Consider the following 57671-nt stretch of genomic DNA (forward strand, 5'->3'; position numbering starts at 1 on the left):
GCGAATGCGGATGCGCACCAACAACAGCAGCGTCGCCGCGCCCGGTATCGCGAGCATCGTGAGGGCGGGAGTGAAATCGTCGCCGGTGGCGGCGAGAACCGCCGCGACGGTCAGCGGCCCGGCGACCGCGCCGACCTGATCGAGCGCCTCGTGGACGGCGAAGCCCCGACCACGCCCGGTGACCGCGGTCGCATGCGAGAGCAACGTGTCCTTGGCCGGGCTGCGCACCGCCTTGCCGACCCGTTCGGCGATCACCAAGGCGGCCGCCACCCACAACACCCCCGCCACACCCAGCAGCGGGACGCTGACCACGGTGAGCACATACCCCGAGATGGTCCACGCCCAGAACCGCCTGGTCCGGTCGGTGAGCGGGCCGGACACCAGACGCAGCACCAGCGCCGCCGCCTCGCCCACCCCGGTCACCACACCCACGACGAATCCGGACGCCCCCAGCGACCCGAGGAGGGGTCCGGTGATCGACCGCGCCCCCTCGTACACGAAATCCGCCAGCAAGCTGACGATGCCGAACCGGACGACGAAACCCCAGGCGCTGAGCGGCGGAGCCGCCTCTCGTGCCGCCCGCCGAGTCGCCATGAACCGCCTCCGGTCGTCGCCGATCTGCCGCCGCCCCGAACGGCTCCATGATCGCATCGGAATGCGGCCGGAGCAGGCGAACGCCCGCTGAAACGCGCCGAGCCGGCGACTCCGCCGCAGCGTGGCACATCCTGGCGGAACTCGGCGGCAATATCCGCCCCAGGGCGGAGATATGCCCGCGCGACGCGCGGTAGATTATGTGTATCGGAGGGTTACATTACTCACAAGTAGGAGGCGACGATGCCCGTACCGGAAGCTGCGGTGTTCGAGCGTCTGCGGGCGTTCGCGTCCGTCGACGGTTCCCGTGAGCACGCGAACAAGACCATCGCCGAGACGTTCACCGGGCGGCCGCTGGGCGAGGTGCCGGTGGGAACCGCCGACGATGTGAGCGCCGCGTTCATCCGCGCCCGCGCCGCCCAGGCAGAGTGGGCGAAACGCACGCCGAAGCAGCGGGCGGCGGTGCTGGAACGCTTCCGCGAACTGATCATCAGCGAACGCGACTACCTGATGGACGTCATCCAGGCCGAAACCGGCAAGGCCCGGTGGGCGGCGCAGGAAGAGATCCTGGGCATGATGTTCGCGGCCCGCTACTTCTCGCGCGTGGCGCCGAAGCTGCTGGCGCCGCATTCGGTGCCGGGCGCGTTCCCGGTGCTGAATCGCGCGCAGGTGCGCACCCAGCCCAAGGGCGTGGTCGGCGTCATCGCGCCGTGGAACTACCCGATGGTGCTGTCGATCGGCGATGCGATCCCGGCGCTGCTGGCCGGCAACGCGGTCGTCGTCAAACCCGACAGCCAGACCCCGTTCTCGTCGCTGGCGAGCGTGGAATTGCTGCTGCGCGCGGGTCTGCCCCGCGATGTGCTGCAGGTGATCCCGGGCCCGGGCGGCGTGGTCGGCACCGCGATCGTCGACCAGTGCGACTACCTGATGTTCACCGGCTCCTCGGCCACCGGGCGCGAGCTGGCCCAGCAGTGCGGTAAGCGGCTGATCGGATTCTCGGCCGAACTCGGCGGCAAGAATCCGATGATCGTGACTCGCGGCGCGAATCTGGACAAGGTCGCCAAGGCCGCCGTGCGCGCCTGCTTCTCCAACGCCGGCCAGCTGTGTATCTCGATCGAGCGGATCTACGTCGAGCAGTCGATCGCGGCGGAGTTCAGCGAGAAGTTCGTGAAGGCGGTCGGCGCCGCGAAACTCGGTGCGGCCTACGACTTCTCGACCGATATCGGCAGCCTGATCTCACCGGCGCAGCTCGAGACGGTCACCAAGCACGTCGCCGACGCCACGTCCAAGGGCGCCGAAATTCTCGCCGGCGGCAACGCCCGGCCCGATCTGGGGCCGCTGTTCTTCGAGCCGACCGTGCTGAGCAAGGTCACCGACGAGATGGAATGCGGCCGCAACGAAACCTTCGGCCCGCTGGTGTCGATCTATCCGGTCGCCGACGTCGAGGAGGCGATCGCCCGCGCCAACGACACCGAATACGGGCTCAACGCCAGCGTGTGGGCGAGCAGCGCGTCCGAGGGGCAGGCCATCGCGGCCCGGCTGCGGACCGGAACCGTCTGTGTCGACGAGGGTTACGCACCGGCGTGGGGGAGCACCGGCGCCCCGATGGGCGGGATGGGGATCTCCGGGGTCGGTCGCCGCCACGGTCCCGACGGCCTGCTGAAGTTCACCGAACCGCAGACGGTGGTCGTCACCCGCGGAATGAATCTGGATGCGCCGCTGGGCATTCCGCAGTCGAAGTGGCAGGCGTTGCTGATGACGCTGGCACGCAGCTTCCGCTTCCTGCCCGGACGCTGAGCCGGACGGGTCGGTCACCGGCAGCGGTGACCGACCCGCGCGCTCACTGATTGAAGAAGATTCCGGTCAGATTCGCGTTCTTGATCGGAGTATCGGCGTTGCGCTGGTTGGCGCACAGGAAATCGACCGCCGCCATGGTGGCGTCGACCTGGGTGCCGGCGGGTTCGTGGTCGTTGTTCGTCTGCTGTTTCACGAATTTGGTGATCGTGACCCGCTTGGTGTCGGCGTCCTGTTTGACATAGTCGCTGCACGGGGTGTCGCCACCCTTGTTGATCGCGCGCTGCACGTCCGAGCATCCACTCAGCAGGCCCGCGGTCACCGTGGCCGCTGCGATGGTGCCGAACAGCGCGGCGATGCTGCGATGGGCCCTGGATGTCATCTGTTCTCCTCGTCGAGGCCGCGTGCCGGGCCGATCCCGGCAATTCGACCGCAAGCCTAAGCGTTCACCGGCCGAATACCCCGTCGTATCCGGCCGAATCGGGCGGACCGCTACCCTACGGCGGTGCAGCTGTCTCGAACGGCCGATGCGGTGTCGTCGGTAACCGATAAATTGACGACGATATCCCCGCAGCCGCCGGTATGGGTGGTGCTGGCCACGGCAGCGGCGGCAGCGGCGGTGGTGCTCTACCGGCCGGTGTGGCGAGTGCTGCGGACATGTGTGACGATCGCCCACGAGATCGGCCACGCGGTGATCGCGATCTGCACGGGCCGCACCCTGAGCGGTATCCGGCTGCATTCGGACACCTCGGGTGTGACCGTATCCCGCGGCAAGCCACGCGGTTTCGGGATGGTGCTGACCACCCTGGCGGGTTATCCGGCTCCCTCGGCGGTCGGCCTCGGGTTCGCGATCCTGCTCGGCACCGGACGGCAGACGATGATGCTGTGGATCCTCATCGCGGCGCTGGTGGTGCTGATCGTGGTGATCCGCAACGTGTTCGGCTTTCTCGCGGTGATCTGCGCGGGCGGGGCCGCCTTCGCCGTGTCCTGGTACGGAACGGCGGTGTGGCAGGGCGTCTTCGGCTATGTGGTGACCTGGTTCCTGCTGTTCGGCGGGGTACGCGCCGTGATCGAACTGTGGCAGGTGTCGGTACGCGGCGACGGGTCCGATGCCGACCAGCTGGCCTGGCTCACGCGCATTCCGGCGCGGCTGTGGGTCGTCGTGTTCGGCCTGCTCACCCTCGCGGCACTGGTCGTGGGGGCCGGTGAGCTGCTCGGAATTCAGCTCGGCGGCACGGCCGCCTGAAGGGTTCGGGGTAGCGCCGCACGTGCGGCGGCGGTTTCTGCGGTGGTGATGGTCTGCCGCAGAACGTCTCTGGCTGTGTTGATCTCGGCCGATCGCTGGTCGAGGACGCGCAGCTGGGCGCGGAGCGCGTCCAAGACGCCGGGACAGGGCAGTACCGCGGCCGCAGCGTCGGTGCAGGGAAGTATGTGGCGGATGATGCGGGTCGGGAGGCCGGCCGCGAGCAGAGCCCGAATCCGCAGGACCGTCGTGGTGGCGGTCTCGTCATAGGTCCGGTACCCGTTGGACCGGCGCTCGGACCGGAGCAGCCCCGCCCGTTCGTAATAGCGCAGGAGGCGTTCGCTGGTTCCGGTCCGCTTGGCGAGTTCTCCGATGAGCACCGTCTTTCCTCTCGGGCTTGACCTTCCAACAGTGTCAAGGAGCAACAGTGTGTCTGCCCTGCCGCATTCCAGCGGCCCGCTCTCTCCTGGAGGAACCTTTGATCATCGATGCCCACAGTCATGTCCACGACCCGGTCGAAAGCCACCTCGCCGCTCTGGACGACGCGGGAGTGGATCGCGCTGTGCTCTTCGGGACCAGACCGCATCCGGAGCGGGCCGTCGACCTTGTATCACTACGTCGTGAGATGGGCGTTCTCGACAGCGCTCTGGCAGGCGGTGAGAACAGCCTCGACAGCTATCGCACCGCCTGGGCAGAGCTTCACGAGGCCCTGGCCGCGCACCCGAGCCGGTTCATCGGGTTCGGCTCCATACCGGTGGACCTGCCCGAGGAGGACATCGCGGTTCTGATCGACCGTGAGGTGGTGGGACGCGGACTGCGCGGCATCGGGGAACTTACACCTCCCGCGGGTGGGGCAGCCCGGATCGAGCCCGTGCTGGCCGCGGCGCACGACCACGGCGGGCTGCCGGTCGTGGTCCACGGATCTGCCCCCACCACTGGCGAAGACCTGCGCACGTTGTCCCGTCTCGCGGCGCGATACCCGGCGGTTCCGTTGGTGATCAGCCAACTCGGCGGGACGAACTGGATGGCGGCGATCGAAATGGTGAAGGACACATCGAATATGTATGTGGAATTGTCTACAGCCAACATCATTTTCGCGGTGCGGCTGGCCATCCGCGAAATTCCGGAGCGAACGTTGTTCGGCTCGGACGCTCCCTACGGCGATCCGGTGCTCGCCCGCACGACCGTAGAACGCGTCACCTCTCCCGGTGAGGTGCGTGACTTGGTGCTCGGAGGAAACCTGGGACAGCTCTTGGGCATTCTCTGAACCGCCCAGCCGCCCGGCGACCGTGCGGGGCACCGACCAGGTGTCGGGCGGCGGCGCGGCGTTCGACGGCTCAATGCTCCTGAGCCTGCGCACGCCATCTCCGGGCCGCATCCGAATCCCCCCGGCGCTCCAGGACTTCGGCGAGACCGGCCATCGCGCGTGAATCGCCCTGTTCGGCCGCCAGGCGCCACCAGCGTTGCGCCTCGTCGAATTCGCGTGTCCGATAACCGAGTACGCCCAGATCGTAGGCCGCTGCGGTATGTCCGAGATCGGCCGCCTGCCGCCACATCCGCCGGGCCTGGTCGAGGTCGCCGCGAGTGTGCGCCTCCACTCCGAGGTGGTAGAGCGTGGAGCGGATGCGGTCCTGCTCGCCGTCGGCGTCGCCGGTGACGGTCATCGCGACCACCAATTCATCGAAATCGGGTTCCCCCACCCCTGTGCTGCAGCGCAGCAGCATCGAACCGGCCGCGCCGCGTTCGATGACGAGTCCGTAGTTGCCCGTCCAGGATTCGATCGTGCCAGCGGCCGTCATCCAGACCGGGGTGAGGGTGTACGCGGCGGCCGGGCCGGTTCCCGCCAGGTGGAGATCGGACCCCTCGGCGAGGGCATCGCTCCACACGTCGACACCCGGCAACCGCTGCCCGCGCAACGTCACATATCCGTCGATCACCGATACCCCGATGCCCAGTCCGAGCAATCCCGGCGGCGGTGCCGCGGCGTGCAGCACCAACCGCACCACCGTCGTTTCGGCGCCCAGGCGCTGCGAGTACATCGGGTGGACCGTGACACCACGCCAGCCGACCGGCTCGGTGCCCGGATATCGCTCGGCCAGGGGACGATTCGCCTCACCGGTATCGGCCATCGCGCCGCCTTTCGCCGTAGCTGTAGGGGAATCGATGCGTTGCCGCGCACACCGTAGTCCCTGCGACCGGAAAATGGTGCCGAACTGTCGGTTTCATTCCTCGCTGCCCGCGCGCTGCCCCACGAACGCCCGCAAGGCGGGATCCGCGGAGACGATGCGGTCGACCTCGTCGCCGCCGGTGCATTCGAACAGTCCGATGGTCACGTGCGCGCCGCGCCGGCCCAGCACTCGCCAGACGCCACCGCTGTCGTGCCAGCGGATCAACGCGGCGACGGCGGGCGAGGTGGGCGAATCGGGCACCTCACCATTGTGACGGCCGAAACCGGTCAGGCGAATTCGTGGTACAGCTCGGGCAGGAAGCGAGCGAGGTGGTTCATCTCCTGCCCGCAATGCAACAGCAGATCGCGCGCGAGGTCGAGTCCGGGTAGGAGGTCGCCGACGTCGGCGGCGGCACCGCGCTGCACCGCACGCGCGGCGTGCACCGGATCCAAGGTGTGGACTCCGTAGATGCGCAGGTAGAAGCGACTGCGCATCTCGCATCCACCGGGAATCGGGCGGACCTGGTGGGCCAGCCAGCCCAGATCGACCGGCGCGATGCTGCTGCCGACCCGGCCGAACACCACGGTGTGATCGTCGGGCACGGTGAATCCGTAGGCGACCGGATCGTGGAAGGCGATGGCGAGTTGCTGCAACTTCGGGCCGATGTATTCGTCGACGTAGGAGATGTTGCCGATATACCGCTGCCGGTCCGGCATCGCCCCATCGGTCCGATCGGCCGCCACCTCCGCGTACCGGTGTGCGTCCGGATGCCACAGCTTGTACCGGGCCGATTCGACCAGATGCCACCCGAACCACCAGTCCCACATGGCGGCCGTCACCCGCGCCATCTCGGTCCGCACCGCCACCCAGACGATTCCGGAATCGGTCTGCCCGTAGCCGGTTTCGATCGGCGCGTAGCCGGACGGCCCCAGCTCCGCGGGGAGTGCGGAAAAGGGAGGGATGCGATTCGCCGGGGTGGGCGGACTCGCGTACGCCGTCGCGACCGCCGACTGCGGCGGGGCGGTGTGTTCGGTCATGAAATGGGCATACGGCGCGGCGCGGTCCTGCGCGGAATATCCGCCGTAGCGTGCGTTGTCGGGCCCGTCGGCGCGAGCCAGTGGCGATCGGGCCGCGGCGAACACGCCCGCGCCGGCGGCCGCGAGCGTCAGCGCCCGGCGCCGCGACAGTGCCGAAGGTCTCACCATGCGACGAGGCTACTGCCCGGTGCGGCGAGCAGATGCGCGGATGTGGTGGCTCCCAACAGCATTCGCCAACGGCGGCGGGTGTCCGGGTGCGACGAACGCAACGATGATGACTTTTCCCAGTGCGGCCGCACATCGAGATCATGCGGCCCACCGCGGGCCGTGCGGGTTCGCCGGGCGAGGGTCCGCACGGCCGCGCGAGGTACCGGCTACGGGGTGGAGTAGCCGATCAGGGCTCCGATCCCGGCGCCGATCGGGATGGTGATCAGGGCGCCGACGCCACCGAGGAAGAAGCCCAGGACCGCACCGATTCCGGCGCCGACCAGCGCACCGACACCCGCGTTGTACTGCTTGCGGGCGAGGGTGTCGGAGGCTTCGTCGATGGCCTGCGCGGTGCGCTCGGTCGCCGACTGCGGCGTCAGCGTCAGCGTGCGGCCGGCGTTCTCGATGCGCGGGGTGAGGCCGACGGTCCCCGAGGCCGTGCGCAGGCCGAGCGGAACCGAGGTGACGGCACGACCGGCGGCGTCGGTGAGCGTGACCGAATCACCAGTGACGGTGAAGGATCCGGCCTCCACGGTGGTGGTCAGACCGGTGTGATCGGCGGTCGGCGCGGTGACGAAGCCGACGCCCTGTTCGACACCGCGCACCGCGATCTCGGAGGCCGTGGCCGGTGCGGCCTGCACGACGCCGGCGGCCGCGGTGGTGGCGCCGACGGCCAGAAGCGCGGTGGCGGCGAATTTCTTGGCTCTCATGATCTTTCCCCACAATCCGTCGGCCCGGCCGGGCCGACATGTCCCCTGTGGCCGGATCTCGGCCGCTCCCATTCTTACCCAGATACCGCGCCGGTGTTCGGTTTCCGATTCGTGAGCGCCGAAACATGCTCCCGCGCAATGGGTTTGCCTGCCGTTCGCCGAGAAGGGCACGCTGTCGATGGTGGTTTCGGGCGGCGACGGCGCAGGGTCCGATTGCCGGCCGGATACTGCGATATTCCCGACCGCCGATCGCCACCGCCTTCCCCATCGACTCGACCGACTTCGCCCGCACCTGCCGGACCGACTCGTCATTGCCCGGGGCGTCGTCGAGAAGGCCTCGGAACTGCGCCGACGGTGACCTTCCGACTCGGCGGCCGGACCGCGACCACCACCGTTTCCACCTCCGCTCCCCGTATCGTCGACCGATGTGAGCGACGACGACGGTGCGACGCGCCCGCGATTGCGGCCCTCAGCGATCGGCGATCCCGGCGCCTTCGCCGAACACGTCTGCACCCGGCTCCAGCGCGAGATTCCGGCGTACCGGGGGATTGCCGCATCGGCCCTGGTGCCCTCGATCGCGGATGCGGTGGATCGTCTGATCAGCGCCACTTCGGCCGATCGGCCACTCGACGGACAAGAACTCGCCGACTTCCGTGAGTACGGCGCACTACGCGCCGAACTGGGTGTGCCGCTCGATGCGATGCTGCGCGGATGGCAGATCGTGGTGGGGGAGGTGATCGAACGTATCGGCACCTCCGAACACTGGGCGACCCGGCCGGGCGCGGCACTGATGTCGGTGCTGGCGGCCCTGTTGCGCGCCTCGGACGCCGCCACGGTCGCCTACAGCTCCGGCCATCGCGAGGCCGAGGCACAGATCACCCGCCGTCTCGACACCAGGCGCGACGATATGGTGCGCGCACTGGCCGAGGGCGCCCTTCCCGCCGGGGAACTGCGCCGCCGCGCGCAATACATCGGGTTGCGCCTCGACGGCGCGTACGCGGCCTTCCGCGCGATCACCGATGAACCGGAGCACACCGAATGGGAGTTGCGGCAGCGGCCGGGGTTCCGTCCGCCGCGCGGCGTGGTGGCGATCCTGGACCGCGATGTGGTCGGCATCTGCGATCCGCACGACGATTCGGCGCCCTCGGCCGGAGTATTCCTCGGCGTCGGCCCCGCCTGTCCGCTCGAAGGGGTTCCCCATTCCCTGCGTATCGCCGGCCGGGTCGCCGAGACCGCCCGGCTGTTCGGTCGGCCGGGCCGTCACACCCTCACCGAGCTGGGCGTCCTACCGGCCGTGGTCGGCGACAGCGATGTGGGCAGTGCCCTGCTGCTTCGCTACGTCACTCCGCTCGACGACGCCGAGGCCGGCTCGATACTCGACACCGTCGACGCGTATCTCGCGGCGGGCCTCAATGCGAGCGAAACCGGACATCGGCTGTATCTGCACCACAACACCGTCCGCTATCGGTTGTCCCGATTCGAGGAGTTGACCGGGGCGTCGCTGAAGGATCCGCACGTGGCGCAGCAGGTGTGGTGGGCGCTGCGCTATCGGGAGCTGAATTCCGGCGCCGCGGAATCCTGAGCACAAGGTCACAAGTGCGCGCCCTGCGATTTTGTGAACTATTACGAAACTAACCGGCCGTGCCGGCGGTTGATCGATACAGGGACTCGATATGGCGGCCGATATCCGCCGGTCACCGTCCCGGCATGTCCGTGCGACGCTCGAAAGGCAGAACCGGCATCATGACATTCGCCGATCCGTTCACCGCGGTTTTCGCCGACGCCGTGGGGATGGCCGTGCGCGCCCCCTCGGTGCACAACACCCAGCCGTGGCGGTGGTCGCTGCGGGAGGAGACCATCCACCTGCACGCCGACGAGACCCGGCAGCTGACCGTGACCGATCCGGCCCAGCGCGCACTGCTGCTGAGCTGTGGCGCGGCGCTGCACCACATGCGGGTGGCGCTGGCGATGCTCGGCTGGTCCGCGCAGGTCACCTATCTTCCCGACGACACCGATCCCGACCACCTCGCAGCCATCACGATGAGCCCGCGCACCCCGTCGGCGCGCGATATCGACCTGGCCGCGGCGATCGCCCATCGGCAGTCCGATCGCCGCCGCTACAGCACCCGCCCGGTGCCGCAGGCGTTCGTGCGTGAGGTGTCCGCCGATGCCCGCACCCACGGCGCCGCGGCGCGGCAGGTGCCGCCGGAGTTGCGCCCGGAACTGGCCGATGCCGCCCGGATCGCGACGCTGCGGCACGCCGCCGACCCCGCCTATCTGCACGAACTGGCGGTCTGGAGTGGGCGGCACGGGACCTCCGACGGTGTCCCGGCCGCGAACACCCCCGCGCCACGGCCCGACGACGAGATCGCCAAACGCCGGTTCGAGTCGCCGGAGCTGGCAGATCCGGCCACCGAGCCCGAGGCCGCCGAATGGCTGGTCGTGTGCACGACCGGCGACGACCGCCTCGCGCGGCTGCGCGCGGGGGAGGCCGTGAGCGCGCTGCTGTTGTCGGCGACCACGCTGGGTCTGTCGTCGAGTCTGCAGTCCGAACCGCTGGCCATGCCGGATCTGCGCGCCGAGATACGCCGCAACGTGCTCGCCGAATGCGCGTATCCGCAGACGATGGTGCGGCTGGGCTGGCTGCCCTCCGGCGCCGCACCGCTGCCGCATACGCCACGGCGGCCGGTCACCGAGGTGATCGCGGCCGCCGTCGCGTACTGATCGACGCCCGTCAGAGGCCGGCCTCGGCGGCGATCTCACGGGCGTGGGCGATGATCGCGTCGATGCGTTCGACGGTCGGTGTGCCCGCGGCGGCCTTGTTGCCCGGCGTATCGGCCGCGCGCCGCATGACACCCTCGGCGATGATCGCGAGTTTCCACAATCCGAGCACATGCCAGAAGGTGAGAGCGTCGCGGTCGCGTCCGGTCTCGTCGAGGTAGGCGCCCGCCATCTCGGCTCGATTCGGGAAACCCGGCAGTGCCGAGGCCGGGAAGTCGCCACCGAGGTCCTCGCCGGGCTCGACCCAGTAGGCGAGCAGACTCCCCATATCCGCGAGCGGATCACCGAGGGTGGACAGTTCCCAGTCCAGTGCGGCCACCACCGCGCCGCTGTCTCGCGAGGTGATCACGTTGCGCAAATGGAAGTCACCGTGCACCAGCGTCGTTTCCCGTTGCGGCGGAACCGATTCGGCGAGCCGGCGGGTGAGGTCGTCGAGTTCGGGCACCTCGCGGGTGCGCGACTGCTCCCACTGCCGCGACCACCGATTCAGCTGCCGCTGCGCATACGGTTTGTGACTGGCCAGATCCGCCAGCCCCACCGCCTCGAGATCGACCGCGTGGATGCGCGCCAGGGTGTGGGTCAGGGATTCGGCGATGGCCAGGCGTCGCCGCGGGGTCAGCGACTCCGCGACCTCCATTGTGTCCACGACCTGTCCGTCGACGTATTCCATCAGCACCACCGGTGCGTCACAGACCTCGGAATCGGTGGTGACAGAGACGATTTCGGGCACCGGGACATCGGTACCGGCCAGCGCGGACATGATCCGCGACTCGCGCACCACATCATGGGCGGAGGCCAGCAGCCGGCCGAGCGGGGGGCGCCGCAGCACCCAGCGGTGCCCGGCGTCGTCGCGCACCAGATAGGTGAGATTGGACTGGCCGAGACCGATCCGGGTGAAGGTCGGGGCGCCGGTCAGCCCGACGCCCAGCCCGTCGATCCACCGGGTGATCGCCGCGGTGTCGATTCCACGGGGCTGCTCCGGCGTCACGGTGCCGTCCGGAATGCCGCCGGGTGGCCGAGTCGCTGCCCACCGTCGATGACCATCACCTCGCCGGTGATCCAGTGCGCCGCGTCGGATACCAGGAATGCGATGGCCGACCCGATATCGTCGGGTTCGCCGATCCGGTCCAGGGCGGTCGCCTCCGCCACCAGATTCTCGTGTTCACGCCACAGCGCCTCGGCGAGCTTGGTCCGCACCACGCCGGGCGCGACGGCATTGACCCGCACCCGTGGGGACAGCTCCAGCGCCATCTGTTTGGTGAGGTGGATGAGCGCCGCCTTGGAGGCGTTGTAGAGGCCGAGATTCGCCTCGAAACCCATACCGCCGATCGAGGCGGTGTTCACGACCGCGCCGCCGTGTTCACCCATCCACGCCTTGGTCGCCAGCGAGGTCCACAGGATCGGGGCCCACAGGTTGACGTCGAAGATCTTGGCGAACCGGCCGTGGTCCTGATCGATCACCGGGCCGAACGCCGGATTCGTGCCGGCGTTGTTGACCAGGATGTCGACGCTGCCGAACCGCTCGAGGGTGCGGTCGATGCAGGCGCGTGCGGCATCCTCGTCGACGGCGTGCGCGGCGATACCGAGCGCGCTGCCCAGTACCTGCGCGGCCGCGGCGTCGGCCGATTCCTGATCCCGCGAGGTCAGGACCACATTGGCCCCGGCCGCGGCGAGAGCCTGCGCGGTCGCGAGGCCGATACCGCGCGAGGCGCCGGTGACGATCGCGGTGCGGCCGGTCAGATCCGCATTCGCCATATCAGTTGTCCGCCTTCACATCTCGATACTTGCGCAGTTCCTGCCGGGCCAGCGTGCGCTTGTGCACCTCGTCGGGCCCGTCGGCCAGCCGCAGCGTGCGCAGGTGCGCCCAGGCCATGGCGAGCGGGAAGTCGTCGGTGACACCGGCGCCGCCGTGGACCTGGATGGCCCGGTCGACGATCTTCAGCGCGATATTGGGCGCGGCCACCTTGATCGCGGCGATCTCGGTGCGCGCCTCCTTGTTGCCGACGGTGTCCATCAGATAGGCCGCCTTCAGGGTCAGCAGCCGGATCATCTCGATATCGATGCGCGCCTCGGCGATCCAGTCCTGGATATTGGCGTTGGCGGCGATCGGCTTGCCGAAGGTGATGCGGGTGCTCGCTCGCCGGCACATCAGTTCCAGTGCGCGCTCGGCCATTCCGATGGCCCGCATGCAGTGGTGGATGCGGCCGGGTCCGAGCCGGGCCTGGCTGATCGCGAAGCCTTCGCCCTCGCCTTTCAGCACGTCTTTCAGCGGAACCCGGACATTCTCGAAATCGATTTCGGCATGCCCTTCGCGGTCCTGATAGCCGAAGACCGGCAGGCCGCGCAGCACGGTCACACCGGGCGCGTCGATGGGGACCACCATCATCGACTGCTGGCGGTGCGGCGCGGCGCCGGGATCGGTCTTGCCCATCACGATCAGCACGGTGCAGTTCGGATGCAGCGCGTTGGAGGCGAACCACTTGCGGCCGTTGAGGACGTACTCGTCGCCGTCGCGCACCATCGACAGTTCCACATTGGTGGCGTCGGAACTGGCGACCGCGGGTTCGGTCATCGCGAACGCCGAGCGGATCGTGCCGGCCAGCAACGGCTTCAGGTACTTTTCCTTGTGCTCGTCGGTGCCGAAGAGCGTGAAGACCTCCATATTTCCGGTATCCGGCGCATTGCAGTTGCACGCCTCCGGCGCCAGGTGGCTGCGGCCCATGATCTCGGCCAGCGGTGCGTACTCGAGGTTGGTCAGGCCCGGACCCCATTCCGCGTAGGGGTGGAACAGATTCCACAGACCGCGCCGCTGCGCCTCGGCCTTCAGTTCTTCGAGGATCGGCGGCTGGAAGTGCGGATCACCGGCGGCGCGCATCTGCTCGTCGTAGACGGCCTCGGCGGGGTAGACGTGTGAATCCATGAACTCCAGCAGCTGGGCGCGATACTTCTCGGCCCGCTCGGAGATGTCGAACATCGACATGTGATCTCCTGATCGTTGTGAAATCTGGTGGCCAGCTTCAGTTCTCGTCGAGCAGAGTGTGCTGGTAGCGGCGCATGCCGGCCAGCCAGCGGTCGTAGTCGGATCCCTTGCGCCGGTACATCTCGAGCACGCTCGGATGCGGCAGGATCAGGAACTGCTCGGTGTCGATCGCGGCCAGCACCGCGTCGGCGACCTGCGCGGGTTCGAGGACCTCGCCCGCGGCGGTCACCGCCCGGGTCGAGGCCGCGCCGAGCCGGTCGCCGGACTCGCGGCCGGCGTACAGCAGGGGCGTATCGACCCCCATGGGGCACAGGCAGCTGACTCGAATTCCCTTGTCGCCGTAGGTGACCGACAACCATTCGGCGAAACCGACGGCGGCGTGCTTGGTCACCGAGTAGGTGGCCGACCCGATCTGGGTGAGCAGTCCGGCCGCCGAGGCGGTGCTGACGAAATATCCCTCGCCGCGCTCGAGCCACTGGGGCACGAGTTGAGTGGCGGCGCGGATATGCGCGCGCACGTTGACGTCGAAGGAGCGGTCCCAGTCGGCCTCGGCGACCTCGAGCCCGACCGCACCGGCGATGCCGGCGTTCGCGAAATACAGGTCGACCGGGCCGAACGTCTTCTCCGCCAGCGCGATCAGGCTTGCGATCGCCTCCGGATCGCTGACGTCGGCACCCGCGCTCACGCAGGCGCCGGGATGCTCGGCCGCCACCGCGTCGGCGACGCTCTTCGCGGCGGCCTCGTCGAGATCGGCGACGACGACTCGCGCGCCCGCGGCGGCGAGGCGGGCGGCGAGCGCACCACCGATACCGCCTCCGCCGCCGGTCACGATGGCCACCTTCTGCGCAACCTGCACTGCCGTACCCCTGTCCCTGTCCGTGATGTCACCCCACCGTAGTTGAGGTCGACGTCAAGTTCAATTGCGGGTGTGCGCGGACGCCGCACTCCGCTGTTGTAGCAGGTCTGCGCCGTGCCGAAAGGCGAAACGGCGAGTCAGGACTTGGCCGGGATGCGCAGCGCGTTGACCCACAACCGCGTCGCGGTGTAGGTCAGCTCGTCCAGGTCGACCGGACGGCCGGTATCGTCGCCGCCCACGAAATGCCCGAAGGCCAGACGGCTCACCATCCCGGAGAGGGCGCGCGAGGCGAGGAGGGGATCCAGCTCCGGATCGGCCAGTCCCCGGTGTTGCAGCGATTCGATACTGCGCGCGTTGCGGTCGATGAACGCCTCGGCGCGGCGCTGGCGCAGCACTCGGAATTCGGGGTCGATATTGGCGACCTGTTCCAGCAGGCCCATCAGTTTGGCGTTGCGTTGATAGGCCTCGAAATAGGCGCGGTTGCTCGCGGCGACGACCGCGGCCGGATCGTCGGCCTCGGGCACATGCGGCATCCCCGGATGCAACATGTCCTCCTGGGCGATCTCCAGGACGGCCGCGAAGATCTCCTCCTTGCTGGAGAAATAGGTGTAGAACGTGCCGGAGGAGCAATGGGCCGCGGTCGTGATGTCGACCAGCCGGGTGTCGAGATAGCCACTGGTCTCGAAGACCCGGCGGGCGGCGGCGATCAGCGCCGAGCGGGTGCGCAGCCCGCGTTCGGTGGTGGGCAATTCCCGCAGCAGGGAAGTTCGGGCCATCGACGGCGCCGTGTCCGTACTGCGACCATCCTCGCCGAACTTTCCCATGCAGCAGTTATAGCCGACGCGGCCGATTCGGTAGCAGGCAGCCGGATTTGTCGTATTAGGGTCTGTTGATCTTGGAAGTCATCGGAGTGGAGAGTATGTCGAGATTGAGGAAGCTGCTGACGCTCGGGGCGGCAGCGGCAGCGGTTGTGCTCACCGCGGTGCCGGTGCACGCGCAGCAGCAACCCGAGTACGCGCCCACCATGCTGGTGCTGGACGCTTCGGGATCCATGCGGGCCCCGGATCCGGGCGGCGGTACGAAACTGGATGCGGCCAAGGCCGCTGTACACAGTTTCGTCGCCGCGGCCCCACCGCGGTCGAGAGTGGGACTGACGGTGTACGGGACCGGAACCGGATCCTCGGATGCGGAGAAGACCGCCGGATGTGCGGATGTGCGCACGCTGCGCGGCGCCGACATCATCGACAGAGCCGCCGTGAACACCGCCGTCGACGGTATCGAGGCCAGCGGATACACGCCGATCGGCGCCGCGCTGCGGGCGGCGGCCGAGGCGCTTCCGAAGGAGGGCCCGCGCTCGATCGTCCTCGTCTCCGACGGCGAAGACACCTGCGCACCACCGGATCCCTGTGAGGTCGCCCGGGAACTCGAGCGCCAGGGCGCCAGGATCGTGGTGCACGCCATCGGATTCGGTGTGGACGGGCCCGCGCGCAAACAGCTCACGTGCATCGCGCAGCAGACCGGCGGTACGTACACCGACGCCGCCGACGGCACCTCGCTCGAACGCGTTCTGCCCAGGGTGAGCCAGGCGGCGTTGCGCACCTATACGCCGATCGGCGCACCGATTTCCGGCGCCGCGGCCTATCGAGACGCGCCGGTCGCGGCGCCGGGTCAATATCTGGACACGATCGCCCAGCACGAGACGAAGTACTACGCCCTGGACGTGCCGCAGGGGGCGATGGCGTACTTCAGTGCGACGGTTGCCTTCCCGCATGTGCGGCAGAAACAGTCCGGCAACGACAACAGCGTGTTGTACCTGCGGGTCTACGGCGAGGACGGCAAGGACTGCAACGTCTTCGGGTTCGAGCAGGTCGTGAACACCAGTGACGGTGTGGCCCTGACCGTCACCAAGGCGTGGGACGGCGCGACGAAGACCGATTCCGGGTCCGACAACGCCGCGAACGCGTGCCGCGGCGGCGGTCGCTACTACTTCGCACCCGAATGGCACGGCGTCGCCGACAACATGCCGCAGCAGATGCCGATGGAGTTGCTGTTCGGAATCGAGCCCGCGGCCGGCGACCCCGGCCCGCCCGCGTCGACCACACCGACGGCATTCACGCCACCGGCCGGCAGTACCGTCGCGGTGACGGGAGGTGGATCGTTCAATGCCGCAACCACATTGGAAGGTTCCGGCAGCTATTCCGACACCCTGCAGCGTGGCGAGTCGGTGTTCTATCGGGTACCGCTCGGATGGGGGCAGGGTCTCGCCTACCGGGTGAATTTCCTGGATTCCGACAAGCATGGACTCGACGGGCTGTCACGGGTCACGACCACGCTGTACTCGCCGATTCGCACCGAGATCGATCACGACTTCGCCAGCTACAACGGAGAATCCGCGACGATGCCGGCCGGCGATCCGCTGGCCACGCTGCCGGTGCGCTACAGCAATCGCACGGCCGGGCCCGGCAAGAGCACCGAACAGAGTGTGGCCGGTTGGTACTACATCGCCGTCTCCGTCAGCGCCTCGAATGTCGAAGGACTCGGTGCGCCGGTCCCGATTCGCCTGGATGTGACGGTCGGCGGGGCTCCCGAACCCGGTCCGCATTACGAATCCGCCACGGCAGAGGGCATATTCGGTGAGCATGCGACGAAGTCACCGGACGCCTCGTCCTCGGCGAACAGCGGCGGCCGATCGCCGGCATCGGCCGCCTCGGAATCCGGCGACGGGGTTTCGCCGACGGTCCTCGTCGCCGTCATCGCCGGTGTCGTCCTCCTCGGACTGCTTCTCGGCGCGTTGGTGGTGATACGGAGCCGCCGCAAGAACTCGCGCCCCTAGGGCACCGCTACCGAGGAACCGCCGGAAGTCGAGGGCCGGTCCGTGATCGCTTGCGAGTGATCACGGACCGGCTCACCTGTTTCGCCGGACCACCACATGTGCCAGGGTTTCGAGATCACCCCGGGCGACACCTGACGGCAGCCCGGCCAGTGCGGAACGCAACGCCCGGTCGGCGTAATCGCGGGTGAGTTCCCGGCCACCGGCGGCAGCGACCAGTTCCGCCGCGCGCGCTACGTCGGCCGTCGTCATCGGCCGTGGCTCGCGGTACAGGCGGGCCAATTCGCGGCCCGCGTCGGTATCGGAGGCCAGTGCGCACACCACCGGAAACGACCGCTTCCGTGCGGCGAGGTCGCTGAGCGCGGGTTTACCGGTCACCGCCGGATCGCCCCAGATGTCGATGGCGTCGTCGACCAGCTGGAACGCGAGCCCCAGATTGCGGCCGAAGGTGTTGAACGCGGCCACCGTCCGCGAATCCGCACCCGCGCACAACGCGCCCAGGGCGCACGAACAGCCCAGCAGCACAGCGGTTTTGCCCGCCGCCATGGACAGATAGTCCTCGACGCTCACATCCGGGCGGGTCTCGAAATCACAGTCCTGGTATTGGCCGTGGCACAGCGTCGCGGCGGTGCGGGCCAGCCGGATCACCGCGGCGGCGCCGGTCTCTTCCGGAACTCCACCGTCGGAGAGCACGGCGAACGCCAACGCCTGCAACGCATCTCCGAGCAGCGTGGCATTGGTGGTGCCCCACACCCGCCAGACCGTGGGCCGGCCGTGGCGCAACGGGTCGGCGTCCATCACATCGTCGTGCACGAGGGAGAAGTTGTGCAGCAGTTCGACCGCGGCACCGGCGTGGACGGCATCGGCGACCGGTGCGCCGCAGGCGGCCGCGGCGGCCAGGGTCAATGCCGGGCGCAGACCCTTGCCGTGCGCACCGGTGCGCGGATTGCCCTCGGCGTCGCACCAGCCGAAGTGGTAACCGGCCATCCGGTCCAGGGGGTGACCGAGCGTCGCGACAGCGGCCCGCAGGACCGGTGCGATCGCCGTGTGGGCATCGGCGAGCAAGGCCCCCGCAGAGCGCGTACCCGGTGTGGCATCGCTGGTGGCGCGGGGGCGGCGCCCGGGTTCGCGGGGGAGCGCGCAGTCCTTGCGGTCCGCTGCCGGAAGACGTTGTTCCGGAGGACAGGTGGTGGGTTTGGATAATCGCATTACCGGCCCCGCTCGCTAGGGCACAGCCGCCGCGCCCGCTCCGCGTCGCGGTCGGCGGTGCGTGAAGTATTCATCGTCGCACCGGAACCCGTGGGCCGGGCGGTGGCCCGGGTTGCGTTTGCGCAACGCCCGCGGGTTCGCCGTCAGGTCAGGGGTGCGCCGTGCTCGAGTGCCTCGCGCGGCGCACTGGTGTAGCGCGCGGCCTGATAGTGGTAGTCGAAGTTGGCTCGCACATAACGGGTGTAACAGGTTGCGGTACTGAGGATATCGGCGCGCTCGTGGCCGGACAGGCCCGCCGCGTCGAGTTCGGCGGGCAGCGCGTCGATGCCCGTCAGCATCCGGCGCACACATCCGGTGAGCATCCGGTCGACCACCTCCACCGCCTGTTTCCGGTCGAGGCCCTGCTGCCGTTCGGCCAGCAGCACCGAGTTGTACAGGTACTCCGAGGCCTCGTCGGAGTCGATGGACAGGATGTCGTTGAACAGTCCCATATGTTCGACCGACGCCTCCCGTATCGCATGCAACGCCGGCAGGGCGCGCGCTGCCGCGCAGAGGTCGACGCCCTCCGCGATCTCGCTGATATCGAGAAATACGTACAGTGCCACGGAATCGCGCCGGTGGGCCCGATAGTCGTCCAGATCGGGATAGCGATCGGTGAGCCGCCCGATGCTCTCGGTGTAGTAGGTCCACAGCCACGCCGAGAGTTCGGTGCGCACGGCATGGCGCCAGTGGCGGGAACGTCCAGCGCACAGTTCGCGCCAGAGTTCGGCGAAGGCCACCGCGAGCACCCCGCGCGGGTGCGCACCGTCTTCGAACACCTCCTCCAGTTCGGTGATGGTCGCCAAGGTCCGTGCCGGGTCGGGAATTTCGATGTCGAACTGATCGTCGACGATGAAAGCCCACGCGGTGAAACGGCTCAGCAATCCCAGCGCGTCCACCCCGGCATACGGGCACCACAGCGCGTACATACGAGCCGGCCGGGTCCGGCGCATGCGCCGGCGAGTCGGCTCCGAGGGAACCAGATCACATCGTTCGAGCCAGGCCCACATGACCTGCTCGGCCTCCGATTCGGCGGGATTGGCCCCCTCCGAATCGAACGGCATGAAGAACTCAGTTACATGCATCGAAACCGCCTATCTCGCAAGCAGTTTAACGTGAAGGCGGCAATCCGGGCATTCGGTTTGCGATATCGGGTCGAACCGATGTGACGACAAGACGAAGTGCCACAACGGATTCGGATCGATATCGCTCCTGCCGGTGGTGGAGCTACCGATTCGACCGCGCAGGCGCCGCACCGTCGGATATCCATGGCGGGGCGACATCCGTTACGGGAGCATTCGTCGGGCGATCGCCGCAGGCGGCGCGGAATGCCATCGGTGCCCGCGGCCGAGATCGGCCCGTCGGGCGGCTGTGGCGAGTAGGCAGCGGGCAGGTAGGGCAGCTCCGGCCTGTAGGCCGTCGCATGTCGCAGGGCTCAGCGGCGATCCGCCGCGGCCACCACGTCAGCACGATCATGGCAACCAGGAAGCGCCTGCCGCCGGCAACAGCCGCTCGATGCGGGCGCGGACTCACGAGTCCATTTCATGCGTCCTGGAGTGCCAGCATGCCGGCCAGCAGCGGGTCCCAGGTCGAGGCTGGAAGTTCATGCCCGATACCCGGCAGCGGGAGCAGTTCGGCGCCCGGGATCTCACGAGCCATGGCCTGCCCATTGCCGTACGGGAAGAACGGGTCGTCGGTGCCGTGGACGACGAGGGTCGGCACGGTGATCTCGCCCAGCCGCTCCCGCCAGCGCTCGCCCGCCTCGACGAACGCCAGATTGAGCACGCTCGAGCCCATGTCGGTGGTGCGGTCGACCGTGTGCTTCGCCTGGCGCCGTGCCTGCTGTTCGTCGAATCCGTGTGCGCCGGAGAATGTCCGGGCTTGTTCGACGCGATAGTCGATCACCGCGGCTCGGTCGGACCAGTCCGGAGCGGGTGTCGCGGCGAAGAAGCCCATGATCCGGTCGGAATGTTCCGGCAGATCCGGATCCGCCGGGCCGGGCGCGGTCGGCCGGGTATTGATCAGGGTCAGGGCCGACACACGGTCGCCGTGATCGAGCGCGGCGAGCTGACAGATCCATCCGGCCACGGAGAAGCCCGCCAGGTGGGCACGCGGCAGTCCGAAGACGTCCATCAGTCCGACGATGTCGGAGACCAGGTCCCGGAGGTCGTATCCCGGCGAGCCGGTCGGATAGGCAGTCGACCGGCCGGTGTCGCGAATGTCGTAGCGAAGCACGAACCGGCCGGCCCCGGCCAACCGATCGCAGAACTCGTCTTCCCAGAAGAGTCCCGACGTGGACGGCAGCACCACCGGAGTCCGCCGGCGGTCTCCGAAGGTGGTCACACACAGGTCGGCGTCACCGACGGTGACGAGGTGTTCGGGCGAGCGTTGACCATGAAGGGGCACGGCGACTCCTCTGCGTTTGCGTTTGCTGAGGAGACCCCTTCCACGGCCGAAACTCATCGGTCGCGCAGTAGGGTCTGGCGTTCGTCGCCGCGCTGGGTCTGTCGGCGGCGTCAGGTTCTCGCCGCGAGTAGATCCTAGGCGGCGCGGCTCTGCGGTAATCCCCATTCGGCGGCGAGCAGTTCGTGTGAGCGCAGCCGGTCCTCGTGCCCGTAGGTGACGCTGGTGACGACGAGTTCGTCGGCGCCGGTCAACTGCTGCAGCGCGGAGAGCCGTTCGGCCACCGACCCCGGGGCGCCCACGAACTGGGTGGTGACGCGATCGTGCACCAGGCGCTGTTGCTGTTCGGTCAGCGCGGGCGCGGTGTCGGGGTCGAGGTATTCGGCGGCGCCGGCGCCGCTGCGGATGCTGTAGACCCAATGGCCGTAGGTCGAGGCCAGGTGGGCGGCGGTCGCGTCGTCGTCGGCCACGACCACATCCGCCGACACCACCAGATACGGCCGGTCGAGAACCGCCGACGGCCGGAAGGCGGCGCGATACGCCTCCACCGTCTCCACGATCGTGCCGGGGGAGACGTGATAGTTGGCCGCGAACGGCAGTCCGAGCCGGCCCGCGAGCTGAGCGCTCTCACCGCCGGAACTACCGAACAGCCACAGCTGAACCTCGGCGCCCTCACCCGGAACAGCATGCAGGGCAATACCTTCCGAGCTGCGGTAGTTCCCGGTCAGCAGGTCGCGGATCTCGCGGACCTGACGGCCGTAGTCCAGCGGCTGGGTCCCGGGCAGTTGCAGCGCCTCGAAACTCGCCGCCAGCCGGGCGGTATCGAGCAGCCGTCCGGAACTGAACGGCGGCGGGATCACCACACCGTCGCGTACCCGGGTCGGACGGTCGGGCGCGGGCACCGGTTTCACCCCCGCCGAGCGCACCTCGGCGATCCGATGTGCCGAGCGCCCCAGGCCCAGATCCAGCCGTCCCGGATACAGCGCGTCGATGGTGCCGAACGCCTCGACCACCGCCGCGGAGGTGTGGTGGCCGACCTGCACGGCGGCCGAACCGACCCGGATGGTGTCGGTGGCGGCCGCGATCAACGCGATGAGCGTGGTCGGTGCGGAGGAGGCCACCGCGACGAAATGGTGTTCGGCGACCCAGAATCGGCGGTAACCCCACGACTCGGCGTGGCGGGCCAAATCGACGGTGTTGCGCAGCGCCTGCCGTGGTGTGGACCCGGCACTGATGGGGGAGAGATCCAGAATCGACAACGGCACGGTCATGACGCTCGCACTCCTTCGCTGCCGCGATGCGGATGGCGCAGCCCCAGATGTTCGCGCAGGGTCACACCGGTGTATTCGGTTCGGAAACTGCCCAGGTCCTGGAGCTCGGGAACGACCTTGTCCACGAATTCGTCGAGTCCCGCGGGCGTGAGATGGGGGACGAGCACGAAGCCGTCGGCGGCGTCGGACTGGACGTACCGATCGATCTCCGCGGCGACCTGAGCGGGCGTGCCGACGAACTGCTGGCGCGCGGTCACCTCGATGATCAGTTCCCGGATGCTCAGCTTCTCGGCCTCCGCCTTGGCGCGCCAGGCCTCGGCGATCGCGCGCGGGTCCTTGGCGTGCCGGACGCGTCCACGGGTGATGTTCGCGTTGTCGACCGGATCGATCTCCGGTAGCGGGCCGTCGGGGTCGTAGCCGGAAAGGTCACGGCCCCAGACCTGTTCGAGGAAGGCGATCGCGGTCTGCGGTCCGACCTGCTGCAACCGGATCTCCCGCGCCCGCTCCTGCGCGTCGGCGTCGCTGTCACCGAGCACGAATGTCGCGGCGGGCAGGATCTTCAGATCGTCGCGCCGGCGGCCGTACTTCGCGAGCCGGGTTTTGATGTCGGTATAGAACTGGCGCCCGTCCTCGAGTTCGCCGTGGCGGCTGAAGATCGCATCGGCCTTCGCGGCGGCGAATTCCCGCCCCTCCTCGGAATCACCGGCCTGGATCTGCACCGGATATCCCTGCGGGCTCGCCGGTAATCCGTAGACGCCCTCGATATCGAATTGCGTTCCGCGATACCTGAATCGGGGCGCCGGGCCGCCGAACACGCCGCGTTCGCGGTCGACGACCGGCGCCCCGCCGGCGCGACTGTCCCAGATCGCGCGGGTCGCGTCGACCACTTCCGCCGCGCGCACGTAGCGCTGCGAGTGGTCGAGATAGCCACCACGCCGGAAATTCTCACCGGTGAACGCGTCGGACGAGGTGACGGCGTTCCAGGCGGCACGCCCACCCGACAGGTGGTCCAGGCTGGCGAATTGCCGTGCGAGTTCGAAGGGTTCGTTGAATGTGGTGTTGATCGTGCCGGCCAAGCCGAGATGGGACGTGACCCCGGCGAGCGCGTCGAGCACGGTGAAGGTGTCGGGACGACCGACCACGTCGAGGTCGAAGATCCGGCCGCGGTGTTCGCGCAGGCGCAGCCCCTCGGCGAGGAAGAAGAAGTCGAACAATCCGCGCTCGGCGGTGCGCGCCAGGTGGACGAAGGAGTCGAACTCGATCTGGCTGCCCGATTCCGGCACGCTCCAGACCGTGGTGTTGTTCACCCCCGGGAAGTGCGCGGCCAGATGAATCTGCTTGCGTACCTGTTGTTTCGGCATCCTCATCCTCGGGCGAGTGCGTAGCGGTTGTCGGGCCGCGTCAAGCCGATGCGGCCGCGCAGGCTGCGTGCCGGCCGGTCGAGCGCAGCGGTGAACGCGGGCACCGCCAGGGGCCGCAACACCAGACCGTCGGCGGCGCACTCGCGCTGGGTCCGGTCGAGCAGCGCGCGCAGTCCGTCGGCGGTGCCGAGATGGCGCACGGTCGCGGGCGGGGCCGGCGGACCCCAGTCGTCCAGTTGGTCGAGTTCGGCGTGTGCCCGGTCCTCGGTGGCGGCCAGATGCACTTCGACGTCGAGCAGGATCCGCACCTCGTCGGGGGACCGCCCGGCCGCGGCGACCGCGGAGCGCAGCCGGGTGCGCAGGGCGGCGGCTTCGTCGAGGTCGGCGGCGCCGACCCGGATCAGATCGGCGCGATGGACCGCGAGGCGGGTGCTCGCGGGCGACTCGGCGCGCACCGCGATCGGCGGCTGCCCCTGCGGCGGCCGAGGCGTGATCGAAGGACCCTTGACCGAGAAGTTCTCGCCCTCGAAATCGATGTAGTGCAATCGGTCGCGGTCGATGAAGCGGCCGGTCGCGAGATCGCGGATCTCGGCGTCGTCCTCCCAGCTGTCCCACAGCCGGGTCACCACCTCGATCGCCTCGTCGGCCTCGCGCCACAGCGAGGCGTCGTCCTGTGGCTGTTTGCGGCCGAACAGCGCCGTCTGCTCGGGCTCTGCGGAGACCCCGACCTCCCAACCGGCCCGGCCGTAGGTGGCGTAGTCGAGGGCGGCGATCGCCTTGGACACGTGGAACGGTTCGGTGTGGGTGACCGTCGCCTGCGGGATCAGCCCGATGCTCCGGGTGGAGGCGGCGGCGCGGGCGGCGAGCGCGATCGCGTCGAGCGGGCCGTAACCATGCGCGTCCACACCGAAGGAGTCCGGCAGGAAGACGAAGTCGAGTCCGGCCCGGTCGGCGGCGGTGATCGCGTCGAGCCAGTAGCCGGGTGTGAACAGCTCTTCGGCGCGGGAGTCGGCCCGCCGCCACGACGCCGGATGGGTACCCGTGCCGGACAATTCCACCCCGAGCAGAGGCGGGAACGACGACATGCGAAGGCGTCCTTTCGATCGACAGGAGAGACACCGCCGAATCGCGGTTCGCAGGAAGCGGAGATGTCCCGCGAACGCCGGATGGGCAGAAGCTCAAACTATGAGAAATCGCCTGCGGCGTCAGCACTCTCGATCGCGGTGAATTCTATTCTTGCGGCGGGCGGTATCGGCGGGCAGCCGCGACGGCGAGGACGGCTCGGAGGTTGCGGGCCGCCGGTCCTGCTCGCCTCCGGAATTCCGGGGCCGCGGGCTCCTATGGTGGCGGCATGTCCGATAGCGAGCGGAACACCCCGGTCGCGGTGCCGGTGGCCCCGACCGGATGGCGGGGCCGCCTGCACCGATTCCGGCACTCGCCGTATCTGCCGGCGACGGTGCTGGTGTTCATTCTGGCGATCGCGGCCGGACTGTTCGCCGGCTCCTACACCTATATCCTCGCCAATCCGACACCGCACCGGATCCCCGTCGCGGTGGTCGATGCGGGCACCGCGGTGCCGGCGCCCGACCAGCGCTTCCTCGACACCATGGATCAGGCTCTGAACGGCTCCCTGCATCCGCTGCACTACGACACTCCAGCGGAGGCGCGCGGGGCCGTCGAATCGCAGCGGGTGTTCGCCATCCTCGATGTGCGTTCCGCAGAGCGGATCCCCGTCGATATTTCGGGTGCGTCCGGATCGTCGGTGGCCCAGGTGGTCGTCACCGCGGCCGCCGAGGCGAGCCGCCAGACCCGGATACCGATCGCGGTGACCGATATCAATCCGCTGCAGCCCGGCGATCCACGCGGATTGGCGATCTTCTACATCACGCTGGCGGCGGTGATCATCGGCTTCGTCGGCGCCATCCAGCTCGGTGTGCACGCCGGTGCGTTGAGCGCGGTGCAGCGGATCGCGTTCACCGTCGCCTACGCCCTGCTGGGCGGGTTCGCGATCGCCGCCGTGGTGGATTGGTGGCTGGGCGCGCTGACGCTGCCGTTCCCGCAGTCGTGGGGAATTCTGGCGTTCACGATGTTCACCTCGGGCATGATCTTCTCGATGTTCAGCGCGCTGTTCGGACGCTGGGCGATGATCCCGACCTGGGGTGTGATGGTGCTGTTGGGCAATCCGTCCTCCGGCGGCGCGGTGTCGTGGCCGCTGCTGCCGTCGGTCCTCGGCGCGATCGGCCGCTGGCTACCGCCGGGCGCCTCGGTCAACGCCCAGCACACCGCGGTGTATTTCTCTGGCCACCAGCACATATTCCCGTATCTGGTGCTCGCCGGGTGGGCGCTGGTCGCCTCCACAGTGTTCTGGGTGTGGCGGGGCCGGCAGGCCGGCGCGGGCGAGCCCGACCCGGCCGATTCCGACGAATAGTCCGCGACCTCAGGCGGACCGTTCGATCACCGGCCGCGCGAACCCGCCCGGCACCGCGGCGAGCAACTCGCGCGTGTATTCGTGCCTCGGGTTGTCGAAAAGCGTTGCAGTGGTCGCTGTTTCGACGATCCGCCCCTGCCGCATCACCGCGACGCGATCGCTGATGCGGCGCACCACGGCCAGATCGTGGGAGATGAACAGATAGCTCAGCTCCAGCTCGGACTGCAGTCGCTCCAGCAGCGCCAGGATCTGCGCCTGCACCCCGACGTCGAGTGCCGACACCGGCTCGTCCAGCACCAGCACGTCCGGGCGCAGTGCCAGCGCCCGCGCGATCGCGACACGCTGCCGCTGCCCACCCGACAGCCGCTCCGGGCGCCGGTCCGCGACCTCGCCGGGAAGCGCGACCTGCTCGAGCAGTTCGGCGACCCGGGCGCGGCGTTCACTGCGATCGCCGATCCCGAAGGCCTGCAACGGTTCTCCGAGGATCTTCGCGACGCTGAGGGTGGGATTCAGCGATGTGTACGGGTTCTGGTACACCACCTGGACGCGGCGGCGAAACTCCCGCAGTCCGGCGCCGCGCAACCCGGAGACATCGCGCCCGTCGAAGCGGATACTGCCCGCATCGGGTGCCGACAGCCTCGCGAGGATTCGAGCGGTGGTGGTCTTGCCGGAGCCGGATTCGCCGACCAGCGCGAGTGTCTCGCCGCGATCGAGATCCAACGACACGTCGTCGACCGCATCCGTGCGCACACCCCGCGCGATCCGGAAACTCTTGCGCAGACCGGTCGCCACCACCAGCGGTTGTTCGGCACGCGGGCGCGCCCGGCGCACCGGTGTCTCGGCGCTCGGCGCGGCGGCGAGCAGCTCGGCGGTGTATTCGTGCTGCGGATCGGTCAGAACGGCCGTGGTGGTTCCGGTTTCGACGATCCGGCCGTGCCGCATCACCACGATCCGATCGGCCCGGTCGGCGGCCACCGCCAGGTCGTGGGTGATCAGCAGCACCGCGGTGCCGAGTTGTGCGGTGCGATCGGCGAGGTGGTCGAGGATGCGGCGCTGCACGGTGACGTCCAGGGCGCTCGTCGGCTCGTCGGCGATCACCAGTTCCGGTTCGCAGGCCAGCGCGATCGCGATCAGCACCCGCTGACGCTGCCCGCCGGACAGATCCTGCGGATACTGCCGTGCCCGCACGTCCGGACGGTCCAGGCCCGCCTCGGTGAGCAACCGCACCGCCTCCAGTCGCGCCGTGCGACGGTCGGCCCGCCGATGGATGCGCAACACCTCCGCCACCTGATCGCCGATGTGCTGCACCGGGTTCAGCGATGTTCCGGGGTCCTGCGGGACGAGTCCGATGCGCGCACCCCGCAGGCCGCGCAGGGTGCGTTCGGACGCGGTGTCGAGCCGGTGCCCGTCGAAAACGATTCCGCCGCCGGACACCTCCGCCGACTGGGGCAGCAGGCCGATGAGGGCATGGGCGAGTGTGGATTTGCCCGAACCCGATTCGCCGACCAGCGCGACGGTCTCCCCGCGCGCGATCTCCAGCGTCGCACCGGACACCGCGTCCGCCGACGTGCCGCTGTAGCGGACGTGCAGGTCGTCGACCCGCAACAAGGTCTCATTGCTCATGGTCGAACCTCCTGTGTCTCATCGGTCCTCCGGGGTCCCGATCGCGCGGCCGATGCGCTGGGCGGCGAGCACCACCGCGACGATCACCAGGCCGGGCAGGGTGGTCATCCACCAGGCGAGCACGAGGTAGTTGCGGCCCTCGGAGATCAGCGAACCCCATTCCGGGGTGGGTGGCGCGGCACCGTAGCCGAGAAAGCTGAGCGACGAAATCGCCAGCACCGCAACGCCGAATTCGACCGCGGCCAGCGCGGCGACCGGCGCGTACGCGGTGCGCAGGATATGGCGTATGAGCACGGTGTGCCAGCGCACCCCGGACGCGAACGCCGCCTCCACGTAGGGCGCGCGACGCACCCGCAGCACTTCCGCGCGCATCACCCGCGCGAACCGGGCGATCAGCGCCACTCCCACCGCGATGGCCACATTCCGGGTGCCCAGACCGAGCACGGTGATGAGTACCAGTGCCGACAACAGCTCCGGAATCGCCAGCAGTACGTCGACTCCGCGCATGACGACGGCATCGACGGTCCCGCCCAAGGTACCCGAGACGAGACCGATCGCCGACCCGATCACCAGTCCCAGCAGCACGGCACAGACGGTCGCCGACAGTGTCAGCGCCGCCCCGTGCGCCACCCTGGTGTACAGGTCGCGGCCGAGGTTGTCGGTGCCGAACCAGTGCTGCATGCTGGGGCCGCGGAATTTCTCCTCCGGCACTCCCGCGCGTGGATCGTCGCCGGCGAGAAGTGAGGGCGCGACCGCCCAGCCGAGGACCACGATCAGCACGAGAACCGACACCGCCAGCCCGGCGGAGGCACGAAGGCGTTTCGGCGCCAGCGCGCGCCGCGCTTCCGTGATCCGTGCGGCCGCGGGTTCGGCGATGAGCAGAGTGTCAGACATGAGCGCCCACCTTCTCCCGGGCGACGGCGACGCGGGGATCGAGGAGTGGATAGATCAGATCCACCGCCAGGTTCACCACCACGAAGGCCAGCGCGGCGATCAATACGATGCCCTGCACCACCGGAATGTCTTGATGCAGCACCGCGTTCTGGGTGAGCCGGCCCAGGCCGCCGCGCGAGAACACGGTTTCGACCACCACGGAACCCGCCAGCACCGTACCGACCCACAGTCCCGCGACGGTGAGCGCCGGTCCGGCCGCCGCGCGCAGCACATGCCGCCACTGCACCCACAGCCGCGAGGCGCCCTTGGCGAAGGCCACATCGACGAACGGCTGCCGCCACGTGGTGGCCAGACCGCTGTAGAACACCTGCGCGATCACCGCGCCGACCGGCACCGCCAGCGTGATCGCCGGCAGGATCGTGCCGCCGAAGCCGGTCCCGCCGAATGCGGGCACGAGGCGCAGCCGGAACGAGAACAGTTGCAGCAGAAGCAGTCCCACCCAGAACGTCGGCATCGCGGCACCGATCGGCGGCAACGCCGTCAGCAGATTCCGCAACCACGGCCGCCGGGTATAGGACGCGGCCACGGCCAGCGCGGTGCCGAAGACGATCGCCAGCAGCAGCGCCAGACCGGCCAGCGCCAGCGTCGAGGGAATCGACTGCGCCAGCGCGGCGGTGACGGACTGCCCGGTGTTCAGGGAGCGTCCGAGATCACCGCGGACGGCGTGGGTGAGCGCGGTCCAATACTGTTCCGGCACCGAGCGATCCAGTCCGTATCTGGCCCTCAGTTCCGCGATGGCGGCAGGATCCGGAGGTACGCCCGGATCCGCGTCGACGGCCATCTGCACCGGATCCGAGGGCAGCAGGAACAACACGGCGAAGGAGATGGTGAACGCCGCCCACAGCACCCCGATCGCCTGCAGCACCCGCACGATCACATACCGGGTCATCGGAGTCATCGCTTGCTCAGCCAGGTGTCGTAGAACTGCAGCCGCGCCGAGGCCTCGAACTTCAGATCGTGCACCGCGCCGGACACCCCGATCGCCTGCGATAGTTCGATGGTCGGCAACCACAGTCCGTTCTCGATCACCGATCGCTGCGCCTGACCGATGATCCCCGCCCGCGCCGCCGGATCGGTGGTCGAGAGCTGGTCGGCGAGCGCCTGGTCCAGCGCGGGAATCGGCCCGCGCTGGTTGAGGTTTCGCTGCCCGCGCCCGAACGTGGTGCGCAGGATGTCGCCGTCGGCGCGGGTGGTGTTGAAGTAGGTGGCGTCGAAATCTCCGGAGTTCTGCCGCGCGGTGTAGTCGGCGACGGGCGTCAACTCCAGCCGGATGTCCACCCCGATCTTGCGCAATTGCTGCTGCACCAGTTCCAAGGTCGCCTGATTCGCGGCGAACTGCGCACCGAACAGGACACCGAACGACAGCCGCCGCCCGTCCTTCACGCGGATCCCGTCGCCGCCGGGCACCCATCCGGCCTGATCCAGAATGCGGCGCGCCTGGTCGGGGTCGTAGGCTATCGACTTCGAAAGGTCCACGTAGCCAGGTGTTTTCGACGCCAGCGGCCCGGTGGCGGGCAGGAACTGCGGCCCCAGCACCGTATCCACCAGCTGCTTGCGGTCGATTCCGTGCAACAGGGCTTGGCGCACGGCGGAATCCGACAGCGGCGCGCGGCTCACATTCGGTTGCAGCCCGAAGGGAACGCCGGGGTTCGAGTCGAACTGCACCTTGGCGCCTGCGGCCTCGAGCTGTGGAATGTCCTGGGGCAGCGCGTCACTGACGGCGTCGAGCTGATTCGACGACAGGCTACCGGTGCGCACCCCGGCCTCGGGGACGACCGTGAATTCGATGCGATCCAGATACGCCTCGCCGGAATGAGCGAATACCGCCGAACCCCACCGATATCCGGGGCGCTTCACCAGCGTGGCCGACGCGTCCTGGCGATAGCCGGCGTAGACGAACGGACCGCTGCCGATATTGTCGCCGAGGCAGCGCTGTTCGGCCGGTTTCGCGGTGGTCGCGTCCGCGAGAATGCCCAGCTGCGGTGTCGAGGAGGCCTGCAGGAACTGGGCGTTCGGCGCGTCGAATCGCACCTCGGCGGTGAGCGGATCGACCGCCGTGGTGCCCGCGTAGCCGGCCAGATAGCTCGCTCCCAGCGGCGCTTTCGCCGCTGTGAGCGTGTGCACGATGGCGTCGAAGTTCTTCTGCACCGACGTCACGTTCAGCGGCGTGCCGTCGCTGAACGTGACGTCGGGCCGCAGATGGAAGGTGAATGTCTTCGCGTCCGGGCTCACCTGCCAGGAGGTGGCCAGCCATGGCTCGAGCTCCCCGCTCACGGGATCCTGATCGGTGAGCGAATCCACGATCTGGCGTGCCACGTACAGGGTTTGGTTGGTGCCGGCCTGGGCCGGATCCGAGCAGGTCGGCGCCTGGGACAGGCCGTAGCGCAGGGTGCCGCCCGGCTGCGGGGGACCGGCGTCGCCGCCACCACCGGAGGTGTTCGCGCAGGCGGCGATCGCCAGCGTCGCGGTGAGCGCGAGCGCCGGCGAAAGGATTCGTTTCATTCGGTGACTCCGGGTGGATCGATGCGGTAGCGGTCGCCGCCGAGCGGGCGGCTGGTGATGGCCCGGCGCAACTGGGGCGCCACCTCGGCCTGGAACAGTTCGAGACTTTCGCGGTGCTGCTGGTCGGTGAGCCCGTCGCCGTCGGCGCCGAGATGGATCACCTCGTGGCCCAGCCGCGCGTGATAACGCCCCAGCTTGTCGAGCACCTGCTGCGGGCTGCCGACGACGGCCGAACTGCGCTCGATGAAGTCCTCCACCGACGTGAAGACCTCCGGCGCACCGAATTTCCGGGCGACCGCGCGGCGGGCTTCGTCCAGGTGACGTCGTCGCTGCGCCACAGCTGCCGGAACAGTTCGTAGCCCTCGCGGTTGCGGTCCCATTGGTCGGCGGTGGTGACGTGGAACAGTTTCGCCTGCGCCGCGCCGTTGCCCTTGCCGACGATGAGTTCGAGGCGGCCGCCGGACAGATTGTCCAGCGTCGCATAGTCTTCGGCGGCGCGCACCGGATCGAGCAGGCTCAGCGTGGTGACGCCGGTGAACAACGCGATCCGGGAGGTCAGCGCCGCGATGTGGCTCAGCACCACCGGCGGCGCGGACGACAGGAACGGGTCCTCGTGGCGTTCTCCGACCGCGAACCCGTCGTAGCCGAGCGTCTCGGCGAGCCGGGCGCTGTCCACTACGCGGCCCAGACGGCGCGGGCGATTCGAGTACGCCGGTCACCGGGTCGGGCTGGTGGGTGATCAGCGTCGACAACAAGAATTTCATACGTGGACGGCACCGGCCTCGCCGCGCACCGGCGGATAGCGGAATCCGGACCGCACCGGCGTGTACACACCGGTGCGCTCGCGTCCGAAACGATTGCGCCGCTGCGCTTTTGCCACACGCGTCGGATACTTCTCGAACGGATGCGCGAGCAGACCGGGCTGCACGGACGGAGTGCGTTCGAGCGGGGTGTAGCCCGCCGACAGGTACAGGGCGACCGCTTCGGGTTGCCGCGGACCCGTGGTCAGGAAGATCCGCCGATATCCGCGGCGCAGCGCTTCGGCCTCGAGTTCGGCGAGTACGAAGGTCGCCAGGCCGCGGCGGCGGTGCTCGCGCGCGGTCCAGATGCGTTTCAGTTCGGCGGCCCGCTCGTCGTAGCGGCGGAACGCCCCGCCGGCGACGGGTTCGCCGTCCTCGACCACCACCAGCAGATCGCCGTGCGGGGCCGCGAAATCGGCGGCCGGGTGGTTCACCAGATCGGCGTGCACCTCACCGACGCTCCCGCCGTAGCGGCTGCTGTATTCGATGGCCAGTTCCGCCAGCAGCGGCGCGGCCATCGGATCGTCCTGGCCGACGTGAAAGACGCTGCGTACCATTAGTTCCTCCATCGGTCCCGGCGGTAGCACCCACACCCAGTTGGGGGGTTGCTGCGACGTCGTGGAGCCGGGTCTCTCGATCGCTCTGGATGGGCGAAACGTCACGCTAGGGGAATTCCGGTGCGGGGTCAGCACTCTGGATCGCGCTGAATCCAATCCTTGCCGCGACGCCCGTCCGGCGGTGTGATTACCGGTGTCGCACCGACCCGGCGAGCCCACGCACCGCCACCTCCGGATCCCACACACCCGGCCGCCCGAGGGTCAGCGGATAGCAGGCCAAACCGAGCACCATCGCACTGAAATGCCCTATGTCGGTGAAGGTTCGGCTCGCGAACACCGGAATCGCATAGAAGACGACCACCCCGAGCAGATACAGATACCGCCACGGCTTCGCGATCCGATACACCAGCACGGCGATCACACCCGCCAAGGCGTAGCTCACGCCGTAGTCGAGGGTGTTCACCGCGGATTCGGGTGCGTAACCGTGATGAACAGCCCAATACAGCACACCTTCGCTGAGGTAGGTCGCGCCGATGTGCGCGATGACGACCACCGCCAGCCAGCGCAACGTCCCCAGCCAGCGTTCGGCCTGGGCGTGGAAGATGCTGTAGCTGACCGCATAGCCGAGCCAGCCGCCGCCGGCGAGCCAGAAGGCGCTGGAGATCAGCACGTGCACCGGGTCCTCGCGCAGGTGGTGCAGATTGGTCGAGCGGTTGCCCAGCAGAATCTCGGCCTGATCGGGGGATAGGTGCCGGACCACGAGGGTGGATAAGAGCAGGATGGCCAGCCAGATGTAGGTGCCGGGCGCGTGCCGGATGTAATCGCCGATCGCGGCCGCGGCGGTCCGCCACCGGGAGCCATCTCGCCTGGGCATCGGTCACCTTCCTCGACGGACATCGAAAATCGCTTCACTGTGAGCCCTCGCGCCGCCGCTGCACTCACCCACGGCGGGTGAGCCGGCGCCACACCCCGCCGAATACCCCGAATACGGCAAAACGCCTGGTCCGGCCACGCCGGGCGCGCGCCGAGCGGCGACGACACGTACTCTCTGCTGCGGTGCGACACCGGATTCATGGTGTGGACTGGAGGGTGCTGTGTCCCGGGTGGGCGCTGTGCATGCGAGGGTGCGAGACAGAGGCGGTGAGGACGTGCGCAGGCGTCGATCTCTACTGGTGTTGTCGGCGGTACTGACGGCGGTCGTCGTGCTCGTCGGCGGATGTGGCGGCTCGGGTGCCGGCACCTCCTCGGCGCCGGCGTCCAAGGGGCCCGATATCACCGCGCCCGCGGCGATCGATGTGCCCGCCGCCGGTCACGGACCACTCAATCCGGCGACGCCCCTCGTGGTGAACTCCGCCGACGGCATGCTCACCAAGGTCACCGTCACCGACGGCGACGGCAAAGCGGTCGCCGGTGATTTCGGCGCCGACCATCACAGCTGGACCTCGAAGGATCCGCTGAACTACGGGGCCACCTACCGCGTCGATGCCCAAGCGGTCAACCTCGCCCAGGTCGCGACCGACAAGACCGTCACCGTCACCACGATCGACGCCGGTCACAAGGCATACGCGAACGTGGTGCCCGCGCCGGATCTGGTCGCCCAGACCGGCATCGGGGTGGGGCAGCCGATGGTATTCCAGTTCACCGCGCCGGTGGCGAACAAGGCGGAGGTGCAGAAGCATCTGAAGGTCACCGTCACCCCGCCGCAGCCGGGCGCGTGGTACTGGGTCGACGACAAGGATGTGCACTACCGCGCCGCGCAGTACTGGCAGCCGGGCACCAAGATCCACATCGAAGCCGACGTCTTCGGTGTCGAACTCGGCGACGGCGTGTTCGGCGCCGAGAACAACAGCGCCGACTACACGGTGCACGACTCCTGGATCGCGCAGGCCGACGGCAACACCGAACAGCTGACGATCCTGCACAACGGCGCGCAGGTCAACCAGATGCCGATGAGTCTCGGCTCGCCCGGCTTCCCGTCCCACGAAGGGCCGCACGTCATTTCGGAGAAGTCGCCGTCGATCATCATGGACTCCTGCAGTTACGGGGTCTGCGCCGGCCAGCCCGGGTACTACCGCGAGAAGGTGGACCTGGACGAACGCATCTCCAACGACGGCGAATTCGTCCATTCGGCGCCCTGGTCGGTCGGACAGCAGGGGGCCAGCAACGTGTCGCACGGCTGCGTGAACCTCTCACCCGACAACGCCCAGTGGTTCTTCGACCACTTCGGCGTCGGCGACGTCGTGGAGATCACCAACTCCGGTGGCCAGCCGCTGCCGGTGTGGGACACCTACGGCGACTGGGAGGTCCCGTGGAACGTATGGCAGGCCGGTAACGCGAGCAGCTGATCCGGCCCGCCCGGCCGCTACCATCGGAACATGTCGGCGAATATCCTGCGAATCGTTCCGCTCCTGGCGGTCCTGGTGGCGGGCGTTGCCTGCTCCTCCGGAAGTGATTCCACCCCAACGGATTCCACCCCTGTCGGCCACACCTACATCTCCACCGATGTCCAGGGCCCGCGAATCCCCGGCGACGGCCCCTTGCGCCTGACCTTCACCGAGGGCCGCCTCAGCGCCGCCGCCGGCTGCAACACCCTCATGGGCTCCGCCGCCCTGACCGGGAACACCCTCCACACCGGCCCCCTCGCGAGCACCCGCATGGCCTGCGCCGGCGACCGCGCCGGCGCCGACGAATGGGCGACCTCGCTCCTGCAGGCAAGCCCGGCATGGAGTCTCGACGGCGCGACGTTGACGTTGAAGACCGCCGACCGCACCGTGACACTGCACGAGTCGGAACCCGCCGGCTGAGCTCTGCAGTTGCCAACGGCCACAGGTGACTTCCAGTCGCATAAGCGCGGTTGAATTATGCAGGCAAATACCTGCATAATTACACGATGCTTGACACCACCGCCCTGGGCGACGCCTACCGCACGCTTCTGGAAGCCGCTGACACCGTGGCCGATTCGGATCAGACGATCGCCCTCGCACCAGGCGAATGGAATGCTGATCAGATCCTGGGGCATGTCTGTCTGATCACCGCCGCCACCATCGCCGCCGCGTCAGCCGTCGCCGCGGGCGAGCACACCACCTACGACAATCGCATTGCCCTCGACATCTGGACCATCGACCGTGTCATCGAGTTGGCCGGCGGCAGCACCGGCCTGCGCGACCGCCTGCAGCGGCAAGCCGAGGTCCTCTGCAGCCTCTCCGGCCCGGCCCTCAGCGACACCGAACTCGGCACCCTGGTTCCCACTCGCCTGCTCTCCAACGACGCCGTGTTGGTCGATCAGCCACTGCCTCTGCGCGATCTGATCATCGGCCTGGCCGACGTGGAGCTACCGGGCCACACCCAGCAACTGCTGGCCTTGCTGCACGGTCGAACCGCCGAAGCCACGGTCTGACCGGCGGTGGCGTCGGATGTCGCCCGGACGCCCCGACGAGCCTGGGCGGTGGCACAATCGTGCGATGACGGCCGCCAGAACCGCACGCCACCAATGGATCTCGGCATTGTTGGCCTCTTGCAGCGATTCAGAGCTCACCGAGTCGGTCGGCGCCGGCCGAGTCATCAGCGTGGGTGTGGGTGGTGGCGCGGCGCTTGTCGACGTCGACAGCGTGCCGGTGTTCGCCAAGCGGATCCCGCTGACCGACCGGGAGCTCGCCGATCCGGGCTCCACAGCGAACCTGTTCGACCTGCCGATGTACTGCCAGTACGGCATCGGCGGACCGAGTTTCAACGCATGGCGAGAACTGGCCGCCAACATCATCGTCACCGACGCCGTTCGCGCCGGCGAGACACAATCGTTTCCGATCCTCTACCACTGGCGGGTGCTTCCCGGCCGGTCGCCGGTCGCAGCCGAACACGCCGACATCGACACCGTGGTCGCCGCCCAGGGCGGCAGCTCGGCCGTGCGGGCTCGCCTCGAAGCGCTGGCCGCCGCACCGTGCAGCCTCGTGCTGTTCTGCGAATACATCCATCACCCCATAGCCGGCTGGCTGCGAGAGGACCCGGCGGGTAAGGCGGCCACCGTCGAGCGGCAACTCTCGGAGAGAGTGACGCTGTTGCGGAATCGGGAGTTGCTGCACATGGACGGACACTTCGGCAACATGCGCACCGACACGGAGCGGATCTACCTGACCGACTTCGGGCTTGGAACATCGCCGAAATTCGACCTGTCACCCGCCGAGCACGACTTCGCCGAGCAGCACGTCACTCACGATGCCGCCTACGCCGCCATGCGACTGGTCAACTGGCTGGTGACCGATGCCTGCGGGGTGCCGACACCGCCCACCGGCGGTCCGGCCGCTCGCAACGAGTACGTACTCCGGTGCGCCGCTGGGCACATCCCGGATGACGTGCCACCGCCGGACGCAGCGATCTTGGCCCGGCACGCCCCCACCGCCGCGAAAATGAACGCCTTCTATTGGCGACTGTTCGACGGCGACCTCCACGCGCAGTACCCGGATATCTGAAGCGGATGGGCCGATCCCGGCAACGAACGAACGTTACTGCGCTGCAACGAATCCTGCTCTACAAGGGATTGGGCAGTCCCAGGGCGGTGTTCAGGCGATAAGCCCCGCGGAGTCCGTGGAACACCGCCATAGCCAGCGCACCGACCGACGCGCCGGCGATGCCCGCAAGAGTGTGTGCGCCGAAATCGGCCCAGTATCCGATCATGGCCGCCAGTGCGAGACCGAGGGTTCCGGCCACCGCGTTGCGCAACGCGGAGTTGCCCCACACGTTCGGGAATTGTTCACCGACCATGCCTTTCACGAAATGCGGGACGGCGTTCGCGCCCATTATCCCGGCCAGCGACGCAAGTAGGACTGTAAGCCACACGAGGAATCACCCCTATTCAGTCAACATTGTTGACTGAAGATAGCAGCCGGTACCCGTTCGGTCAACGCCATAGACTGATCAGGTGAGTTCCCGACCAGTCACTCGTGCTCAGCAGCGCCGCGATACCGAAGCGCGCATCTTGCAGGCGGCGCGGAGCCTGTTCGCCGAGGCCGGATACGAAGCGACCACCATCCGCGCGATCGCAGCCGAAGCGGCCACCGATCCCGGACTCGTCATGCGCTATTTCGGTTCGAAGGCAGACCTGTTCGCGCGGGTCGCGGGCATCGAACCGGATGACGAGGTGACGGGCACTCCCGAGCAGGCGGCTGAACAATTGCTGGCCGCTCTGGAACACAAACTCGCCGAGCAGCCGATAGACGCGCTGGCAGCGATCCGCTCCATGTTCACCCACCCCCAAGCGGCCGATGACATCCGATCGGCCATGACCACCCGGCAGCGACAGGCGGCAGACCACATGGCCACCACCGACGCCGACCTGCGGGCCGGGCTCATCGGCGCAATCACCATCGGCGCCGTCATCGGGCGCCACCTGCTCCAACTCGACGGACTGCGCGACGCCGAACCGGAACGGATCACGACCATGCTCCGACACGCCTTCCACGACATCGTCCACGGCACACCGGAATCTCCGCCCGACCATGCCGCACCGGGCACATCGCACGAATAGGGCGTCCATCGCGGTCACCACGAGCGTCGCAACGACGTGAGACACGGTTTCGGCGACGCGTCCGCGCAACCGCCGGCCTGTTACTCTGCCGACGAGTCGCTCCCGCCGTCGATAGTGGACGCCAGACACCATGTCGGTTCGGTCCGAACTCCGTATTCGCCTATAAGACGTCCAGCGCAGAGTTGAACGATGCTGTTAGGTCGCTTCTAAGTGCGCCGCGACTCCAGCGCTTTCCGAATGAGTTCCCGGGCGCCGCATCCTGTCACGGACTGGCCCGCGAGTATGTCGAATGCGCGGCCGTACTGGGCGATTTCCCTCGGTTGCGTGATGGTCAATTCGGCTGTAACGGTTTCCACCACTACACGTTTGTCGTCGAACAGGGCGAAATTGGTCATGGATACGGCATACGGTGCGTCCGCCGGAACGATACCCACGAATACCCGGGGCATACCTATCACGGCCAGCAGGCGGTCCAGCTGACCGATCATGATCCGATTGTCGCCGACCGTGGTCCGCAAAGCTTGTTCCGCGATGACGAAATGGAACCGATGGTTTCGTCGGTACAGAATCTGCTGTCGTTCCATACGTTTCGAGACGCCCGCTTCGATATCGTTCGGCACTCGCTGGAACTCGACGACGCTACGCAGCACGTTCTCGGCGTATTCGGCGGTCTGGAGCAGACCCGGGACGAGAAACGGATGGTAGACCCGCAGGACGTCGGTTTCCGCTTCCCACTTGATCGAAGCTTGCTGACGCAGTTTCGTTCCTGTGCCGAGCACACGTCGCCATTCGAGCCACGCGGCTTCGAGATTGCGGAGTGTGGCGGTCAGTTCCGGTATCTGGTCCTGCGCGGTGGTGAGAACGCACCAGGTACGGATGTCCGTCTCGGTCGGTTTCGTCTTGCCGTATTCGATTTTGGAGACCTTGGTTTGATGCCAGCCCGCCAGGCGCGCCAGCTCTGTTCCGGTTAGGCCGGCATCCGAGCGAAGCTCCCGGAGCCGTGCCCCGAGAGCTTCTTTGGCCTGGTCCAGTGAATCGGTCACGACTCGTCGTAATCCGCCAGCGGCACTGCCAGTGACCACACACGTTCCTTGACCGACCGGATGTAGGCGACCAGTTGCGGATCGGTGGTCACCGCGCCGCCGAGCCACCGGCCGTCGATACCCGGTTCGAAGATCGTGAAGGCCACGACCGAATCATCAAACATCCACCAATCGTCGGTCGTCAGCAGTTCCGGGGCGATCCGGTGTCTGCTCAGGTAACGGACATCCTCGCCCGCCTCGACATTCAGGCGCGCAACGTATTTGGCGTATCTGGTGTAGTCGCTGTGCGGAACGGTCACCACACGCGCCCGGTTGACCGCTACACCTCTGCGTTTTGTGTCCCGAACGTGATCGAGCCACGGCTCGAACCACCGAAAATCATCAAGGGCTCCAGTGAGGAACCGACGCAAAGGCGCGTAGTCGTCCGGATAGTAGTTGTCGCGAACCTCGAGGTGGAAGGCTTCACGCTGCGCCCGGCGGAAGAGGTCGTCGAACGCCTCACCCTGCACTAATTCCATTGCCGTAGAACGTCCTTCCTGGCTTCGGTACTTCGATGCAGGTTTCGTCGGGGCGGATGTCCATCTGAGCGAGGGCTTCGGCATCCGTCACCGCCTCACCGCTCAGGGTGAATGTTCCCCTGCTGTGTCGTGAAGCTTGGCGCCGATGTATGTATCGGGCTCGGCGAAGCCGGCGAGTAGATGAGGTATTTCGACCATTCCGGATGTGCCCGTCTTCCAGCCCTGTACGACGTAGCTTCCTCTGTCGGTCGCGAACAGGGTCGGGCAACCGCCACCCTCCGAGCCGCCCCTGCCGAGAAATGTCAAACGCATGTCTGAGCCTCCGATCGAATTATGCGGATTCATGCTCCGTCAGCGACCATCGTGGCCGAAGAATGAAGGCATGGGCCAGTTTCGATGCATTTCGAGCATACTCGTGCATGGCTCTGGATCGGAGCGCCTGCCGGTTCCTACCGTCGTTTTCAGCCGCCCGGAGCAGGTGTCTCGTCCCGGCTCCGGGTTGCTTACCAATGGCTTCGACCAACGGGTTCGACTCAGGAGGAGCGGTGCGGCACTTTCTGATCAGGGTGCATTGCTGTGGCCCGCGGTGGGTCGTTCATGCACCGAGATTGCGTACGTGGACGGTCGTCGGCGAGAAGCGGAGCATCGCGAGGGTTGCCAGGGAGATGGTTTCGGACGTGGCACGGCTCGAGCCGGCGCGGTTCGAAGTGGAACTCGTTGCGGGACGCGCTCTTCGGGATGAAGGCGAGTTCGTGGCGGTGGAAGAGCTCGCGCGGCGGTGGGTTGGTCCCGTCGGTTCGGGCACCGAATACCCGGAGCGGGTCACGGCGGCGGACAACGCCCGATCGACGGTGTGCCCGTATGTGGTGGACGTGGATGCCGCGAGACCGGACGAGGTTCCTCCACTACTGTTCAACCTTCGGTTGCATGCCGGGCACGGGTGCAGGTCCGAGATCACTTTGGCGAGGATCTGCCGCGAGCGAGGCCATCTGGCCCCGGATTAGTTCGGCGGCGCAAGTTGTCGCTCCGTGACGGCGAGGGCGAAGGCATCGCGGGCTGGTCGATTGCTGGCCACCTGCGGGTAGGGAAACGGAAACGGCGTGCAAGCATGTTCGACATGGCGATTGCTACGGGATCCATTGCTCACGTCCGTCTCACGGTGTGCGATATCGGCCGTTCGCGGGACTTCTACGACAAAGTTTTCGGCTGGCCTGTGGCGCTGGAGGTTCCGGCCGATGCGGATCAGCAGACGCGCGAGCACCTCGGCTTTCTCTACGGCGGAGTGATCTACCGGATGGAACACGGGTTGCTCGGACTGCGGCCCGTGGGCAACGATCGGTTCGACGAGAATCGCGTCGGTCTCGACCACCTCGCTTTCCCGGTTGCCTCACTCGCCGAATTGGAATCCGCCGCAGCGCATCTGGACGCGTGCGGGGTCGCGCATGAGGACATCAAGGACATCGGTGTCAGTTACATACTGGAGTTCCGGGATCCGGACAATATCGCCCTGGAGCTGGTCGCACCCAAGTAGCCGTCAGGTGCGTGGACGGCGGCGACAGCCGGGCTCGGTGTAGTCGGCGTCGCCGCCGCGTGACCGAGCCCGGGCGCCCGGCTCCCTCGATCCGGCGTCGTGCCCGCCGCCCTGACCTACGTGCGCAGGGTGCGGTCGAACAGGGCCAGGAGTTCGCGATAGTGCCGTTCGGCGGCTTCGGGGTCGTAGGCGGAGGTGTCGGCCTGGGTGAACCCGTGGTGGGCGCCCGCGTAGACCTCGGTGCGGTGGCGAACCCCGGCGTCGGCGAGCGCCTTGTCGAACGCGCCGATGTGTTCGGCGGTCATGTGGTCGTCCTCGCCGGCGTGGGCGAAATACAATTCGCCCGTGATGTTTCCGACACTGCGGTGCGGGCTGTCGGCGGTGTCGGTGACGAGCGGTCCGCCGTGGAATCCGGCCGCCGCCGCGACCCGGTCGGGGAACATGGCGGCGGTCAGCACGGCCAGGCGGGCACCCATGCAATAGCCGGTGACGCCGGCCTTGCCCGCGGTGACCTGCGGCGAGGCCGCGAGCCAGTCGAGGTAGGCGCCGGCATCGGAGCGCCAGAGCTCTGGTGTCAGGTCGCGGATCATGGGGAAGATCTGCTGGAAGATCTCGGGGCGCTGCGCCGGGTCGATGAAGTCCGGCAACTCGATCACCGGTGCGCGCCCGTGGCGGTAGTAGGCGTTGGGAAGCAGGACGGTGTAGCCGCCGGCGGCGATCCGGTCGGCCAGCGCCCGCAGGCTGGGCCGCAGCCCGAAACCGTCCTGGATCACCAGCACTCCGGGATGGGCGGCGCCGTCGGCGGGGGAGGTGAGGTAGGCGTCGGCGACACCGTCGGGTGTCCGCACGTCGACCGATACACCGTGCGTTGCAGTCATTGTCGAATCCTTCTGTCGTAGTCGAGTTTTCGTGATCGATACGACGAAGGCGGAGCCCGGGCGACACCACGGCGGGCCCGATCGATACGCGAGCCCGTACCGGCCCGCACGGCGCTCAGCAGAGCACCGGGTAACCCATCCGTGTGTGGCGCGAAGCCGTCCCGGTAGACATCGCCTCACACCATAGCCCGCCGCGCCGCGCCGGTGGAACCGCCGGCACCTGTCGACCGGGCGCGGCACATCCCGGTAGGCGGAAGGCCGGTCCGCCCGGCACCTGCCGATCGGTGTCCAGCTGGTCGCCGCGTTCGGCCGCGAAGATCTGTTGCTGCAGGTCGCGGCGCAACTCGAGCAGGCGCGTCCATGGCGCACGACTCCGGTGTGGCCGCCCGCCGAGTGACCGTGGTGCGATCCCGGTCGTCGTTTCGCTCAGTGGGAGTTGAGGATTGGCAACCCACGGAACCGCCGGTACCGTGCGCACATGCCGGACATGTCTGTCTTTCGTGAGATCGCGGCGCGCGTGAACAACTGGGGGCGCTGGGGCGCCGACGACGAAATCGGCACCCTGAACTTCGTCACCGACGAGGTGGTGCGGGCCGCTGCGGCGACCGTGCGCACAGGCCGACGGGTCGGGCTGGCGCTGCCGCTGCATCAGCGCGGCGTGCAAACCGGGCTCGTGCCCGGGCGCGTGAATCCGCTGCACACCATGGTCGCCCTGAACTGGGAGATGTTCGGCCCCGGCACGATTGCGACCAGCGATGATTCGATCACCATGGGGCTGCAGGCGGGCACGCACTGGGACGGCTTGGGGCATGTCTCCTATGCCGGGCGCCTCTACAACGGCCGTCCCGCCGACTCGATCACCGCCCACCGCGGTGCGCGGTTCAGCGGTATCGAGAAGGTGCCCCACCTGGTATCGCGCGGAGTGCTGCTCGACGTCGCGCACGCCCGCGGAGTCGATCGACTGGCCGCCGATCACGCCGTCTCCCCGGAGGATCTCGACGCCGCCGCCGCGCTGGCGCAGGTGCACATCCGGCCCGGCGATGTGGTGCTCGTGCGCACCGGACAGATGCGGCTCTACCTCGCCGGTGACCGCGAGGGCTACGCGACGCCGTCGCCGGGGTTGTCGGTGCGCTGCCCGGAATGGTTCCACGCCCGTGACGTCGCCGCCGTCGCCACCGACACGCTGACCTTCGAGATCTGCCCGCCCGAGGCGGACGGGCCGTGGCTGGCGGTACATGCCCTGCACCTGGTCGAAATGGGCATGCTGCAGGGGCAGAACTGGAACCTCGAGGACCTGTCGCGGGTGTGCGCCGAGGACGGCCGCTACGAATTCCTGCTCTCGGCGATGCCGGAACCGTTCGTCGGCGCCACCGGGAGTCCGGTCGCCCCGGTCGCGATCTTCTGACCGCTGCGCGGCGCGCCGGGGCGCGATGGTTACGGTTGGGGACGCGGCATCGGGAGCGGTAGGTGAGTGAGGTGGTCATGGGGAACCGCGCGGCGGATTCGATCGTCCCGGGCAGCTTCGCGACCGCTCCGGAGTCCTACACGGATCACTCGATCGGCGACATCGTTCGCCTCTGGGCGCAGCACATCCCGCATCGCACGGCTTTCGTCACCGTGGGCGGGTCGACCAGCTGGAGCGAATACGACCGGCTGGCGGACACGATCCGCGACGAGGTGCGTACTACTCCCGGCGGCCCGCGTTCGCGGGTCGCGCTGCTGTTGCCGGATACCGCCGCCGTTCACGCGGCGCTGTGCGGATGCTCGCGCGCCGGCCGTATCGCCGCGGCTGTCGGAGTGCGGTCGGGCGTGCGCGAGATCGCGCACGTGATGCGCCGGACCGGTTCGTCGACACTGATCACCGTGCCCGAGATTCGCGGCAGAACCTGGCAGACGCTGGTCCGGGAACTGGAGGCCGAGGGGGTGATGCCGGGTGACGTCCTGGTGGCCGACGAGCAGTCGGGCGCCCTCGCACACCATCGCATCGGCGCGCAGCAGCAGACGCACGAGAGCCTTTCTGCCGGTGTGTCTTTCACGCCGTCGCAGGTTTCCGTTCTCAACTCGACCTCGGGGACGACCGGGACACCCAAGATCGTCGCGCACACCGAACGACGATGGACGGCGTTCGCGCGCGAGGCGATGCTGGGCGCCCGGATCGGTCCCCGGGACGTCATCTGCTCGGTGGTTCCGGCGCCGTACGGATTCGGCCTCTGGTCGGCGCATTTCCTGCCCGCACTGCTGGGCATCCCGGTCGTCGTCACCGCCCGCTTCGACGCCGAGGAGACCGCGATGCTCATCGAGCGCGAGCACGTCACCGTATTGTGCTGTGTCAGTACACAATTCAAGATGCTGTTGCGTTCCGGGGCGCTCCAACGCCATGACATGTCCAGCCTGCGGGTGCTGTACACCGGCGGCGAGCCCGTGCCGTATCGCGATGCCCGCGCATTCGAGGAACGAACCGGCGCCAAGGTCCTGCAGTTCTACGGCTCCAACGAGAGCGGCGCGGTGAGCCGGACCACCCTCGACGACGACACCGACACCAGGCTGCGCACCTGCGGCCGCACCCTCCCCATGATGAACGTCCGCGTGCTCGACGAGACCGGCGCCGATGCGGACGGTGAGGTGCGGCGCGGCCGGCCTGCGGTGCGCGGGCCGCTGGTCTCGGCGGGCTACTGGGACGATCCGGCCGCCGATGCCGAGTTGTACACGCCAGACGGGTGGACACTGCTCGGCGACATCGTGGAGATCGACGAGACCGACCGGGTCCGGGTGGTCGGACGGACATCGGATTTCGTCATCCGGGGCGGCAAGAACGTATCGATCACCGAAATCGAGGAACTCGTGCGCGAGCACGAGTCGGTTACCGACGTTGCCGTCGTCGGTGTTCCCGACGACGTCTACGGCGAACGCGTCTGTGCCGTGGTCGTGCTCGCCGACGGCGCGACCCTGGACGCGGCGGACCTGTCGGGCCGGCTCGAATCTCGCGGGGTCACCAAGGAATACACGCCCGAATATGTCGTGGTGGTGGATCGGCTCCGGCTCGGCCCGGGCGGCAAGACCGACCGCGGGGCAGCGCGAGACGCCGCGATGCGCACGCTGGGGCTGCGGTGACCGGGCTCGAACTTCCCGATCTGCCGGTCCGGGCCGTCCTCGACCATCTCGTCGCGACGTTGGCCGACCGGCAGACCGCGGTCCTGGTCGCGCCGCCGGGCACGGGGAAGACGACGCTGGTGCCGTTGGCGCTGGCGCAGAACAACCCCGGCCGGGTGCTCGTAGCCGAGCCACGGCGGCTTGCAGCTCGCGCCGCGGCCGCGCGGATGGCCGCGCTGCTCGGCGAGCAGGTGGGCGAAACCGTGGGCTACTCGGTCCGCGGGGATCGACGAGCCGGGCGGCGGACCCGCATCGAGGTCGTGACCTCCGGCTTGCTGGTCCGCCGCCTGCAGGACGATCCGGAGTTGGCGGGGGTCGACGTGGTCGTGCTCGACGAATGTCACGAACGCCATCTCGACGCCGATCTGCTGTTGGCGCTGCTGCTGGACGCCCGGGCCGGATTACGGCCCGACCTGCGGGTCCTCGCCACCTCGGCCACCGTTGCCGCCGAACGGCTTTCGGCCCTGCTGAGTACCGACGACGCGGCGCCGGTGGTGCGGGTCGAAGCGCAGACCTTTCCCGTGGACACGACATACGTCCCGCCCTTGCCCCGGGAGCGAATCGACGCGCAGGTCGCACGCGCCACCCGAACCGCGCTGGCCGAAACCGCGGGCGACATCCTGGTCTTCCTGCCGGGTGCGGCCGAAATTCGAAGAGTCACAGCACTTCTGAACGACCAGGACGATGTGGATATCGTCGCGCTGCACGGCAGACTGAGCGCGGCGAGCCAGGACACGGCGTTGCGTCCCGGACCGCGACGGCGCGTGGTGCTCGCCACGGCGGTGGCGGAGTCGAGCCTCACGGTGCCCGGCGTGCGTGCCGTGGTCGATTCGGGCCTGGCACGAGTGCCACGCATCGATCGGGCGCGTGGGCTGTCCGGGTTGGCCACGGTCCGTGTCTCGGCGGCCGTCGCCGACCAACGGGCCGGGCGGGCCGGGCGCGAGGCACCGGGCCGGGTGTGGCGATGCTGGCCGGAACATGAGCACGCCACCCTGCCCGCCTATCCCGAGCCGGAGATCCGCACCGCGGATCTGACCCGGCTGGCCTTGGAACTGGCCTGCTGGGGCACGGCGGACGGGCAGGGGCTCAGTTGGTGGGATCCGCCGCCGGCCGGTGGGCTGACCGCGGGCCGGAATGTGCTGCAGGCGTTGGGAGCCGTGAACGCCGATGGCGCGGTGACCGAGCGCGGGCGGCGCATGGCCCGCATCGGATTGCACCCGCGACTGGCACGCGCGTTGCTCGACGGAGCGGCCGAAGTGGGGGCACGAACGGCGGCGGAAGTCGTCGCCGTCCTCGACGACGACACCCTGATCTCGGGCGTCGATCTTACGACCGGCCTGCGTCGGCTCCGCCGCGAGCAGCCGGCGCGCTGGCGACGCGAGGCCGAGCGACTGGCCCGAACGGTCGACGGGCCGGAGGGCACCGACGATCCCGCTTACGTGGTGGCGCTGGCATATCCGGAACGACTCGCGCGGCGGCGCGCCCCGGGCTCGGCGAGCTATCTCATGGCCGGCGGTACCGCAGTCACGCTGCCGCCCGGCTCCGGGACCGGCGATCCGGAATGGCTGGCGGTCGGCGTCGCCACCCGCGACCCCGGTCGTTCCGAGGGCTACATCCGGCTGGCCGCGGTCGCGGACGAACGCCTCGCTCGCCGCGCCGCGGCGGATCTGCTGACGACCGTCGACGAGGTCGAGTGGGCCGACGGCGATGTGGTGGCGCGGCGGATCGAACGGCTGGGTGCGATCACCTTGTCGGAGAAGGCTCTTCGCGACCCGGATCCGAACTTGCTCGCCGCCGCCGTGCGCCGCGGGCTGACCTCGTCCGGACTCGGCCTGCTGTCCTGGCCCGCCGAGGCGACCGCACTGCGTCAGCGCCTCGACTTCCTGCACCGCACCCTCGGCGACCCGTGGCCGGCGGTCGACGACGAGGCATTGCTCGCCACCGCCGACACCTGGCTCGGCCCCGAACTCGCCGGTGCGCGCCGCCGCACCGATCTCGAACGCATCGACACCGCGCAAGCCCTGCGTCGCTTGCTGCCCTGGCCGGATGCGGCGCGCATGGACGAACTGGCACCGGAACGTGTGCCGGTCCCGTCCGGCAGCCGCCCCCGGATCGACTATTCCTCCGATCCGCCGGTGCTGGCGATCAAGGTGCAGGAGCTCTTCGGCTGGACGGACGCGCCGCGCCTGGCCGACGGTCGCGTCCCGATCGTGCTGCATCTGCTCTCACCCGCTCAGCGCCCGGTCGCGGTGACCGCGGATCTCGCCTCGTTCTGGCGCACCGGCTGGCCTCGCGTCCGCGCGGATCTGCGCGGCCGCTATCCCAAACACGCCTGGCCGGAAGACCCCACCACGGTGCCCGCCCACCGGGGGACCGCTCGCAACGCGGGCCGCGGTTAGGCCGGACCCGCGTTCTCGGTGCCGGACGCCTCCGGCACGCGAACCGCGACATCCTCGATGAAGTCGACCACCAGTTCCCGCCGCGAGAACAACCAGCTTTCCCTGGAGCGGGCGAAGGTGTCCTGATAACGGATGGCGACCCGCCGGTCCCGATAACCGTCCGCCCGCCGCGAGATGTGGTGTGCCGTGCAATAGACCTCACCCCGCACGCGGTCGCCCGAAATAGGCTCGAGCACGAGCTGTTCCACGACGTGCCGGGTCAGCACGAAACGCGACACCGAGTTCACCACCGACGAAACCAGGCTCTGCCTGCCCACCAGCTCGACGGCCTGCTCCGTCCCGTTCAGCACGGGGGGTAACACGAGGACCGCGTCGGGAGCGAACAGCGCGGTGAGCGCCGCACTGTCGCGGCGGTCGACGGCGCGCGCATATTCCGCCGCGAGTGCGGTGACGGCAAGTCGGTCCGGGGATTCCACGCTCCCATCCTCGCCGCTCGAGCCGGCGCGGGACCAGAGCTTTCCGGTGGGTGGGACCTCGCCGGCCATCCGACCGGCCGACACCGCTAACGTGCGAACGACGTATCGCGACACCCGCGAACGGCAGAGGAGAACCACGATGGATTCGATGACGTCGGCCGAACCGGAACCGGAAAGCGTTCCCACAGTGCGCAACTCGCCTGCCGACATCGTCCTCACGTCGGAGCAGCAGGACGTCCCGGTCGACCGCGCGACAGCGGCAGCGCGGCGGGTGATCGACGCGCTGCTGCGCACCGATCGGGCGAATGCGAATCTCGATCGGGTCGCCGAGGAACTCGACAGCATCGCCGACCACCTCGAACAGCACGCCCCGGTGGTCGCGGAACGGCTGATCGATATGTGGCGCGGTGAGGGTGTGACCCGCCACGACCCGGTCACCGGACCGGAGAATGCGATCGCACCGCCTCTCGTTCTCACCGGCCGTGCGGACGGATCGGTGGAGGGTGTCGTGACCCTGACGCTTCCGTATCAGGGACCGCCGGGACATGTGCACGGGGGAGTGGCGGCACTGTTGCTCGACCACACGCTCGGGGTGGCGAACGCCTGGTCGGGACGCAGCGGTGCGACGGCGCAACTGAATGTGCGGTATCACCGCCCGACTCCTCTGTTCGCGCCGCTCACGGTCAGCGGCCGGATGGTGTCGGAGGACGGCCGCAAGATCAATTCGGTCGGCGCGATCCACACCGCCGACGGCACGCTCTGCGTCTCGGTGGAGGGTTTGTTCATCGACAAGCGGGTTCCCCGGCCACGCTGACGAGCGACCGGAAACGATCGTCACCGTCCCCGAGTGAGAGATGTCTGTCCATGAAGATCCTGGTCGTCGGCGGCACCGGCATGATCGGCGTGCATGCCGCGCTGCACCTGCGCGAGCACGGTGACGACGTCACCGTCGCGGGTCGCGGTCCGATATCGGCCGATTCACCGGTTTACGAATTTCCGCTGCTGCTGGGCGATTACACGGTGCCCACCTTCGCCCCGGCACAACTGGAACAATTCGACGGGATCGTGTTCGCCGCGGGGCAGGACGTGCGGCACAAGACTCCCGAAGACGACACCCGGCACTTCTGGGAGACCACCCAGAGCGTCGGCGTACCCCGTTTCGCGGCACTGGCCAAGCGGGCCGGCGTACCGCGCTTCGTGCAGGTCGGCAGCTACTACCACCAGCTGCGCCCCGACCTCGCCGAGCACAACCCGTACATCGCGGCCCGCAAAGCCGCCGACGAAGGCGTCCGCGCGCTCGCCGACGACTCGTTCGCCGCGTGCACCCTCAATCCGCCGTCGATCATCGGTGCCGTGCCCGGACCGTCGGCTCGCCGGTATCGGCGAATGGTGTCCTGGGCGGCCGGGAACGAACCCGACATCCCCGACTTCGCACCGCCCGGCGGCACCAACTACATGTCCGCCGCCTCACTCGCACAAGCGATTCGGGGCGCGCTCGTGCGAGGTGAGCCGGGTGCGGCCTATCTCGTCGGCGATCAGAACCTGTCCTATCGGGAGTTCTTCCAGATGCTCGTCGATGCCGCCGGCGGCGGGCGAATCATCGCCGAGCGCGACGAGCAGCATCGATTGCAGCCGGACGCCTCGATCATCCAGGGACGCGGCAACACTCTGGCCTACGAACCGGATGCCGGCGAGGTGCGTCTGCTCGGCTACACCCGCGACGACTGCGCTCGTGCCGTGCAAGCACTCGTGGACGTGGTGTCGGCCGCGCGCTGACCCGGTGCACGGTCCGTTCCGGCGATAGGCGGGAAATCCGCGGCAATTGGCGGCAGGATGGCAGGTATGCGCGCACTCATCCAACTCCGTCCCTCCGCCGATCTGATTGCCGCAGTTGCCGATCCGGCCGTCGCGGTGACCCCCGCCGATGTCGCCGGGGATTTGCCCGGGTTCGACCTCGACCACGACTTCGCCCCGCTGTCCGTCCCGGATACGATGGCCGCCGAGCAGGCGGGCGCGGGTTCGGTGGTGGTGCGCGGACAGATCCCCGACGGCGACCTCGACGCCACGGTGGCGCGACTGACCGGAACCCGCGGCGTGGCAGGCGTTTTCGCCGACCCGCGGATCGAGACGAACCTCACCTGCGGCGGCGATCCGGCGGTCGGCACCTGGCACGACGTCCAAACCCTCTTGCACACCGGCGATCTGGCCGCCGCGGGAATGGACGGAAAATCCGTCGCGGTGGCGATCGTCGACACCGGGATCAACGCCGCCCGCGTCGAGCAGGCACGCGGCGGGCCGGTGACCGTCGATACCGCGCGCAGCTGGAACCCGCCGGGGGTCAGCGGCACGGCCGGACAGTTCCCGGTCGACCACGGATCGATGTGCGCGTTCGACACCCTGATCGGCGCGCCGAACGCCACCCTGCTCGATATACCGGTGCTGCAGAGCAAGACTCGCGGCGGCTCCACCATGGACGGGCTGCTCTCGGACGCGCTGGCCGCCTACGCCCATCTGCGCACCGTGCTCACCGATCAGCCGGAGGCCACCCGCACGCTGGTGATCAGCAACAGCTGGGGCGCGTTCTCACCGGACTGGGACTTCCCGGTGGGACAGCCCGGCAACTACTCCGACAATCCGTCCCATCCGTTCAACGTGATCGTCGGCTCGCTCGAATCGGCCGGTGCCGACATCCTGTTCGCCGCCGGCAACTGCGGCCGCGATTGCCCCGATTCGCGGTGCGCGTACCGGGATCGGCCGATCGGCGGCGCGAACTCGCATCCGAGCGTGCTGAGCGTCGGCGGCGCGGACACCAAGGGGCAACGCGTCGGCTACTCCTCGCAGGGGCCGGGCCGGCTGTCCGATCGCAAACCCGACATCTGCAGCTACACCCACTTCCTCGGGTCCACGGTGTTCGGCGCGAAGGAACCCGACACCGGCACGTCGGCCGCCTGCCCGGTCGCCGCGGGACTGGTCGCGGCGATCCGGACCGTGTACCCGGCGAGCAAACTGGCACCGGCGCAGCTGCGAGATCTGTTGCGGCGCACCGCGACCGCGCAGCCCGGCGGATTCGACTACGACTACGGATTCGGTGTGGTCGACGCCGCTGCCCTGCTGGCGGAGCTGAAGAACACCGAGATCCGCGCGTAGCGTGGAACCATGCCGCTGCTCACCGTCCGGCTCGCTGCCGACCCCACATTGGCGGCGGCGCTGCGCGAACTGCATCTCACGGAGGCCGAGGTCGACCTCGACTACGGCCTCGTCGCGGTGGACCCGGACCAGCACCTGTACGCGTTGCGGGTGAGCGATGCGGCCGCGACGCGGGCGGCGGCGGTCTCGGATACCGCCGAGATCTTCGCCGATCCGCGCATCGGCCCGGCGCACGACGCCGGGCCGGATACGCGGTCGCCCCGGCTTCCGCCCGACGACTCCGCCCCGGCCTGATCGCGCACGAATTACGCGGTCCCGCTGCCGAATTGGCCCGTATGCGCTATATATCGGCGATACGTTCCCAACCCGCGAGGAGCCTTCCCGTGTCCGATCATCCGGTCGACCTCCGCACCGATGTGGCACACCCCGCCCGTATGTACGACTACTTTCTCGGCGGCAAGGACCACTACGAGGCCGACCGCCGTGCCGCCGAGACCGCTCTCGCGAACTTCCCGGCGGTCCGCCTGACCGCGCGCACCAACCGCGAATTCATGCGCACCGCGACGCGTTATCTCGCCGAGCAGGGCGTGCGCCAGTTCCTCGACATCGGCACCGGCATCCCGACCGAACCCAATCTGCACCAGGTCGCGCAGGAACAGGCGTGCGATTCGCGGGTGGTGTACGTCGACAACGATCCGATCGTGCTCGCGCACGCGCGGGCCCTGCTGGTGAGCGCGCCCGAAGGCCGCACCACCTATGTGCAGGCCGACGCCGCGAATCCCGAGGCGATCCTCGGCTCCCGCGAACTGCTCGACACTCTGGATCTGTCGCAGCCGGTGGCGATTTCGCTGATGGCGGTGGTCCATTTCGTCCCCGGCGACGTTTACGCCATGGTGAACACGCTGATGGACGCGCTGGCTCCCGGCTCGTATCTCGCGATGAGTCATGTCACCACGGATTTCGACAACGGCGCCAACGATCCCGACGGGATGGGCCGGCTGCTGCAGGTGTATTCGGATCAGGGCATTCCGGTGCGCCCGCGCAGTCGCGACGAGGTCGCCCGCTTCTTCGACGGCCTCGAACTCGTCGAACCGGGTGTCGAGGTGATTCACCGGTGGCGGCAGAAGGGCATCGAACATCCCGCCGACCACGACAAGAAGGTGTCGCTGTACGGCGCGGTCGGCCGGAAGGCGTGAGCGCCGACCGCGTATTCACCCGCAACGTGTGACGCGCGCCCGCCGCCACCGTCGTTAGCGTCGCTGCCGAGCGGCAACGACGGTCTGTGATCGGGAGACCGGTCCTGCGGACGGGTGGAGGTCGGCGTCCTGCTGTTCGATACGCTGCCCGGCCTGCTGATCGGCATCGGCATCTCCATGCTGCTGCTGGTGTATCGCACGTCCCGCCCACATGTGGCGCCCGTGGTGCGGTCGGGCACGCTGTGGCTGGACGCGGACCGGCATCCGGAGTTGACCCAGCGGCCGGACCTCGTTGTGGTGCGGGTCGAGTCGGGTCTGTTCTTCGCCAACGCCGACTATGTGCGCGGACGTATCGAGCAGTTGTGCACCGACCGGACCCAGCTGGTCGTGCTCGATGCCGAGACCTCGCCGAGTATCGACGTCACGGCCGCGGCGATGCTGGCGGACCTGCGCGACGATCTGGGCCGGCGCCATACCGACTTCCGGATCGCCCGCTCGATCGGCCAGTTCGGTGACGCGCTGGGGACCGCGGAAGCGCAGGCAACGCCGGTCGGGCTGTATCCGACCGTGACGGAGGCGGTCGCGGACCTGCCCGATGTGGACGAACACTCCGACGGCACCGGGCCGACGCGTTAGGCCGGTCGATGTCGGCAGTCGTTGCGGTGCGATGAGTTCCAGTGTGATCCGGCCCCCGTCCGAGCTGTGCGCTCCGGACTCACGTGGTGGAGAGGGCGGAGAGCAGTGCGTAGGCGACCTGAAGGCCGGTGACGTCGGAGTGGCCGGTGATGAAGCGGTCGGCGAGCAGATTGTGCAGGGCGCGGGCCTTCCAGGTGTACTGGCCTCCCGTGTCCAGCAGCTGTGCGGAAATCGCCTCCGGGGTCTTCTGGGCGCCGTTTCGGCCCATGCCGCCGTAGATGTCGTCGGCGTCGCCGACCGCGGCCGCGACCTGACCGGCGATGCGGGAGGCTATGGCGTAGGCGATGCCGACGGCCAGGTCGTTGGCGGTGTCGGTGATCAAGACCGGACCGGCGACCTTCTTGTCGCTGACGACATTGCGGAAGAATCCGGATTGCCCGGGCGTCCAGTTCTCGGCGAATCCGTAGTGCGAGAACGCTGCCTGAAGCAGGGTCAGCGTCGACAAGCTGTCCTCGTCGGGCAGCGCCTTGGCGGTGGCGGAGACCAAGCGGCCACCGAAGCTGTGGCCCACCAGGTGCACGCGTAGTTCGGGACGTGTCCGGTGAGCCTGGGCGATCACCGGGGCGAGACCGTGTTCGCCGATGCGGCCCGATCGGGTCTTCATCTCGTAGTAGGTGGTGAAGTTCAGCAGACTGCGAGCCGCTCCCATGACCCCGCCGAGGAGGCTGCCGAGACCGGCGGCGCCACCGACGGTGCCACGACTGGCGTCGGCGGCCGGGCCCAGCGCGGCGGCTCCACCGGCCGTCTCCCGCGGCGGCGCCAGCGACACCGGGACCGCCAGCCGATCCATGATGGTGCCGCCCTGCTGGGTGAACAGATCGGTGGAGGCGTCCTCGGGATCGGCCGCGGCCCGGTCGAGCAGTGACCGCAGGTGATCGGCGAAGGCCGCACGGGCGCTGCTCTTGTCCTGCAAGGTGGGAACGAGTGCGGAGGCGGCGTCAAGGGTCTGTTGCGCCGCGGCGTCGGGGAACAGATCCCGCAGTTCCTCGATCTGGGCGAGCAGACGTCCGGCATCGATCGGGGAGGCGGCTGCGGCGGCCCCGCCGGGGATGAGGTCGGTCTCGGCGAACTTCTTCGACGGCCAGAGCACCCCCGCGATCCCGATCGAACGACCCGCGAGTCCTGGGACGGCGCCGGAGTCGAGGACGGTCCGCAACGACGCGGCGAGGTTGCTGTAGAGCTGCCGTGCCTCGCTCATATCGTTGTTCCATCCGTGGCTGACGACCATCAGGTCGGTCACCGCCGGGTCGGTGGCGAGGCCGAGCAGGTTGTCGGTGCTGCCGACCACCCCGGCATCGCGGTCGAACTGCAGTTCCGCACTCGGAAAGCCGGATAGTTCGTTCATCGTCGTGCCCCTCCTGCTCTGGCGGTCGCAGGCGATCGGCGCCGCTCGCCGCTACACGGATTGGATGGCCCGCATCAGATCGATCAGGCCGTGACCCTGGAAGTTAGTCACCCGGCCCAGATCGGTGGCAGTGTCGGTGAAGATCGTTTTGATCGCCCCCGGTTCTCCGATGTATTCCCGCCGCACCGACAGGAATGCGGCGACGACTCCGGAGACATGGGCAGCGGCCATGCTGGTTCCGCTGTCCTCGACATAGTCGACAGGTCCGGTGACATCGCCCTTGGCGGCGATATCGGCAAGCGCCCGGCCGGTCGCGCACGAGAGGATCCGCTCGCCCGGTGCGACGACGTCGGGTTTGGCGCGCCCGTCGCCGGTCGGCCCCTTCGAGGAGAAGTACGAGATCCCGTAGCGATGTGGCATATCGCGGTGGGTGGAACCCACCGTGATCGCCGCCTCCGCGTTGCCGGGGTCGTTGATGGTCAGGTCCAGTCCCGCGGCGACATTTCCCTTGACGAAGTCGAGGTTGTATCCGTATCCGGTATTTCCGGCCGCGACGACGACCACGACTCCCGAGTGGACGAGCCGTGTCACCTCCTGGCATACGGGACTTTCGCCGCAGGCGAACCATTTCGGGTCGAACGGGTAGCCGACCGACAGGTTCACGCCGTGGATCTTGATGTCGCGGCCGTGGTTGTTGACCTCCTGAATATCCTTGAGAGCGGCCATGATCGAGCTGGTCTGCCCGTCGCCCCCGTCGTCGAGGACCTTGTAGCCGACCAGCCGGCACAGGGGCGCCATCGCGGCCATACCCGTGACCGGTTCGGCGTGATAATTCACATCACCGTTGTCGTCGATCTCGGCGCGTACCGCGTTCAGCGGTTGCGCGGTGGTTCCGATGCCCTCGCCGGCGATGATGCCCGCGACGTGTGTTCCATGGCCGAACTCGTCGGTCAGCGGCGAATTGCCTCCGGTGCAATCTAAGTGCCGCACCGGCAGCGTCACATCGAGGGTCCCGTGCGTGCGGAAGTGCATGTGGCGCCCGTCGATTCCCGAGTCGACGACCGCCCAGACAATTCCGGCACCGCGTGCGGTGAAGGACGCGTGGGCGGCGTCCGCCTTGACCGTGGCCGCGGACCGATTGATCAGCGGGCCGATCGTGAAATCCGGCCAGATTCGGTAGATGGCACGCCCCGTCCCCGCGTCCGCGGCCGCGCGGTCGAGGCGAACCACCTCCCGGATGGAGTTCGCGGTCAGGCGTGCGAGCACGTACTGGGCGAGCCCGTCGTCCACTCCCTCGTCGTCGGAGGTGTCGGTGGCGCGCTGGATGTAGCCGCGCACGGCCTGTGCCGCCGCCGCCCGGCCCGCCGGATAACCGAAGTGAAGATCGATCACCACCTTGTGAAGGGCAGCGGGAGGTTGCTCGCGCATGTCGTCGAGCAATGGCGCGGCGATCACCGACCCGTAGAGATCCCTCGGATCGAAACGGGCCTGTCCCGGGTCCATCGTCACCACCTCCTCTTTTCGTGTACCGGCCGATCGAACACGCATCCAGAGGCATGAATCTATTCACCCAAGTATGCAATTGCCCGAGTATTCGTCTACTCGAAACCGAGAAACGTCATGGGCGTGATCTGATCAATACTTAGCGCAACGAATCCACACGCCCTCGCGAGCGAAATGCCATGCGCAGCCGAAACTCTGGATTCACTCCACTCTGCGCGAAGCCTCTGCGGACGGCCTACAATAGTGGCTGCGGTCCTCATTTCGAACGAGGATGAGAAGGCAAGTCGGCGACCGAGATCGTCGGACTACCTTTGCGAATTCCGACCGGAAACCGGCCTGTCCAATCCCGTGCCCGACGTATTCCCGGCTGCACACCGAAAACACTGCGGCACGCAATTCCCGCGACGGCACACGACGCATCGGTTTCGATTCAGCTGATCACTCGAGTCGTCGACCCCAACCGTCACTTCTCACGAAGGAGGCCGAGCATGGCTATTGCGCGATGGCAAGGTGTCGTCACCGGTCCGCTCGGGAACCGGATGGCGAAGTTCCTGGAGCGCTATCCCCACGCCGACGATATCTACATCACCAGCGGAATGGACGGTGACCACGGCGCGGTGTCACATCACTACGGTCTGACATACTCCGGTTCGCCCACCGCGGCCCTGGACATCGGCGCCGGTGGTCTATCGCCGGCTGGGGCTGTGAAGATGCGCGACTTCGCCAAATGGCTCTACGACAATTACGCGGACTTCACCGTCGAGTTGATCCATTCGACACCGTTCAGCGACGACAACGGCTTCTACGTCAAGAAACAGGTCAAAAATCCGGGTGGCAGCGTGTACGGCGGTCCCCAGGCCATCGGGCACTTCGACCACGTCCATTGGGCGACCTCGGCCGATCTGATGACACGACTGGAACAGCGAGCGGGCGAATCCGCGCCGGATCGTGTCCACCCGGATGTCGTCGGAGGAGCGGCCGCCACGCCGGTCGGCGTGGCGAACACCGCCCCGGTCTGGGGATGGGATGCCTCGGACTACGACTGGGATCGCGGTCCCATGAACCTCGTTGCCGCTCGCCGCGACGGCATTTCGTTCTTCACCCACAAATCGACCGAAGGCAGTGATTGGCGGGCCGCACACTTCCAGGACGCGCTGGAACGGGCGCGCGGTGCCGAGATCCCCGTCCTCGGCGCGTATCACTTCCTGTGGCCCGACAACATCGAGCGGCAGGTCAACTTCTGGATGGACTACGTCGAAGAGAAGACCCCGTGGTGGAAAGACGTCCCGTGGATCTGGCAGATCGACGCCGAGCGATCCAAGCCGATGCCCCGCCCGCCCAACCCCGATGAGATACGCCGCGCGGTGGAAACACTGCGGGCACGGATGACGGCACACAATGCCGTCGGCTATGTCATCGCCTATGCGCCGAGGTGGCTCTACGGAGACACCCTCACCGGCGATTACGACATCTGGAACAGCAACTACGGCGGATCCGGCGCTCCCCGCCCCTTCAAGGAGCAATACCAGGGCGTGACCGACTTCCAAGCAGGCTGGAAGCCCATGTCCGGGCGGAAGCCGAAGATACTGCAGTTCGCATCGGATGCCGTCGTCGGCACTCAGCACACCTCCTGCGTCGACAAATTCGACGGTGATCTGCACCAGCTCCTCCGGCTGTGCGGCCGCGAACCCACACACGTCGACAACACGCTCACCGCCGCGGACATCGCCGCACTGCGCCCCGCCGAAGCCGGCGCGCCCCTGAGCGTGAGCGCCGGCCAGCCGATCGGCATACCGAGCGGCAGCGGTTCCGACGGAATGTCGGGCGACGCCTCGAAGCCGCTCACCGCCGCCGAACAACGTGAACTACTCGAACTGATGCGCCGGCTGGCTCCGCAGACGGACAAGGCCGCGACGAGTCCGAG

General features: G+C 68.3%; 53 protein-coding genes, 3 pseudogenes and 1 riboswitch (2 of these 57 running past the window's edge). Of the genes and pseudogenes, 24 read left to right on the forward strand and 32 right to left on the reverse strand.

Features of this window, described 5'->3' with window-relative positions; all coding sequences use genetic code 11:
• Positions 1-594, reverse strand: partial view of an MFS transporter gene (locus C8258_RS17460; protein WP_106956077.1) — the 5' portion only. 618 nt of this gene lie to the left of the window's left edge; the window shows 594 of its 1212 coding nt (coding positions 1-594); the start codon lies at positions 592-594; its stop codon lies beyond the left edge, outside the window.
• A 240-nt stretch (positions 595-834) separates the two neighbouring features.
• On the opposite strand from C8258_RS17460, the gene C8258_RS17465 reads away from it, so the two are divergent.
• Positions 835-2388 (forward strand): succinic semialdehyde dehydrogenase, encoded by a 1554-nt coding sequence (locus tag C8258_RS17465; RefSeq protein WP_106956078.1) that lies wholly within the window; start codon positions 835-837, stop codon positions 2386-2388.
• Positions 2389-2431: 43 nt separating this feature from the next.
• On the opposite strand, the gene C8258_RS17470 is transcribed toward C8258_RS17465, so the two are convergent.
• On the reverse strand, positions 2432-2767 hold the full coding sequence (locus C8258_RS17470; protein ID WP_228533360.1) for a hypothetical protein: 336 nt from the start codon (positions 2765-2767) through the stop codon (positions 2432-2434).
• Positions 2768-2890: 123 nt separating this feature from the next.
• On the opposite strand from C8258_RS17470, the gene C8258_RS17475 reads away from it, so the two are divergent.
• The gene (locus C8258_RS17475) at positions 2891-3631 is read left to right on the forward strand and encodes a M50 family metallopeptidase (protein WP_106956079.1); all 741 of its coding nucleotides are present in this window, start codon (positions 2891-2893) and stop codon (positions 3629-3631) included.
• On the opposite strand, the gene C8258_RS17480 is transcribed toward C8258_RS17475, so the two are convergent.
• A complete protein-coding gene (locus C8258_RS17480; RefSeq protein ID WP_106956080.1) occupies positions 3607-4008 on the reverse strand; it encodes a MerR family transcriptional regulator in 402 nt (133 codons plus the stop codon). The two genes, C8258_RS17475 and C8258_RS17480, sit on opposite strands and share 25 nt — an antisense overlap.
• 98 nt (positions 4009-4106) lie before the next feature.
• Between C8258_RS17480 and C8258_RS17485 the strand changes: the two genes are divergently transcribed.
• Positions 4107-4895 carry an amidohydrolase family protein gene (locus tag C8258_RS17485; protein WP_106956081.1) on the forward strand — a complete coding sequence of 263 codons (789 nt, stop codon included), beginning with the start codon at positions 4107-4109 and terminating at the stop codon, positions 4893-4895.
• A gap of 70 nt (positions 4896-4965) precedes the next feature.
• Here the strand turns inward: C8258_RS17485 and C8258_RS17490 are convergent, their stop codons facing one another.
• The 4 genes from C8258_RS17490 to C8258_RS17505 form a co-directional block, all read right to left on the reverse strand.
• Entirely contained in the window at positions 4966-5757 is a 792-nt protein-coding gene (locus tag C8258_RS17490; RefSeq protein ID WP_106956152.1) for a tetratricopeptide repeat protein, read from the reverse strand.
• A gap of 93 nt (positions 5758-5850) precedes the next feature.
• Positions 5851-6057, reverse strand: coding sequence for a hypothetical protein (locus tag C8258_RS17495; RefSeq protein WP_106956082.1), 207 nt, complete (start codon positions 6055-6057; stop codon positions 5851-5853).
• A 26-nt stretch (positions 6058-6083) separates the two neighbouring features.
• Positions 6084-7001 (reverse strand): DAPG hydrolase family protein, encoded by a 918-nt coding sequence (locus tag C8258_RS17500; protein ID WP_233225150.1) that lies wholly within the window; start codon positions 6999-7001, stop codon positions 6084-6086.
• Between the two features lie 206 nt (positions 7002-7207).
• Entirely contained in the window at positions 7208-7750 is a 543-nt protein-coding gene (locus C8258_RS17505) for a hypothetical protein (RefSeq protein WP_106956154.1), read from the reverse strand.
• Between the two features lie 427 nt (positions 7751-8177).
• Between C8258_RS17505 and C8258_RS33560 the strand changes: the two genes are divergently transcribed.
• A complete protein-coding gene (locus C8258_RS33560) occupies positions 8178-9332 on the forward strand; it encodes a CdaR family transcriptional regulator (protein WP_106956083.1) in 1155 nt (384 codons plus the stop codon).
• A gap of 125 nt (positions 9333-9457) precedes the next feature.
• Positions 9458-10474 (forward strand): hypothetical protein, encoded by a 1017-nt coding sequence (locus C8258_RS17515; RefSeq protein WP_233225151.1) that lies wholly within the window; start codon positions 9458-9460, stop codon positions 10472-10474.
• 10 nt (positions 10475-10484) lie between these two features.
• Here the strand turns inward: C8258_RS17515 and C8258_RS17520 are convergent, their stop codons facing one another.
• From C8258_RS17520 to C8258_RS17540, 5 genes are all read right to left on the reverse strand, one after another.
• Positions 10485-11480: a phosphotransferase family protein gene (locus tag C8258_RS17520; RefSeq protein WP_106956156.1), complete on the reverse strand. Its 996-nt coding sequence runs from the start codon at positions 11478-11480 to the stop codon at positions 10485-10487.
• 35 nt (positions 11481-11515) lie between these two features.
• Complete coding sequence (locus tag C8258_RS17525) at positions 11516-12286, reverse strand: SDR family oxidoreductase (RefSeq protein WP_106956084.1); 771 nt, start codon at positions 12284-12286, stop codon at positions 11516-11518.
• A 1-nt stretch (position 12287) separates the two neighbouring features.
• Complete coding sequence (locus C8258_RS17530) at positions 12288-13511, reverse strand: acyl-CoA dehydrogenase family protein (RefSeq protein ID WP_106956085.1); 1224 nt, start codon at positions 13509-13511, stop codon at positions 12288-12290.
• A 37-nt stretch (positions 13512-13548) separates the two neighbouring features.
• Positions 13549-14367: an SDR family oxidoreductase gene (locus C8258_RS17535; protein WP_106956086.1), complete on the reverse strand. Its 819-nt coding sequence runs from the start codon at positions 14365-14367 to the stop codon at positions 13549-13551.
• A 137-nt stretch (positions 14368-14504) separates the two neighbouring features.
• Entirely contained in the window at positions 14505-15143 is a 639-nt protein-coding gene (locus tag C8258_RS17540) for a TetR/AcrR family transcriptional regulator (protein ID WP_106956157.1), read from the reverse strand.
• Positions 15144-15286: 143 nt separating this feature from the next.
• On the opposite strand from C8258_RS17540, the gene C8258_RS17545 reads away from it, so the two are divergent.
• Positions 15287-17200 (forward strand): VWA domain-containing protein, encoded by a 1914-nt coding sequence (locus C8258_RS17545; protein ID WP_106956158.1) that lies wholly within the window; start codon positions 15287-15289, stop codon positions 17198-17200.
• Positions 17201-17272: 72 nt separating this feature from the next.
• On the opposite strand, the gene C8258_RS17550 is transcribed toward C8258_RS17545, so the two are convergent.
• The 6 genes from C8258_RS17550 to C8258_RS17575 form a co-directional block, all read right to left on the reverse strand.
• Positions 17273-18406, reverse strand: a complete 1134-nt coding sequence (locus C8258_RS17550) for a polyprenyl synthetase family protein (RefSeq protein WP_106956087.1) — start codon at positions 18404-18406, stop codon at positions 17273-17275.
• Positions 18407-18549: 143 nt separating this feature from the next.
• Entirely contained in the window at positions 18550-19530 is a 981-nt protein-coding gene (locus C8258_RS17555; protein WP_146161256.1) for a terpene synthase family protein, read from the reverse strand.
• A gap of 457 nt (positions 19531-19987) precedes the next feature.
• Positions 19988-20851: an alpha/beta fold hydrolase gene (locus C8258_RS17560; RefSeq protein WP_233225153.1), complete on the reverse strand. Its 864-nt coding sequence runs from the start codon at positions 20849-20851 to the stop codon at positions 19988-19990.
• A gap of 134 nt (positions 20852-20985) precedes the next feature.
• Positions 20986-22119 (reverse strand): LLM class flavin-dependent oxidoreductase, encoded by a 1134-nt coding sequence (locus tag C8258_RS17565; protein ID WP_106956090.1) that lies wholly within the window; start codon positions 22117-22119, stop codon positions 20986-20988.
• A complete protein-coding gene (locus tag C8258_RS17570) occupies positions 22116-23480 on the reverse strand; it encodes an NtaA/DmoA family FMN-dependent monooxygenase (RefSeq protein WP_106956091.1) in 1365 nt (454 codons plus the stop codon). The genes C8258_RS17565 and C8258_RS17570 overlap by 4 nt, the downstream gene beginning before the upstream one ends.
• A gap of 2 nt (positions 23481-23482) precedes the next feature.
• Entirely contained in the window at positions 23483-24565 is a 1083-nt protein-coding gene (locus tag C8258_RS17575; protein WP_106956092.1) for an LLM class flavin-dependent oxidoreductase, read from the reverse strand.
• Positions 24566-24831: 266 nt separating this feature from the next.
• Between C8258_RS17575 and C8258_RS17580 the strand changes: the two genes are divergently transcribed.
• A complete protein-coding gene (locus C8258_RS17580; protein ID WP_233225154.1) occupies positions 24832-25908 on the forward strand; it encodes an ABC transporter permease in 1077 nt (358 codons plus the stop codon).
• 9 nt (positions 25909-25917) lie between these two features.
• Here the strand turns inward: C8258_RS17580 and C8258_RS17585 are convergent, their stop codons facing one another.
• The 7 genes and pseudogenes from C8258_RS17585 to C8258_RS17615 all read right to left on the reverse strand — a co-directional run bounded on the left by C8258_RS17585 (position 25918) and on the right by C8258_RS17615 (position 33218).
• Positions 25918-27531 carry an ABC transporter ATP-binding protein gene (locus C8258_RS17585; protein ID WP_106956093.1) on the reverse strand — a complete coding sequence of 538 codons (1614 nt, stop codon included), beginning with the start codon at positions 27529-27531 and terminating at the stop codon, positions 25918-25920.
• An 18-nt stretch (positions 27532-27549) separates the two neighbouring features.
• The gene (locus C8258_RS17590) at positions 27550-28425 is read right to left on the reverse strand and encodes an ABC transporter permease (RefSeq protein WP_106956094.1); all 876 of its coding nucleotides are present in this window, start codon (positions 28423-28425) and stop codon (positions 27550-27552) included.
• On the reverse strand, positions 28418-29374 hold the full coding sequence (locus C8258_RS17595; RefSeq protein WP_106956160.1) for an ABC transporter permease: 957 nt from the start codon (positions 29372-29374) through the stop codon (positions 28418-28420). The genes C8258_RS17590 and C8258_RS17595 overlap by 8 nt, the downstream gene beginning before the upstream one ends.
• A 5-nt stretch (positions 29375-29379) precedes the next feature.
• The gene (locus C8258_RS17600; RefSeq protein ID WP_106956095.1) at positions 29380-30987 is read right to left on the reverse strand and encodes an ABC transporter substrate-binding protein; all 1608 of its coding nucleotides are present in this window, start codon (positions 30985-30987) and stop codon (positions 29380-29382) included.
• Positions 30984-31751 (reverse strand): annotated as a pseudogene (locus C8258_RS17605) (LLM class flavin-dependent oxidoreductase). The gene C8258_RS17600 and the pseudogene C8258_RS17605 overlap by 4 nt, the downstream one beginning before the upstream one ends.
• A gap of 128 nt (positions 31752-31879) precedes the next feature.
• Positions 31880-32356 (reverse strand): annotated as a pseudogene (locus C8258_RS17610) (GNAT family N-acetyltransferase); the annotation flags it as partial.
• Positions 32350-32440, reverse strand: a riboswitch (SAM riboswitch). It overlaps the preceding pseudogene by 7 nt.
• Before the next feature lie 91 nt (positions 32441-32531).
• The gene (locus C8258_RS17615; protein ID WP_106956096.1) at positions 32532-33218 is read right to left on the reverse strand and encodes a rhomboid-like protein; all 687 of its coding nucleotides are present in this window, start codon (positions 33216-33218) and stop codon (positions 32532-32534) included.
• Positions 33219-33492: 274 nt separating this feature from the next.
• Here C8258_RS17615 and C8258_RS17620 point away from each other — a divergent pair, with 274 nt between their 5' ends.
• The 4 genes from C8258_RS17620 (at position 33493) to C8258_RS17635 (ending at position 36810) form a co-directional block, all read left to right on the forward strand.
• Positions 33493-34689: an Ig-like domain-containing protein gene (locus C8258_RS17620; protein WP_158271273.1), complete on the forward strand. Its 1197-nt coding sequence runs from the start codon at positions 33493-33495 to the stop codon at positions 34687-34689.
• A gap of 30 nt (positions 34690-34719) precedes the next feature.
• Positions 34720-35148 (forward strand): META domain-containing protein, encoded by a 429-nt coding sequence (locus C8258_RS17625; RefSeq protein ID WP_106956097.1) that lies wholly within the window; start codon positions 34720-34722, stop codon positions 35146-35148.
• Between the two features lie 86 nt (positions 35149-35234).
• On the forward strand, positions 35235-35741 hold the full coding sequence (locus tag C8258_RS17630; protein ID WP_106956098.1) for a hypothetical protein: 507 nt from the start codon (positions 35235-35237) through the stop codon (positions 35739-35741).
• A 64-nt stretch (positions 35742-35805) separates the two neighbouring features.
• Positions 35806-36810 (forward strand): serine/threonine protein phosphatase, encoded by a 1005-nt coding sequence (locus C8258_RS17635; protein WP_106956099.1) that lies wholly within the window; start codon positions 35806-35808, stop codon positions 36808-36810.
• Positions 36811-36868: 58 nt separating this feature from the next.
• On the opposite strand, the gene C8258_RS17640 is transcribed toward C8258_RS17635, so the two are convergent.
• Entirely contained in the window at positions 36869-37102 is a 234-nt protein-coding gene (locus tag C8258_RS17640; protein ID WP_199195744.1) for a hypothetical protein, read from the reverse strand.
• 157 nt (positions 37103-37259) lie between these two features.
• Between C8258_RS17640 and C8258_RS17645 the strand changes: the two genes are divergently transcribed.
• Complete coding sequence (locus C8258_RS17645) at positions 37260-37865, forward strand: TetR/AcrR family transcriptional regulator (RefSeq protein WP_106956101.1); 606 nt, start codon at positions 37260-37262, stop codon at positions 37863-37865.
• Positions 37866-38071: 206 nt separating this feature from the next.
• Here the strand turns inward: C8258_RS17645 and C8258_RS17650 are convergent, their stop codons facing one another.
• Entirely contained in the window at positions 38072-38908 is an 837-nt protein-coding gene (locus C8258_RS17650; protein ID WP_106956102.1) for a helix-turn-helix transcriptional regulator, read from the reverse strand.
• Positions 38905-39426 carry a DUF6879 family protein gene (locus C8258_RS17655; RefSeq protein WP_106956103.1) on the reverse strand — a complete coding sequence of 174 codons (522 nt, stop codon included), beginning with the start codon at positions 39424-39426 and terminating at the stop codon, positions 38905-38907. Before C8258_RS17655 ends, C8258_RS17650 begins: the two co-directional genes overlap by 4 nt.
• A gap of 665 nt (positions 39427-40091) precedes the next feature.
• Here C8258_RS17655 and C8258_RS17665 point away from each other — a divergent pair.
• On the forward strand, positions 40092-40430 hold the full coding sequence (locus C8258_RS17665; protein ID WP_146161257.1) for a hypothetical protein: 339 nt from the start codon (positions 40092-40094) through the stop codon (positions 40428-40430).
• A 113-nt stretch (positions 40431-40543) separates the two neighbouring features.
• Positions 40544-40957: a VOC family protein gene (locus C8258_RS17670; protein WP_106956105.1), complete on the forward strand. Its 414-nt coding sequence runs from the start codon at positions 40544-40546 to the stop codon at positions 40955-40957.
• Between the two features lie 116 nt (positions 40958-41073).
• Here C8258_RS17670 and C8258_RS17675 read toward each other — a convergent pair whose 3' ends face one another.
• Positions 41074-41835: a dienelactone hydrolase family protein gene (locus C8258_RS17675; RefSeq protein WP_106956106.1), complete on the reverse strand. Its 762-nt coding sequence runs from the start codon at positions 41833-41835 to the stop codon at positions 41074-41076.
• A gap of 478 nt (positions 41836-42313) precedes the next feature.
• Between C8258_RS17675 and C8258_RS17685 the strand changes: the two genes are divergently transcribed.
• The 3 genes from C8258_RS17685 to hrpB all read left to right on the forward strand — a co-directional run bounded on the left by C8258_RS17685 (position 42314) and on the right by hrpB (position 47384).
• Complete coding sequence (locus tag C8258_RS17685; protein ID WP_106956108.1) at positions 42314-43240, forward strand: cyclase family protein; 927 nt, start codon at positions 42314-42316, stop codon at positions 43238-43240.
• 62 nt (positions 43241-43302) lie between these two features.
• The gene (locus tag C8258_RS17690; RefSeq protein ID WP_233225155.1) at positions 43303-44946 is read left to right on the forward strand and encodes a class I adenylate-forming enzyme family protein; all 1644 of its coding nucleotides are present in this window, start codon (positions 43303-43305) and stop codon (positions 44944-44946) included.
• The gene (gene hrpB / locus C8258_RS17695) at positions 44943-47384 is read left to right on the forward strand and encodes an ATP-dependent helicase HrpB (RefSeq protein ID WP_106956110.1); all 2442 of its coding nucleotides are present in this window, start codon (positions 44943-44945) and stop codon (positions 47382-47384) included. Before C8258_RS17690 ends, hrpB begins: the two co-directional genes overlap by 4 nt.
• Here the strand turns inward: hrpB and C8258_RS17700 are convergent.
• Entirely contained in the window at positions 47381-47860 is a 480-nt protein-coding gene (locus tag C8258_RS17700; protein WP_233225156.1) for a nuclear transport factor 2 family protein, read from the reverse strand. The genes hrpB and C8258_RS17700 overlap by 4 nt on opposite strands.
• 148 nt (positions 47861-48008) lie before the next feature.
• On the opposite strand from C8258_RS17700, the gene C8258_RS17705 reads away from it, so the two are divergent.
• The 6 genes and pseudogenes from C8258_RS17705 to C8258_RS17730 form a co-directional block, all read left to right on the forward strand.
• A complete protein-coding gene (locus tag C8258_RS17705) occupies positions 48009-48674 on the forward strand; it encodes a PaaI family thioesterase (RefSeq protein WP_106956111.1) in 666 nt (221 codons plus the stop codon).
• Positions 48675-48724: 50 nt separating this feature from the next.
• A complete protein-coding gene (locus tag C8258_RS17710; RefSeq protein ID WP_106956112.1) occupies positions 48725-49636 on the forward strand; it encodes an NAD(P)-dependent oxidoreductase in 912 nt (303 codons plus the stop codon).
• A 66-nt stretch (positions 49637-49702) separates the two neighbouring features.
• A complete protein-coding gene (locus tag C8258_RS17715) occupies positions 49703-51007 on the forward strand; it encodes a S8 family serine peptidase (RefSeq protein ID WP_106956113.1) in 1305 nt (434 codons plus the stop codon).
• Between the two features lie 9 nt (positions 51008-51016).
• Positions 51017-51301, forward strand: coding sequence for a hypothetical protein (locus C8258_RS17720; protein WP_106956114.1), 285 nt, complete (start codon positions 51017-51019; stop codon positions 51299-51301).
• Between the two features lie 89 nt (positions 51302-51390).
• On the forward strand, positions 51391-52203 hold the full coding sequence (locus C8258_RS17725) for an SAM-dependent methyltransferase (protein WP_233225157.1): 813 nt from the start codon (positions 51391-51393) through the stop codon (positions 52201-52203).
• A gap of 123 nt (positions 52204-52326) precedes the next feature.
• Positions 52327-52839, forward strand: a pseudogene (locus C8258_RS17730) (STAS domain-containing protein); the annotation flags it as partial.
• A gap of 79 nt (positions 52840-52918) precedes the next feature.
• Here C8258_RS17730 and C8258_RS17735 read toward each other — a convergent pair.
• Both C8258_RS17735 and C8258_RS17740 read right to left on the reverse strand, forming a co-directional pair.
• Positions 52919-54244, reverse strand: a complete 1326-nt coding sequence (locus C8258_RS17735; RefSeq protein ID WP_106956116.1) for a hypothetical protein — start codon at positions 54242-54244, stop codon at positions 52919-52921.
• A 51-nt stretch (positions 54245-54295) separates the two neighbouring features.
• The gene (locus C8258_RS17740) at positions 54296-55747 is read right to left on the reverse strand and encodes a S8 family peptidase (RefSeq protein ID WP_158271274.1); all 1452 of its coding nucleotides are present in this window, start codon (positions 55745-55747) and stop codon (positions 54296-54298) included.
• 488 nt (positions 55748-56235) lie between these two features.
• On the opposite strand from C8258_RS17740, the gene C8258_RS17745 reads away from it, so the two are divergent.
• Positions 56236-57671: the 5' portion of a GH25 family lysozyme gene (locus C8258_RS17745; RefSeq protein WP_106956118.1), read on the forward strand. Its footprint extends 4 nt past the window's final position; 1436 of the gene's 1440 nt are visible here — the first part of the coding sequence; it begins with the start codon at positions 56236-56238; its stop codon lies beyond the right edge, outside the window.

Origin of the sequence: Nocardia sp. MDA0666, from assembly GCF_003023875.1 — a bacterium.
GTDB lineage: Bacteria > Actinomycetota > Actinomycetes > Mycobacteriales > Mycobacteriaceae > Nocardia > Nocardia aobensis.

What these genes read in the sequence shown, in the direction of transcription:
- C8258_RS17715 (WP_106956113.1), top strand. Translation starts at nt 49,703, where the DNA reads ATGCGCGCACTCATCCAACTCCGTCCCTCCGCCGATCTGATTGCCGCA.
- C8258_RS17670 (WP_106956105.1), top strand. Translation starts at nt 40,544, where the DNA reads ATGGCGATTGCTACGGGATCCATTGCTCACGTCCGTCTCACGGTGTGC.
- C8258_RS17490 (WP_106956152.1), bottom strand. Translation starts at nt 5,757, where the DNA reads ATGGCCGATACCGGTGAGGCGAATCGTCCCCTGGCCGAGCGATATCCG.
- C8258_RS17575 (WP_106956092.1), bottom strand. Translation starts at nt 24,565, where the DNA reads ATGTCGTCGTTCCCGCCTCTGCTCGGGGTGGAATTGTCCGGCACGGGT.
- C8258_RS17585 (WP_106956093.1), bottom strand. Translation starts at nt 27,531, where the DNA reads ATGAGCAATGAGACCTTGTTGCGGGTCGACGACCTGCACGTCCGCTAC.
- C8258_RS17625 (WP_106956097.1), top strand. Translation starts at nt 34,720, where the DNA reads ATGTCGGCGAATATCCTGCGAATCGTTCCGCTCCTGGCGGTCCTGGTG.
- C8258_RS17540 (WP_106956157.1), bottom strand. Translation starts at nt 15,143, where the DNA reads ATGGCCCGAACTTCCCTGCTGCGGGAATTGCCCACCACCGAACGCGGG.
- C8258_RS17720 (WP_106956114.1), top strand. Translation starts at nt 51,017, where the DNA reads ATGCCGCTGCTCACCGTCCGGCTCGCTGCCGACCCCACATTGGCGGCG.
- C8258_RS17635 (WP_106956099.1), top strand. Translation starts at nt 35,806, where the DNA reads ATGACGGCCGCCAGAACCGCACGCCACCAATGGATCTCGGCATTGTTG.
- C8258_RS17600 (WP_106956095.1), bottom strand. Translation starts at nt 30,987, where the DNA reads ATGAAACGAATCCTTTCGCCGGCGCTCGCGCTCACCGCGACGCTGGCG.
- C8258_RS17525 (WP_106956084.1), bottom strand. Translation starts at nt 12,286, where the DNA reads ATGGCGAATGCGGATCTGACCGGCCGCACCGCGATCGTCACCGGCGCC.
- C8258_RS17655 (WP_106956103.1), bottom strand. Translation starts at nt 39,426, where the DNA reads ATGGAATTAGTGCAGGGTGAGGCGTTCGACGACCTCTTCCGCCGGGCG.
- C8258_RS17545 (WP_106956158.1), top strand. Translation starts at nt 15,287, where the DNA reads ATGTCGAGATTGAGGAAGCTGCTGACGCTCGGGGCGGCAGCGGCAGCG.
- C8258_RS17735 (WP_106956116.1), bottom strand. Translation starts at nt 54,244, where the DNA reads ATGAACGAACTATCCGGCTTTCCGAGTGCGGAACTGCAGTTCGACCGC.
- C8258_RS17740 (WP_158271274.1), bottom strand. Translation starts at nt 55,747, where the DNA reads ATGGACCCGGGACAGGCCCGTTTCGATCCGAGGGATCTCTACGGGTCG.
- C8258_RS17550 (WP_106956087.1), bottom strand. Translation starts at nt 18,406, where the DNA reads ATGCGATTATCCAAACCCACCACCTGTCCTCCGGAACAACGTCTTCCG.
- C8258_RS17465 (WP_106956078.1), top strand. Translation starts at nt 835, where the DNA reads ATGCCCGTACCGGAAGCTGCGGTGTTCGAGCGTCTGCGGGCGTTCGCG.
- C8258_RS17640 (WP_199195744.1), bottom strand. Translation starts at nt 37,102, where the DNA reads ATGGTCGGTGAACAATTCCCGAACGTGTGGGGCAACTCCGCGTTGCGC.
- C8258_RS17685 (WP_106956108.1), top strand. Translation starts at nt 42,314, where the DNA reads ATGCCGGACATGTCTGTCTTTCGTGAGATCGCGGCGCGCGTGAACAAC.
- C8258_RS17530 (WP_106956085.1), bottom strand. Translation starts at nt 13,511, where the DNA reads ATGTCGATGTTCGACATCTCCGAGCGGGCCGAGAAGTATCGCGCCCAG.
- C8258_RS17710 (WP_106956112.1), top strand. Translation starts at nt 48,725, where the DNA reads ATGAAGATCCTGGTCGTCGGCGGCACCGGCATGATCGGCGTGCATGCC.
- C8258_RS17565 (WP_106956090.1), bottom strand. Translation starts at nt 22,119, where the DNA reads ATGACCGTGCCGTTGTCGATTCTGGATCTCTCCCCCATCAGTGCCGGG.
- C8258_RS17615 (WP_106956096.1), bottom strand. Translation starts at nt 33,218, where the DNA reads ATGCCCAGGCGAGATGGCTCCCGGTGGCGGACCGCCGCGGCCGCGATC.
- C8258_RS17515 (WP_233225151.1), top strand. Translation starts at nt 9,458, where the DNA reads ATGTCCGTGCGACGCTCGAAAGGCAGAACCGGCATCATGACATTCGCC.
- C8258_RS17665 (WP_146161257.1), top strand. Translation starts at nt 40,092, where the DNA reads ATGGTTTCGGACGTGGCACGGCTCGAGCCGGCGCGGTTCGAAGTGGAA.
- C8258_RS17705 (WP_106956111.1), top strand. Translation starts at nt 48,009, where the DNA reads ATGACGTCGGCCGAACCGGAACCGGAAAGCGTTCCCACAGTGCGCAAC.
- C8258_RS17630 (WP_106956098.1), top strand. Translation starts at nt 35,235, where the DNA reads ATGCTTGACACCACCGCCCTGGGCGACGCCTACCGCACGCTTCTGGAA.
- C8258_RS17570 (WP_106956091.1), bottom strand. Translation starts at nt 23,480, where the DNA reads ATGCCGAAACAACAGGTACGCAAGCAGATTCATCTGGCCGCGCACTTC.
- C8258_RS17580 (WP_233225154.1), top strand. Translation starts at nt 24,832, where the DNA reads ATGTCCGATAGCGAGCGGAACACCCCGGTCGCGGTGCCGGTGGCCCCG.
- C8258_RS17590 (WP_106956094.1), bottom strand. Translation starts at nt 28,425, where the DNA reads ATGTCTGACACTCTGCTCATCGCCGAACCCGCGGCCGCACGGATCACG.
- C8258_RS17555 (WP_146161256.1), bottom strand. Translation starts at nt 19,530, where the DNA reads ATGCATGTAACTGAGTTCTTCATGCCGTTCGATTCGGAGGGGGCCAAT.
- C8258_RS17505 (WP_106956154.1), bottom strand. Translation starts at nt 7,750, where the DNA reads ATGAGAGCCAAGAAATTCGCCGCCACCGCGCTTCTGGCCGTCGGCGCC.
- C8258_RS17470 (WP_228533360.1), bottom strand. Translation starts at nt 2,767, where the DNA reads ATGACATCCAGGGCCCATCGCAGCATCGCCGCGCTGTTCGGCACCATC.
- C8258_RS17595 (WP_106956160.1), bottom strand. Translation starts at nt 29,374, where the DNA reads ATGACCCGGTATGTGATCGTGCGGGTGCTGCAGGCGATCGGGGTGCTG.
- C8258_RS17500 (WP_233225150.1), bottom strand. Translation starts at nt 7,001, where the DNA reads ATGGTGAGACCTTCGGCACTGTCGCGGCGCCGGGCGCTGACGCTCGCG.
- C8258_RS17675 (WP_106956106.1), bottom strand. Translation starts at nt 41,835, where the DNA reads ATGACTGCAACGCACGGTGTATCGGTCGACGTGCGGACACCCGACGGT.